Origin of the sequence: Streptomyces sp. ISL-43 (assembly GCF_018614195.1) — a bacterium.
Taxonomy (GTDB): Bacteria; Actinomycetota; Actinomycetes; order Streptomycetales; family Streptomycetaceae; genus Streptomyces.
Map to the genome: position 1 here is coordinate 1 of NZ_JAGGOT010000004.1, position 54633 is coordinate 54633.

Annotated in this window: 60 protein-coding genes (1 of these 60 only partly in view); 26 read left to right on the plus strand and 34 right to left on the minus strand. The window is 70.9% G+C overall.

The features are described 5' to 3' along the window. Window positions 1–10 precede the first annotated feature (10 nt). The 3 genes from J7F03_RS02975 to J7F03_RS02985 form a co-directional block, all read right to left on the minus strand. Entirely contained in the window at window positions 11–424 is a 414-nt protein-coding gene (locus J7F03_RS02975) for a hypothetical protein (RefSeq protein ID WP_214947048.1), read from the minus strand. Between the two features lie 84 nt (window positions 425–508). After that, the gene (locus J7F03_RS02980; protein ID WP_214947049.1) at window positions 509–2533 is read right to left on the minus strand and encodes a tetratricopeptide repeat protein; all 2025 of its coding nucleotides are present in this window, start codon (window positions 2531–2533) and stop codon (window positions 509–511) included. A gap of 361 nt (window positions 2534–2894) precedes the next feature. Beyond that, on the minus strand, window positions 2895–4745 hold the full coding sequence (locus J7F03_RS02985; protein ID WP_308378997.1) for an AMP-dependent synthetase/ligase: 1851 nt from the start codon (window positions 4743–4745) through the stop codon (window positions 2895–2897). Window positions 4746–4938: 193 nt separating this feature from the next. On the opposite strand from J7F03_RS02985, the gene J7F03_RS02990 reads away from it, so the two are divergent. Then, entirely contained in the window at window positions 4939–5547 is a 609-nt protein-coding gene (locus J7F03_RS02990) for a DinB family protein (protein ID WP_214947051.1), read from the plus strand. A 42-nt stretch (window positions 5548–5589) separates the two neighbouring features. Here the strand turns inward: J7F03_RS02990 and J7F03_RS02995 are convergent, their stop codons facing one another. The 3 genes from J7F03_RS02995 to J7F03_RS03005 all read right to left on the minus strand — a co-directional run bounded on the left by J7F03_RS02995 (window position 5590) and on the right by J7F03_RS03005 (window position 7796). Continuing rightward, the gene (locus tag J7F03_RS02995; protein ID WP_374104257.1) at window positions 5590–6102 is read right to left on the minus strand and encodes a GNAT family N-acetyltransferase; all 513 of its coding nucleotides are present in this window, start codon (window positions 6100–6102) and stop codon (window positions 5590–5592) included. Window positions 6103–6225: 123 nt separating this feature from the next. After that, window positions 6226–7032 (minus strand): helix-turn-helix domain-containing protein, encoded by an 807-nt coding sequence (locus J7F03_RS03000; protein WP_308378975.1) that lies wholly within the window; start codon window positions 7030–7032, stop codon window positions 6226–6228. Window positions 7033–7361: 329 nt separating this feature from the next. Further along, on the minus strand, window positions 7362–7796 hold the full coding sequence (locus J7F03_RS03005) for an ATP-binding protein (RefSeq protein ID WP_214947054.1): 435 nt from the start codon (window positions 7794–7796) through the stop codon (window positions 7362–7364). Between the two features lie 137 nt (window positions 7797–7933). Here J7F03_RS03005 and J7F03_RS03010 point away from each other — a divergent pair, with 137 nt between their 5' ends. The 3 genes from J7F03_RS03010 to J7F03_RS03020 all read left to right on the plus strand — a co-directional run bounded on the left by J7F03_RS03010 (window position 7934) and on the right by J7F03_RS03020 (window position 10201). Continuing rightward, on the plus strand, window positions 7934–8791 hold the full coding sequence (locus J7F03_RS03010; protein WP_214947055.1) for a helix-turn-helix transcriptional regulator: 858 nt from the start codon (window positions 7934–7936) through the stop codon (window positions 8789–8791). Further along, the gene (locus tag J7F03_RS03015; RefSeq protein ID WP_214947056.1) at window positions 8788–8979 is read left to right on the plus strand and encodes a DUF397 domain-containing protein; all 192 of its coding nucleotides are present in this window, start codon (window positions 8788–8790) and stop codon (window positions 8977–8979) included. The genes J7F03_RS03010 and J7F03_RS03015 overlap by 4 nt, the downstream gene beginning before the upstream one ends. A gap of 106 nt (window positions 8980–9085) precedes the next feature. After that, entirely contained in the window at window positions 9086–10201 is a 1116-nt protein-coding gene (locus J7F03_RS03020; protein WP_308378976.1) for a MerR family transcriptional regulator, read from the plus strand. Window positions 10202–10316: 115 nt separating this feature from the next. Here J7F03_RS03020 and J7F03_RS03025 read toward each other — a convergent pair whose 3' ends face one another. The 5 genes from J7F03_RS03025 to J7F03_RS03045 form a co-directional block, all read right to left on the minus strand. After that, complete coding sequence (locus J7F03_RS03025) at window positions 10317–11678, minus strand: dicarboxylate/amino acid:cation symporter (RefSeq protein ID WP_308378977.1); 1362 nt, start codon at window positions 11676–11678, stop codon at window positions 10317–10319. Between the two features lie 440 nt (window positions 11679–12118). Next, the gene (locus J7F03_RS03030; RefSeq protein ID WP_308378979.1) at window positions 12119–12430 is read right to left on the minus strand and encodes a DUF4229 domain-containing protein; all 312 of its coding nucleotides are present in this window, start codon (window positions 12428–12430) and stop codon (window positions 12119–12121) included. Window positions 12431–12550: 120 nt separating this feature from the next. Then, on the minus strand, window positions 12551–13084 hold the full coding sequence (locus J7F03_RS03035) for a GNAT family N-acetyltransferase (protein WP_214947059.1): 534 nt from the start codon (window positions 13082–13084) through the stop codon (window positions 12551–12553). Between the two features lie 142 nt (window positions 13085–13226). Beyond that, window positions 13227–14390, minus strand: coding sequence for an aminofutalosine synthase MqnE (gene mqnE, locus J7F03_RS03040; protein WP_214947060.1), 1164 nt, complete (start codon window positions 14388–14390; stop codon window positions 13227–13229). A gap of 95 nt (window positions 14391–14485) precedes the next feature. Further along, window positions 14486–14941 (minus strand): Lrp/AsnC family transcriptional regulator, encoded by a 456-nt coding sequence (locus tag J7F03_RS03045; RefSeq protein ID WP_214947113.1) that lies wholly within the window; start codon window positions 14939–14941, stop codon window positions 14486–14488. Window positions 14942–15071: 130 nt separating this feature from the next. Here J7F03_RS03045 and J7F03_RS41880 point away from each other — a divergent pair, with 130 nt between their 5' ends. Further along, window positions 15072–15206: a hypothetical protein gene (locus tag J7F03_RS41880; RefSeq protein WP_275431884.1), complete on the plus strand. Its 135-nt coding sequence runs from the start codon at window positions 15072–15074 to the stop codon at window positions 15204–15206. On the opposite strand, the gene J7F03_RS03050 is transcribed toward J7F03_RS41880, so the two are convergent. Then, a complete protein-coding gene (locus tag J7F03_RS03050) occupies window positions 15203–15886 on the minus strand; it encodes a UbiX family flavin prenyltransferase (protein ID WP_214947061.1) in 684 nt (227 codons plus the stop codon). The two genes, J7F03_RS41880 and J7F03_RS03050, sit on opposite strands and share 4 nt — an antisense overlap. 94 nt (window positions 15887–15980) lie before the next feature. Here J7F03_RS03050 and J7F03_RS03055 point away from each other — a divergent pair, with 94 nt between their 5' ends. Then, window positions 15981–16592, plus strand: a complete 612-nt coding sequence (locus J7F03_RS03055) for a rhomboid family intramembrane serine protease (protein WP_214947062.1) — start codon at window positions 15981–15983, stop codon at window positions 16590–16592. 51 nt (window positions 16593–16643) lie between these two features. On the opposite strand, the gene mqnP is transcribed toward J7F03_RS03055, so the two are convergent. Genes mqnP through J7F03_RS03075 form a run of 4 tightly spaced genes read right to left on the minus strand, consistent with a single transcriptional unit; the run spans window position 16644 to window position 19907 of the window. Then, a complete protein-coding gene (gene mqnP / locus J7F03_RS03060) occupies window positions 16644–17567 on the minus strand; it encodes a menaquinone biosynthesis prenyltransferase MqnP (protein WP_214947063.1) in 924 nt (307 codons plus the stop codon). Continuing rightward, window positions 17564–17986: a hypothetical protein gene (locus J7F03_RS03065; protein WP_214947064.1), complete on the minus strand. Its 423-nt coding sequence runs from the start codon at window positions 17984–17986 to the stop codon at window positions 17564–17566. Before J7F03_RS03065 ends, mqnP begins: the two co-directional genes overlap by 4 nt. Then, complete coding sequence (locus tag J7F03_RS03070; RefSeq protein WP_308378983.1) at window positions 17983–18453, minus strand: hypothetical protein; 471 nt, start codon at window positions 18451–18453, stop codon at window positions 17983–17985. Before J7F03_RS03070 ends, J7F03_RS03065 begins: the two co-directional genes overlap by 4 nt. After that, entirely contained in the window at window positions 18450–19907 is a 1458-nt protein-coding gene (locus tag J7F03_RS03075; protein ID WP_214947065.1) for a menaquinone biosynthesis decarboxylase, read from the minus strand. The genes J7F03_RS03070 and J7F03_RS03075 overlap by 4 nt, the downstream gene beginning before the upstream one ends. Before the next feature lie 117 nt (window positions 19908–20024). Here J7F03_RS03075 and J7F03_RS03080 point away from each other — a divergent pair, with 117 nt between their 5' ends. Next, window positions 20025–20360, plus strand: coding sequence for a PLD nuclease N-terminal domain-containing protein (locus J7F03_RS03080; protein ID WP_214947066.1), 336 nt, complete (start codon window positions 20025–20027; stop codon window positions 20358–20360). Between the two features lie 82 nt (window positions 20361–20442). On the opposite strand, the gene J7F03_RS03085 is transcribed toward J7F03_RS03080, so the two are convergent. Continuing rightward, a complete protein-coding gene (locus J7F03_RS03085) occupies window positions 20443–20814 on the minus strand; it encodes a cupin domain-containing protein (protein WP_251071341.1) in 372 nt (123 codons plus the stop codon). 94 nt (window positions 20815–20908) lie between these two features. Between J7F03_RS03085 and J7F03_RS03090 the strand changes: the two genes are divergently transcribed. Next, window positions 20909–21382 (plus strand): MarR family winged helix-turn-helix transcriptional regulator, encoded by a 474-nt coding sequence (locus J7F03_RS03090; protein WP_214947068.1) that lies wholly within the window; start codon window positions 20909–20911, stop codon window positions 21380–21382. Window positions 21383–21503: 121 nt separating this feature from the next. Here the strand turns inward: J7F03_RS03090 and ccsB are convergent, their stop codons facing one another. The 7 genes from ccsB to hemL all read right to left on the minus strand — a co-directional run bounded on the left by ccsB (window position 21504) and on the right by hemL (window position 28194). Further along, window positions 21504–22583, minus strand: coding sequence for a c-type cytochrome biogenesis protein CcsB (ccsB, locus tag J7F03_RS03095; protein ID WP_214947069.1), 1080 nt, complete (start codon window positions 22581–22583; stop codon window positions 21504–21506). Next, window positions 22583–24415, minus strand: coding sequence for a cytochrome c biogenesis protein ResB (locus J7F03_RS03100; protein WP_214947070.1), 1833 nt, complete (start codon window positions 24413–24415; stop codon window positions 22583–22585). Before J7F03_RS03100 ends, ccsB begins: the two co-directional genes overlap by 1 nt. Before the next feature lie 13 nt (window positions 24416–24428). After that, window positions 24429–25214, minus strand: coding sequence for a cytochrome c biogenesis CcdA family protein (locus tag J7F03_RS03105; protein ID WP_214947071.1), 786 nt, complete (start codon window positions 25212–25214; stop codon window positions 24429–24431). Between the two features lie 4 nt (window positions 25215–25218). Further along, complete coding sequence (locus J7F03_RS03110) at window positions 25219–25863, minus strand: TlpA disulfide reductase family protein (RefSeq protein WP_214947072.1); 645 nt, start codon at window positions 25861–25863, stop codon at window positions 25219–25221. Between the two features lie 88 nt (window positions 25864–25951). Further along, window positions 25952–26107 carry a hypothetical protein gene (locus tag J7F03_RS03115; RefSeq protein ID WP_214947121.1) on the minus strand — a complete coding sequence of 52 codons (156 nt, stop codon included), beginning with the start codon at window positions 26105–26107 and terminating at the stop codon, window positions 25952–25954. 66 nt (window positions 26108–26173) lie between these two features. Beyond that, a complete protein-coding gene (locus J7F03_RS03120; protein ID WP_214947073.1) occupies window positions 26174–26875 on the minus strand; it encodes a histidine phosphatase family protein in 702 nt (233 codons plus the stop codon). Beyond that, a complete protein-coding gene (gene hemL / locus J7F03_RS03125) occupies window positions 26872–28194 on the minus strand; it encodes a glutamate-1-semialdehyde 2,1-aminomutase (protein WP_214947074.1) in 1323 nt (440 codons plus the stop codon). The genes J7F03_RS03120 and hemL overlap by 4 nt, the downstream gene beginning before the upstream one ends. Before the next feature lie 292 nt (window positions 28195–28486). Between hemL and J7F03_RS03130 the strand changes: the two genes are divergently transcribed. Both J7F03_RS03130 and J7F03_RS03135 read left to right on the plus strand, forming a co-directional pair. After that, the gene (locus J7F03_RS03130) at window positions 28487–28924 is read left to right on the plus strand and encodes a hypothetical protein (protein WP_008738524.1); all 438 of its coding nucleotides are present in this window, start codon (window positions 28487–28489) and stop codon (window positions 28922–28924) included. 137 nt (window positions 28925–29061) lie between these two features. Then, window positions 29062–29823 (plus strand): Mut7-C ubiquitin/RNAse domain-containing protein, encoded by a 762-nt coding sequence (locus J7F03_RS03135; RefSeq protein WP_214947075.1) that lies wholly within the window; start codon window positions 29062–29064, stop codon window positions 29821–29823. Here the strand turns inward: J7F03_RS03135 and J7F03_RS03140 are convergent. Beyond that, on the minus strand, window positions 29811–30365 hold the full coding sequence (locus tag J7F03_RS03140) for a hypothetical protein (RefSeq protein ID WP_308378987.1): 555 nt from the start codon (window positions 30363–30365) through the stop codon (window positions 29811–29813). The genes J7F03_RS03135 and J7F03_RS03140 overlap by 13 nt on opposite strands. A 271-nt stretch (window positions 30366–30636) precedes the next feature. On the opposite strand from J7F03_RS03140, the gene J7F03_RS03145 reads away from it, so the two are divergent. Further along, on the plus strand, window positions 30637–31413 hold the full coding sequence (locus tag J7F03_RS03145; protein WP_214947077.1) for an SDR family NAD(P)-dependent oxidoreductase: 777 nt from the start codon (window positions 30637–30639) through the stop codon (window positions 31411–31413). A gap of 35 nt (window positions 31414–31448) precedes the next feature. On the opposite strand, the gene J7F03_RS03150 is transcribed toward J7F03_RS03145, so the two are convergent. After that, window positions 31449–32015 carry a polysaccharide deacetylase family protein gene (locus tag J7F03_RS03150; RefSeq protein WP_308378990.1) on the minus strand — a complete coding sequence of 189 codons (567 nt, stop codon included), beginning with the start codon at window positions 32013–32015 and terminating at the stop codon, window positions 31449–31451. Window positions 32016–32421: 406 nt separating this feature from the next. On the opposite strand from J7F03_RS03150, the gene J7F03_RS03155 reads away from it, so the two are divergent. Then, window positions 32422–33240: a hypothetical protein gene (locus J7F03_RS03155; RefSeq protein WP_214947079.1), complete on the plus strand. Its 819-nt coding sequence runs from the start codon at window positions 32422–32424 to the stop codon at window positions 33238–33240. A gap of 81 nt (window positions 33241–33321) precedes the next feature. Here J7F03_RS03155 and J7F03_RS03160 read toward each other — a convergent pair whose 3' ends face one another. Then, window positions 33322–34515: an RtcB family protein gene (locus J7F03_RS03160; RefSeq protein ID WP_214947080.1), complete on the minus strand. Its 1194-nt coding sequence runs from the start codon at window positions 34513–34515 to the stop codon at window positions 33322–33324. A gap of 171 nt (window positions 34516–34686) precedes the next feature. Here J7F03_RS03160 and J7F03_RS03165 point away from each other — a divergent pair, with 171 nt between their 5' ends. The 3 genes from J7F03_RS03165 (at window position 34687) to J7F03_RS03175 (ending at window position 38059) form a co-directional block, all read left to right on the plus strand. Continuing rightward, entirely contained in the window at window positions 34687–35529 is an 843-nt protein-coding gene (locus tag J7F03_RS03165; protein WP_214947081.1) for a DUF3558 domain-containing protein, read from the plus strand. A gap of 147 nt (window positions 35530–35676) precedes the next feature. After that, window positions 35677–36441, plus strand: coding sequence for a DUF3558 family protein (locus J7F03_RS03170; RefSeq protein ID WP_214947082.1), 765 nt, complete (start codon window positions 35677–35679; stop codon window positions 36439–36441). A 157-nt stretch (window positions 36442–36598) separates the two neighbouring features. Continuing rightward, on the plus strand, window positions 36599–38059 hold the full coding sequence (locus tag J7F03_RS03175; protein WP_214947083.1) for a DUF2637 domain-containing protein: 1461 nt from the start codon (window positions 36599–36601) through the stop codon (window positions 38057–38059). A gap of 82 nt (window positions 38060–38141) precedes the next feature. On the opposite strand, the gene lysS is transcribed toward J7F03_RS03175, so the two are convergent. Then, window positions 38142–39884 carry a lysine--tRNA ligase gene (gene lysS / locus J7F03_RS03180; RefSeq protein WP_214947084.1) on the minus strand — a complete coding sequence of 581 codons (1743 nt, stop codon included), beginning with the start codon at window positions 39882–39884 and terminating at the stop codon, window positions 38142–38144. Window positions 39885–40062: 178 nt separating this feature from the next. Between lysS and argS the strand changes: the two genes are divergently transcribed. Next, window positions 40063–41847: an arginine--tRNA ligase gene (gene argS, locus J7F03_RS03185; RefSeq protein WP_214947085.1), complete on the plus strand. Its 1785-nt coding sequence runs from the start codon at window positions 40063–40065 to the stop codon at window positions 41845–41847. A gap of 108 nt (window positions 41848–41955) precedes the next feature. Here argS and J7F03_RS40730 read toward each other — a convergent pair whose 3' ends face one another. Continuing rightward, window positions 41956–43692 carry an FG-GAP-like repeat-containing protein gene (locus tag J7F03_RS40730; RefSeq protein WP_251071344.1) on the minus strand — a complete coding sequence of 579 codons (1737 nt, stop codon included), beginning with the start codon at window positions 43690–43692 and terminating at the stop codon, window positions 41956–41958. A 237-nt stretch (window positions 43693–43929) separates the two neighbouring features. Between J7F03_RS40730 and J7F03_RS03195 the strand changes: the two genes are divergently transcribed. From J7F03_RS03195 to J7F03_RS03210, 4 genes are all read left to right on the plus strand, one after another. Further along, a complete protein-coding gene (locus tag J7F03_RS03195) occupies window positions 43930–44727 on the plus strand; it encodes a VOC family protein (RefSeq protein WP_214947116.1) in 798 nt (265 codons plus the stop codon). A 119-nt stretch (window positions 44728–44846) separates the two neighbouring features. After that, a complete protein-coding gene (locus J7F03_RS03200; RefSeq protein WP_214947086.1) occupies window positions 44847–45287 on the plus strand; it encodes a DUF3995 domain-containing protein in 441 nt (146 codons plus the stop codon). Then, entirely contained in the window at window positions 45284–45826 is a 543-nt protein-coding gene (locus J7F03_RS03205) for an RNA polymerase sigma factor (RefSeq protein WP_214947087.1), read from the plus strand. The genes J7F03_RS03200 and J7F03_RS03205 overlap by 4 nt, the downstream gene beginning before the upstream one ends. After that, window positions 45823–46275 (plus strand): hypothetical protein, encoded by a 453-nt coding sequence (locus J7F03_RS03210; RefSeq protein ID WP_251071345.1) that lies wholly within the window; start codon window positions 45823–45825, stop codon window positions 46273–46275. The genes J7F03_RS03205 and J7F03_RS03210 overlap by 4 nt, the downstream gene beginning before the upstream one ends. On the opposite strand, the gene J7F03_RS42245 is transcribed toward J7F03_RS03210, so the two are convergent. From J7F03_RS42245 to J7F03_RS03225, 3 genes are read right to left on the minus strand one after another with little or no spacing between them, the layout of a single operon-like run. Continuing rightward, complete coding sequence (locus J7F03_RS42245; protein WP_214947089.1) at window positions 46265–48700, minus strand: tetratricopeptide repeat protein; 2436 nt, start codon at window positions 48698–48700, stop codon at window positions 46265–46267. The genes J7F03_RS03210 and J7F03_RS42245 overlap by 11 nt on opposite strands. Further along, window positions 48697–49068: a hypothetical protein gene (locus tag J7F03_RS03220; protein WP_214947090.1), complete on the minus strand. Its 372-nt coding sequence runs from the start codon at window positions 49066–49068 to the stop codon at window positions 48697–48699. The genes J7F03_RS42245 and J7F03_RS03220 overlap by 4 nt, the downstream gene beginning before the upstream one ends. Window positions 49069–49104: 36 nt before the next feature. Further along, window positions 49105–49500, minus strand: a complete 396-nt coding sequence (locus tag J7F03_RS03225; protein ID WP_308378993.1) for an ATP-binding protein — start codon at window positions 49498–49500, stop codon at window positions 49105–49107. Window positions 49501–49652: 152 nt separating this feature from the next. Between J7F03_RS03225 and J7F03_RS03230 the strand changes: the two genes are divergently transcribed. Both J7F03_RS03230 and J7F03_RS03235 read left to right on the plus strand, forming a co-directional pair. Beyond that, entirely contained in the window at window positions 49653–50438 is a 786-nt protein-coding gene (locus tag J7F03_RS03230; RefSeq protein ID WP_251071346.1) for a helix-turn-helix transcriptional regulator, read from the plus strand. Continuing rightward, complete coding sequence (locus J7F03_RS03235) at window positions 50435–50680, plus strand: DUF397 domain-containing protein (protein ID WP_214947092.1); 246 nt, start codon at window positions 50435–50437, stop codon at window positions 50678–50680. The genes J7F03_RS03230 and J7F03_RS03235 overlap by 4 nt, the downstream gene beginning before the upstream one ends. Here the strand turns inward: J7F03_RS03235 and J7F03_RS03240 are convergent. Further along, complete coding sequence (locus J7F03_RS03240) at window positions 50658–51446, minus strand: TetR/AcrR family transcriptional regulator (RefSeq protein WP_214947093.1); 789 nt, start codon at window positions 51444–51446, stop codon at window positions 50658–50660. The genes J7F03_RS03235 and J7F03_RS03240 overlap by 23 nt on opposite strands. Window positions 51447–51557: 111 nt before the next feature. Between J7F03_RS03240 and J7F03_RS03245 the strand changes: the two genes are divergently transcribed. Together J7F03_RS03245 and J7F03_RS03250 are read left to right on the plus strand one after the other, a co-directional pair. Then, a complete protein-coding gene (locus J7F03_RS03245) occupies window positions 51558–52553 on the plus strand; it encodes an ABC transporter ATP-binding protein (protein WP_214947094.1) in 996 nt (331 codons plus the stop codon). Window positions 52554–52657: 104 nt separating this feature from the next. Then, window positions 52658–53398, plus strand: coding sequence for an ABC transporter permease (locus J7F03_RS03250; RefSeq protein WP_214947118.1), 741 nt, complete (start codon window positions 52658–52660; stop codon window positions 53396–53398). Between the two features lie 149 nt (window positions 53399–53547). Here the strand turns inward: J7F03_RS03250 and J7F03_RS03255 are convergent, their stop codons facing one another. Beyond that, window positions 53548–53820 carry a DUF1876 domain-containing protein gene (locus tag J7F03_RS03255; RefSeq protein WP_214947095.1) on the minus strand — a complete coding sequence of 91 codons (273 nt, stop codon included), beginning with the start codon at window positions 53818–53820 and terminating at the stop codon, window positions 53548–53550. A gap of 182 nt (window positions 53821–54002) precedes the next feature. Between J7F03_RS03255 and J7F03_RS03260 the strand changes: the two genes are divergently transcribed. After that, window positions 54003–54152 carry a hypothetical protein gene (locus tag J7F03_RS03260; protein WP_214947096.1) on the plus strand — a complete coding sequence of 50 codons (150 nt, stop codon included), beginning with the start codon at window positions 54003–54005 and terminating at the stop codon, window positions 54150–54152. 99 nt (window positions 54153–54251) lie between these two features. Next, window positions 54252–54633 carry the 5' portion of a hypothetical protein gene (locus J7F03_RS03265; RefSeq protein WP_214947097.1) on the plus strand. 11 nt of this gene lie beyond the right edge of the window, so only the first 382 of its 393 coding nucleotides appear in the window; it begins with the start codon at window positions 54252–54254; its stop codon lies beyond the right edge, outside the window.

Consider the following 54633-nt stretch of genomic DNA (forward strand, 5'->3'; position numbering starts at 1 on the left):
CCAGCGAAGATCAGCGGATGGCGCGGAGGGCGGCGAGCTCGGCTGCGGGGCCGTCGGCCGGCTCCTGGGCCGGCCCGTAGCCTCCGCCCGTGCCGCCGTCGCCCGTGCCGTCGCCGCCCGTGCCGTCGCCACAGCTGACGGGGGCGCTGCGGCCGACGCCCCGGGGGTCGAAGACGACGAGGTCGTAGCGCTTGTTGAGCTCCGCGAAGAGGCCCGGATCGGCGGCGAGGGCCGGTATCCCGGGTGCGCCGGGCCCGCCGAAGTTCAGCAGCAGCGAGCCGATCCGCTTGGCGGCGGGGCCGGTGGCGGGGAGCTTGCCGAGAGCGAGCGCGACGGCGCCCCTTGGCCGGGGCGCCGTAGTCGAGCGGCACGGCGAGGATGCCGCAGCGCATGCCGGCGGGCACGGCCGTCTCGGGGCAGTCACCCCAACGGATCCCGGTGCCGGCGGAGCTCGGGGCGGCGGCGCTCGTGCCTGTGGCGCTCGGGGCGGCGGCGAGGGAGGCGGCCATCAAGGCTGCGGCCGCGACGCCGACGGACACGCGGGCACGGGTACGGGAACGGCCCACTGCACCCTCCTCGGGCGACCCCCGAACCGGTCAGCCCACCATAAGCGGGCCCGGCCCACCCCGCCTCCGGGCCCGAGACCGGCCCCGGCCGCATCTAATCCACTCGGAACCCTGAGAACGCAATGACCTTTTGAGTCAATGAGTGTTCCGGCCCGAGGATTCGAATGTGTTCGTCCAGTGTTTCGCGCCATAGGGGCAACGCGGCGTCGGGTCCTTCTGCGCCTTCCACCAGGCGCGCTACTTGGCGACGCGCATGGAGGGTGTGCAGGTGGTTGGTCGGACCCCAGCACCCGTTTCCTGTCGTCAAAAAGCTTCCGCGCGCGCCCCAGAGCGTCTTCGTGAAACCCCATGGCCGAAAGCCAGGCGACCTCCCGCCCGCGAGCGTAGAGAGTATCGGCGTGATCCGCGCCCAGCACGAAGGTGCGTCGCCTCACAAGTTCCTCGGTGAGGTCGAACGCCTCGGCATACCTGCCGGATTTACCCGTCCACATCGCTATTCTGGCTTCGACGTCCAGGGTGTCTATGTGATCAGGACCCAGCTTCCGTTGGAACCTGCCCAGCAGAGCACGACACTGATCCGCGGCATCAGCTGGCCGGCCCAGCCTTCCGACGGCGTTCGCGATCTGCAGGTGGGTGTCGAGGGTGTCGGGGTGGTCCGTCCCGAGGTGCGATTCACGAAGAGGCAGCAGTTCGCGCATTAACTCGAGGGCTTCGGCCGCCCGCCCTTGTTTCAATGTCAGGTAGGCCAGCTTGGCGTGGGCATCCAGGGTGTCCCGGTTCTCCCTTCCGAGAGACCTTGTGCGGAATTCCCAGATCGACCGTAACTCGATTACCGCCTGGTCGATACGACCCGTCTTCCCCAGGATGACCGCTCTGGCGACATCCGCTGCCGCCAGGCCGGCCCGTGCCGCCAGAGCAAAGGCCCTTTCCGCTCGATCGTGACGGGCATCGAGCAGCGATACCATGCCCATGTCGAGCGCTTCGCGAGGCCTGGCTCGTGTCAGGATCAGATCCCACGACTCGTCCGGAATCACTTCGAGGTTGAGAGTGTCCAGGAAGTAGTCGAAAGCCCGGAGCCCAGTACTCAATTCGCCCACCAGCATGCTGGCACCGGTGTGCCCCAGAGGTCGGAGGGTCCACGCGAGCGCATCCTCCAGCTCTTCCGGCCGCAGCTGAGATCCCCCTCTGTCCCTCAGGTAGATTTCGTGCAGCTGCGTCAAAAGCGCCACGGGTATGGCTTCGTGCATGCCGACGCGACGTACATCCACTGCGGCCAGCACCAGCGCTGCCCCTCGCGGATGAGCACCTGGGGACCAGGCGTTCTTCCACGCTTCGAGAAGCTCCGGACCAGCGGCTAAAACCTCGGCCACGCCGAACGCGTCCGAAGCACTCAGTGCACGGCTGATGCGGCGATCGCCTCTGTAGAACTGGGCTCTTTCGCGCTCAGCCGGCGACCACTTGCGCGGAATACGGATCTTCTTCGCCTGACGGACCACGTCACGTCTGTCACGCCAGACTTCGTAGTCGGCACTGTCGATGACCGCTTCGGCGTGATCACCGAATCGGTCGTACTCGGGTGTTCGCATGGTGGCGACGATCGTCGATCCGCTTTCCAGCATTCGACTCAGGGCGGAAGATGTCAGCCCTCCCGGGCCGAGGAACCGTTCCAGATCGTCGAGCCAGATCAGATAGCGCCTACGCATGTTCAGCGCACCGATCAGGCTGGAAATACCGTCCCGATTCCGAGGGCTCAGCAGGAAATGGTCCGGTGCCAGCAGCCGTGCGGCCTCGAAAGCGGATCGCGTTTTCCCGGCTGTCGATTCTCCCACCAGGAGGACGAAGCCTCCGCTCCGGACCGCCGCATGCAGGTCTGTCTCGATGTCGCGAGGGACGTAGGGAAGAGCGTTCCAGTTCCTTGCCGTGTAATCTCCGTCTTCATGCTGGTACGGATGGATTCCGACCAGCACTGGATCCTGAACATCCCGAACACGGGGCAGACTTCCGCGTGAATTCTTCGTCAGGAGGCTGGTCGCCGCACGATCTCGTTCATGGCGCCTATTGCTCAGCGCGGACTCGTTCCTCGCCGCGGCACCACTGCACAGGGCGAGGAATGTGGCACCCACCATCCCGGCTTGCGCTGCCGGTAACCACGATCCCGCGATGAGCCCGGCCGCGCTGCCTATGATCGCGAATATCGTGAACTTGATCCACAGGCCGCATCGAAACCAAAGGTTACGCACGTTCGCAGCCCCCTGTGCTCCAAGACGTCGTGGCCCATGCCTACCTCCGGCCGGTGGTCGTTACACCCCGGCCACGGCCAGGGAGCCGTCAGGGGCGGCGGTACAGGGACTCGATCTCGGCCGCGTAGTCCCGGGCGACAACGCCCCGCCTCAGCTTCAGCGACGGCGTCAAATGCCCCCGCTCCTCCGTGAAATCCCCCACCAGCACCGCGAAGCGCCGTATCGACTCCGCCCTCGACACCAGCCGGTTCGCCTCGTCCACCGCCCGCTGGAGGTCGGCCCGCAGTTCCTCGTCCCCGACCAGCTCCCCGATCGGCACGCGCAGCTTCTTCCGCATCTGGCGCCAGTGCTGCAGCCCCTCCGGCTCCAGAGTGATCAGCGCGGTCACGTACGGCCGGTTGTCGCCGACGACCATGCACTGGCCGACCAGCGGGTGGGCCCGTAGCCAGTCCTCCAGCGGCGCCGGGGCGACGTTCTTGCCGCCGGAGGTGATGATCAGGTCCTTCTTGCGGCCCGTGATGGTCAGGTACCCGTCCGCGTCGAGCTCGCCGATGTCCCCCGTGGCCAGCCACTGGTCCCCGCCCGCCGGCGGGCCGTTCCAGTACCCCGCGAACACGTGCGGCCCGCGCAACAGCACCTCCCCGTCGTCCGCGATCCGCACCGCCGTCCCCGGCAGCGGCCAGCCCACCGTCCCCAGCCTCGGCCGCAGCGGAGGGGTGACGGTCGCGGCCGCCGTCGTCTCCGTGAGCCCGTAGCCCTCGAAGACCTCGATGCCCGCGCCGGTGTAGAAGGCGGCGAGGCGCCGGCCGAGCGGGGAACCGCCGCTCAGGACGTACCGCACGCGCCCGCCCAGCGCCGCCCGGATCCGCCGGTAGACGAGGGGGTCGTACAGCGCCCGCGCCGCCCGCAGTCCGAGGCCCGGGGACTTGCCCTCGACGACCTCGCCGAAGGCCCGCGCGATCTTGGCGGCCCGGTCGAAGGAGTTGGCGCGCCCCATCCGCTCGGCGGTCGCCCGCGCGGTGTTGTAGACCTTCTCCAGGACGTACGGGATCGCCAGCAGGAAGGTCGGCCTGAAGCCGGCCAGGTCGGCGAGCAGGTCCTCGCTGCGGATGCTCGGCGCGTGCCCCAGCTTCACCCGCGCCCGCAGGCATCCGACGGCGACCATCCGCCCGAAGACGTGAGAGAGCGGCAGGAAGAGCAGGGTCGACGCCGGGTCCTTGCTGACCGATTTGAAGACGGGGTGCAGCAGCTCCACCGAATTGTCGACCTCGGCGAAGAAGTTGGCGTGCGTCAGCACGCACCCCTTGGGCTGCCCGGTCGTCCCGGAGGTGTAGATCAGCGTCGCGACCGACTCCGGCCCGCACCCGGCCAGCCGGTCGCGCACGACCTCGTCGGGCACGTACCGGCCGGCCGTGACCAGCCGGGCAACCGCGCCGGTGTCGAATTCCCACAGGTGCCTCAGCCAGGGCAGGTTGGGCCGTTCCGCGCTGATGATCCGGGCCTGCGCGGTGTCCTCCACCGCGCACGCCACCGCTCCCGAGTCCTGGATGATCCAGCGCGCCTGGATCGCGGAGGAGGTCGGGTAGATCGGGACGGTGACCAGCCCGGCCGCCCAGCCCGCAAAGTCCAGCAGCGTCCACTCGTACGTCGTCCTCGCCATGATGGCCAGCCGGTCACCCGGCCGCAGGCCCTCGGCGATCAGCCCTTTCGCGACGGCGAGCACTTCGTCGGCGAACTCGGCCGCCGTGACGTCCCGCCAGGTCCCGTCGCGGTCCTTGCGGGCGAGGACGGACTCGTGGGGGGCCTCGCGGGCGTTGTCGAAGGGGATGTCCCCGAGGGAGCCCCGCTGCGGGGGCGCCACCAGCGCGGGCACCCACACCTCGCGCACCCGCCCGTCGATCACGGTCTTGCCGGGCTCGACGGGCTTGACGACCCTCACCAGGCTCGATTCGGCGCTCACGGCGTGCCCTCCTCGGTCGGACGCAGCGTTACCGCTGTTACCGCCGGTAATTTACTTAGCGGTAACTGTGCCTGAACACCCCCGTGCCCGTTTTTTCACCGATGCTCCACGCGGCCCCTCGTCTCGGCGGGTAACCAGTGGACAAAGATCGCCGGTTCGGCAGAATGGCCGGATGACCGAATCAGACCCCAGGGCCGACCTGCACTTGTATCTGCAGTCCGCCCGCGACGCCCTGCTGTGGAAGATCGAAGGGCTCTCGGAGTACGACGCCCGCCGCCCCCACACGCCGACCGGCACCAACCTCCTGGGCATGGTCAAGCACGCGGCCGGCGTGGAGCTGGGCTACCTCGGCGACACCTTCGACCGGCCGTCCGGCGAGCCGCTGCCCTGGCTCGATGACGGCGCCGAGCCCAACGGGGACATGTGGGCCACCGCCGACGAGTCGCGCGAGCACATCGTGGACCTGTACCGCCGGGCGTGGGCACACGCGGACGCGACGATCGACGCGCTGCCGCTGGACACGGTCGGCACGGTGCCGTGGTGGCCGAGCCACGACAACAAGGTGACGCTGCACCACGCCGTGGTCCGAGTGATCGCCGACACGCAGCGGCACGCCGGCCACGCCGACATCATCCGCGAACTCATCGACGGCGCCGTGGGGATGAACAAGGGCAACAACAGCATGCCGCCGGGCCACCCGTCCTGGTGGGAGGACTACCGCGACCGGCTGGAGCGGGTGGCCCGCGAGGCCGACCCCGACACTTCCGGCTCCCGCGATTGAGGTCGGGACGTGCCGGCCCGCCGGGTCGGCCGGTGGCGCAGGTCAGGCCTTCGCAGCGGCACTCGCCCCGGGCGGGCGCACCATGAAGACGTCGATCGGGTCCTGGGCTTCCACGACGAATCCGTGGCGCTCGTAGAGCCGACGGGCAGCACTGCCCTGCAAGACGTTCAGACCCACGGTCATACCCTGCGCGTCCGTCCGCCCCAGCACCGTGCGCAGGACAGCGGATCCGAGCCCTCGGCCCTGACAGTGCGGAGCGAGGTAGAAGTGCTCCAGCCACTGCCTGCCCTCGCTGGGCCGGACCGTGACGCATCCTGCGAGTTCGCGGTCGATCATGATGATCGACGTGTGCTGCATGGAGAGGGAATCCCGCAGCCGCTGCCGCACCCGGTGCTCGTCGTAGCGCCCAAGGCGTTCCAGGTCCGCACGCATGACCGTGGCCCGCAACTCCGCGATCACCTCTGTGTCGGCTTCCACCACAGAACGCAGCACCCAGCCCGTGGCCTGCGCCGACGTGGCCCGTGCAGGCACCACCAGGTCAGATTGCGCCCCCATCCCCGTCACCCCCAGCATCCATGACCGGAGTATCTCAGCCTCGATCGCGGACCGAGTCGTCAGCCCATCGGGGCCGGGAGGGGGCGGTCGGCCGCCTGCTGGTAGACCGCCCTGACGGGGCCCTCAGGCGGCGGCCGCGCTCTCCTCGGCGGGCGGGCAGGTACGGCAGCGGCCCGGCTCCGGGGCCCGGAAGGCCCGGTCGCAGCCGTCGCAGTTCTGGAGCGGATCCGGGCGCCGACCGGCCGCCCCACCGGCCACCGCGGCAGCGACCGCCACCCGGACCGGCGGCAGCGGCGGCGGGATCAGGGACCCCAGCCGGTACTCCAGCACGGAGGCCGCGCTGCGCAGGGGTTCGGGGAGACCGGCGGACAACGCCCGCTCGATTCCGCCGGGTTCCACACCCCGCGCCAGCCAGGCCGACACCCCGGGCGCGAGCCGCGCGACGTCCCGTTCGGACAGCAGCAGCCGAGGATCGTGGCGCCGCAGCCCGGCGAGCAGCGCGGCGGCCTCCGAGGGTGGAGCCGGGTCCGGGTCCGGCTCCGGCTCCGGCGCGGCCTCGACGGCCGGGTCCGGCCCCCGCTCTCCCGGCTCCGGTGCGGGCTCATCGCGTACGCGCACCTCGCCGTCCGGCGGCGACGGCGCAGGCGTGCGCGACGGCGGAGGCCCGCCCGAGGTGGCACCGGGCTTGTTGTACGAGTACGTTCGCGTCACCACGCGCCCGCCCTCCAGCCGTTCGCGACGCCGCTCCAGGTAGCCGTGCCGCTCCAGCTCCCGCAGGGCGGCCCCGAGCCGGATCTCCCCTTCCGGGAACCGCTCGGCGAGCGCCTTGATGCCGACGGGCGCGCCGTCGGGCAGCGACTGGATGTGGGCCGCGACTCCGATCGCCGTCGCCGACAGCCGAGGGTGCTGGAGGAGGTGGTTGCCGATCACGGTGTAGTGACTCGTGTGCCACGTGTTGACGTGGATGACACCGGATCGGGGGGTCCCGGGCCCAACTCGGGACGAGGCGCGCGAGGGCGCGCTAGGCTGCTCAAGAGCCATAGGGAAGGTGCTACTTCCTGCTTGGTCAGGCCCTCGACCGGGATTGCAGTCCCGCCGGGGGCCGTCTCATGTCTGCTGTTGTCGTCGGGGCGAGCATATGCCAGCGAACCGGTGGCAAATCCAGCTCAGTTGGCACAGTTCACCCGACCGAGCGACACGGGCCGGACGCGGGCAGGTGGGGTTGGGTCGGTTGGTTTTTTCTCCCGGTTCTTTGGTCTTTATGCGTCGAGGCGGGCCGGATCACGGACCCCCGCGACCCGGGCCCCGAGGCAGACCTCCGCCCACACCGCCTTCCGCGGAGCCGGCCCTTCCCGGACCCCCCAACGATCCGCGAACGCGGCGACCAGTACGAGCCCCCGACCCGCGTCGTGGATCCGCGGGACCCGGTCACCGCGGGGGTCGGTCACCTCGATGAGGAGCACTCCGGGAGTGACGGAGAGCGTCAGCCCGAAGTCCCGCCCGGGGACCCGCCCGTGGGTTACGGCGTTCACGGCGAGTTCCGCGACGATCTGCGCGGGTTCCTCCAAAGGGAGCCCCCAGGAGCGAAGTTGCTCGACGGCGAGCATGCGCCCGAGACGAGCCCCGCGCGGGGTGGCGGACAGCTGGACGTGGAAGTCGACGAGTTGAGTCATCACGTCACTCAGCGTGGCCATCCGTGCGTACCGTGAGAAGCGGCAACGCCCTTACGTCCCGGGTTTGTCCGGTGCTTGTCCAGCCCTGTCGCGGCTGTCCGGTACCGCCTCACGGGTACGGGGCGCGCAGGACATCGGCTCGTCGGAGGTGGGCGCGCATGAGCGTGGACAGTGACGGTACGGAAGACGCGGGCTGGGACGTCGATCCCGAGGACGACCAGGGAGTCGCGGTCCTGGCCGCGCTCGGCCGCCAGCTCAGGGCGTGGCGGGAGGAGGCGGGCATCCGCGCGGCCGACCTCGGCACGGAACTCGGGTACGGCGAGGACCTCGTCCGCAAGGTCGAAGCGGGAAAGCGCATCCCCCGCCCCGAGTACCTGGACAGGGCGGACGAGGCGCTGCGGGCGGGCGGGAAGATCGCCGCGATGAAGGCGGACATGGAGCAGGTCCGCTACCCGAAGAAGATCCGGGACCTGGCGAAGCGGGAGAGTCAGGCAGTGGAGATCGGGGCCTACCGCGTCCACGGAATACACGGCCTCCTACAAACAGAAGACTACGCCAGGGCGCTCTTCGAGATGCGGCAGCCCACCTACACCCAGGACGAGGTCGAGCGTTACGTGGCTGCCCGCCTGGCCCGACACAGCGTATTCGCGCGGGAACCCGCCCCGTCACTCAGCATCGTCCAGGAAGAGGTGACGCTGCGTCGCCCGATCGGAGGCACAATAGTGTGGCGCCGACAGCTCGAACACCTGCTGGGGCTATGCCAGTTGCGCCACATGGCCCTCCAGGTAATGCCGACCGACCGTGAGGTGCACGCAGGCATGGATGGTGGGATCGAAGTGCTGAAGTTCGGAGATGGTGAGGCGGTGGGTCGTTCGGAAGGCGCCTACGCCGGACGTCCGGTCTCCGACCCCCGGCAACTCCGGATCCTTGAGCTGCGCTATGGCATGATCCGAGCCCAGGCGCTGACGCCCCTGGAGACGCAGGGCTTCATCGAGCAACTGCTGGGAGAGACATGATCGACAACCCCGAGCTGCACTGGTTCAAGAGCAGCTACAGCGACGGCAGCGAAGGCGACTCCTGCGTCGAGGTGGCCACCACCCCCGCCACCATCCACGTCCGCGACTCCAAGGACACCCAGCTCCCCCACCTCGCCTTCGCGCCCCGCGCATGGGCCGGATTCGTAGCGCACGCCTCCGACAGCTGAAGCAAAGGGGGGCCTTCCGCCCCGTCGTCGATCTCGGGGTCAGGGGAGCGGTACCGAGAGTGTGGCTCTTGACCCTCACGTGACGTCAGGCCTCATAGTCGGTGCCGTGGAGGATCACTGGACCGTAGGACGCGTCGCCGAGCTGGCCGGCGTGAGCGTCCGCACGTTGCATCACTATGACGAGATCGGCCTCGTCCGGCCGTCGGCACGTACCGCGGTCGGATACCGGGCCTATTCGGCGGGCGACGTGGAGCGGTTGCGGGAGGTGCTGGCCTACCGGCGGTTGGGCTTCGGGCTGCGGGAGGTTGCGGAACTGGTCGGCGACCCGTCCAGCGACGCGGTCGCGCACCTGCGCCGACTGCGCGGCCTGCTGCTGGAGCGGCGTGATCGCGCCGACGCCATGGTGGCGGCCATCGACAGAGAACTTGAGGCACGGGCGAAGGGACTGGACGTGACACCGGAGGAGCAACTGGAGATGCTCGGTCCCCGGCTCTACGACGCGATCGGAGGCGCCTACACCGCGACGCGGCGTACCGAGCCGCGGATCGCCGCGCAGATCTGGGACGCGCTCGGGGACGCGCAGACGGTGCTGAACGTCGGGGCCGGCACCGGCTCCTACGAGCCTTCCGATCGCGACGTGATCGCGGTGGAGCCGTCGGCGGTCATGCGGGGGCAGCGGCCTGCCGCCTCGGCGCCGTGCGTGGCCGCCGCGGCGGAGAGCCTGCCGTTCGAGGACCACTCCTTCGACGTTGCGATGGCCGTCTCCACCGTTCACCACTGGGGGGACCCGATAGCGGGGCTGCGAGAGATGCGGCGCGTGGCCCGCCACGTGGTGGTACTCACGTTCGACACCGACGAGCCCGGATGGCAGGACCGGTTCTGGCTCACCCGCGACTACCTGCCCGAGTTCGCCGCCGTCCTCACAGAATTTCCCTCACTCGCTTCGATGGCCGACGCGATCGGCGCCCGCACTGAGCCGGTGCCCATCCCGTGGGACTGCGCTGACGGCCTGTTCGAGGCGTACTGGCGCCGCCCGGCGGCGTATCTGGAGGATCACGTGCGCCGCGCGATGTCGGTGTGGACGAGGGTCGGGGCGGAGGCCGAGCAGCGAGCGGTACGAGACCTCGGCGACGACCTCGGATCCGGCCGCTGGGCCGAGCGCAACAGCGGTCTCGCCGACCTCGAAGCGGCAGATCTCGGCCTCCGCCTGCTCATGACTTGAACCGCGTCGCAGCGTCAGCCTCGCGTGCGGTCTTCGGTCGAACGGGACGTTGAGCGGACGCAACGCAGCCCCCGCCCGGACGGGGGCGGGGGCTGCGGCGGTTGAGCGGCGGGCCTCAGGCGGAGACGAGGACCTTCCCCTGGTCGGTGTCCGCGCCGGTGGCCGGGGCGGCCGGGGCCGGCTCGTCCAGGAGGGACGAGGAGGCGGTCGCGTACGCAACCTTGTCCAGGATGCCCTCTCGCGCCGCAACCAGGACGGGTGTTACGACCTGGCCGGCCACGTTGGTGGCGGTGCGCATCATGTCCAGGATCGGGTCGATCGCCATCAGCAGGCCCACGCCCTCCAGCGGGAGGCCCAGCGTGGAGAGGGTCAGGGTCAGCATGACCGTGGCGCCCGTGAGGCCGGCCGTGGCGGCCGAGCCGACGACCGAGACGAAGGCGATCAGCAGGTAGTCGGTGATGCCGAGCTGCACGTCGAAGATCTGCGCGATGAAGATCGCGGCGAGCGCCGGGTAGATGGCGGCGCAGCCGTCCATCTTCGTGGTGGCCCCGAAGGGAACGGCAAAGCTCGCGTACTCCTTCGGGACGCCGAGGCGCTCGGTGACCTTCTGGGTGACCGGCATGGTGCCGACCGACGAGCGGGAGACGAAGGCCAGCTGGATGGCCGGCCAGGCGCCCTTGAAGAACTGGAGCGGGTTGACCTTGGCGACGGTCCAGAGCAGCAGCGGGTAGACGCCGAACATCACGAGCGCGGAGCCTACGTACACGTCGACCGTGAAGGTCGCGTACTTGCCGAGCAGGTCCCAGCCGTACGTGGCGATCGCGGTGCCGATGAGGCCGACGGTGCCGAGCGGGGCGAGGCGGATGACCCACCACAGGGCCTTCTGGAGCAGCTCCAGCACGGACTCGGCGAGGTTCAGCACCGGCTGCGCCTTGCTGCCCAGCTGGAGGGCGGCGATACCGGCGACGGCGGCGAGGAAGACGATCTGCAGGACGTTCAGCTCGGTGAACGGCGTGATGATGTCCTTCGGCACGATGCCGGTCAGGAAGTCCAGCCAGGACCCGTGGCGCTTCGGCAGCTTGCCGTCCTGCGGGGTGAGGCCGGTTCCGGAGCCCGGGTTGGTGAGCAGGCCGATGGCGAGGCCGATGGCCACCGCGATCAGCGACGTGATCATGAACCAGAGCAGCGTGCGCGAGGCGAGCCGGGCGGCGTTGTTCACCTTCCGCAGGTTGGTGATCGACACCAGGATGGCGAAGAAGACGAGCGGGGCGACGGCCAGCTTCAGCAGCTGGACGAAGATGTCGCCGATCTGTTCGAGGGTGGTGCCGAGCCAGCTGACCTCCTGGCTGCGGGAGATCCAGCCGAGCAGCACGCCGAGCACGAGGCCGGTGACTATCTGGGCCCAGAAGGGGAACTTGAACGAGGGCTTCGCCTTGGCGGGGGCCTGGGCGGCAGGGGTCTGCGGTGACGCGGACACGGACACTCTCCGGGTGGTTCTGCGGTGGGGTGGTGGTGCGGTGCGGCAGCACCCGGAAACGTAGAGCCGGGCGGGCGGGACCGCTGCTGTGCCAGGGCTGGTCGCGGGACTCAGCGACAACAGCAACAGGCCGCGGACACGCGGCGGCAGAGGTCGACGTGCAGGCGCGCCACGAGCGGAACGCTCGTGGTCATCAGGTGCGCGGCTGCGGTCGACATGTTGAACACGCTAACACCTCTCCTTTGAGAATCCCAAAGGGTCCCTTTGAGTTGGTGGCAGCCGGAGCCCCCGCACTTCCCGCGCCCCAACCCCGCCAGACCTCCCGAAACGCCGAAAGCCCCGGCATCACGGGTGGTTGACCCGGTGCTGGGGCGTTTCGGTATGTGATGAAGCAGACGGGGCGCGGCCCGCTCCTACCGGCTGACGCGCGCGGCGTCGCCCTACTGGCTGACGCGCGCGGCGTCGTCGGCGCCGTCCTCCTGGTTGCGGTTCGCGGCGAGCTTCTCCTTCGCACCCGCGACGCGTCCGGAGATGGCCACGGACATCTCGTCGCGCTGCTTGCGCAGCAGGACGAAGGAGAGCGGGGCGGAGAGCACGAGGGCGAGCAGCACGACCCAGACGAAGTTGGCGTCGCCGAGACCGGCGGGCACCCACCGCAGCCGGACCAGACCGGCGACCAGGACGAGGCACCCGACGAAGATCCCCAGACGCATCGCGGTGTATCGGATCGTCGCGCTCGGCTTGAGGGACACGGTGACCCCTGCTCTCTTCTCGTCTGTTCGCCGCTTGTACGTCGGCTCGTGCCCGTCCAGTGAAGCACGTCCGCCCCCGGCTCCGGCCCCTCGGGGTCGCGGCCGCGGCAGCCCCGCAGGTCAATGCAGCGGCAGCATGAGGGTGATGTCGTCACGGTCGTCGCCGGGGGCCACGCGGACGGCGCCGGGGACGCGGCCGACCTCCTTGTAGCCGCAGGCCCCGTAGAAGTGCTCCAGGCCCGTCCCGCCGCGGCAGCCGAGGCGGATCGCCTCGATGCCCTCGATCGTGCGCGCCGCGTCGGCCACGGCGGCCATCAGCGCGCGGCCGGAGCCGCCGCCCTGGAGGGCCGGGTCGACCATCACGGTGTAGACCCAGACCCAGTGCCGCTGCAGCCGGTGCTGGTTGGGGGTGATGACGGCGGTGGCGCGGACCCGCCCGCCGGCGTCGCACCCGACGAGCAGGCGACTGCGCCCCTCGGCGGCCGCGGCGAGGAGCTTGTCCAGTTCGGGGCGGATGTCGTCCACGGTGACCGGCGGTACGAAGCCGACGGCGCCCCCGGCGTTGGACACGCCGGTCCACAGCGCGGCGAACTCCTCGACCAGCGCGGGATCGACGACAGGGTCCAGGGCATAGGTGAGGGCCGTAAGGGTCATGAATGAAGATTAGCCATTACCTGCCGGGTCGGCAACGACCTTTTCCGACCCGGCCGCAGGCCACACGGGAAGGCCCCGGCCCCCCTCACGGGGGCCGGGGCCTTCTCGCACGGCTACGACGCGACGACTCGGCGACGACGCGTCAGACGCGCATCGCCTGCGGCGTCTCGCGCAGTCCCGCGTCCGGGCCGGGGTACTCGCGGATGATCTCGTAGCGCGTGTTGCGCTCGACCGGGCGGAAGCCCGCGTCGCGGATCAGTTCCAGCAGGTCCTCGCGGCCCAGCTTGTTCGGGGTGCCGTAGTTGTCCGCGTCGTGCGTGATCTTGTACTCGACGACCGAGCCGTCCATGTCGTCCGCGCCGTGCTGCAGCGCCAGCTGGGCGGTCTGCACGCCGTGCATGACCCAGAAGACCTTGACGTGCGGCACGTTGTCGAAGAGGAGACGGGAGACCGCGAAGGTCTTCAGCGCCTCGGCGCCCGTCGCCATCGTCGTGCGCGCCTGGAGCTTGTTGCGGACCTTGCCGTCCTTCATGTCCACGAAGTCGTGCTGGTAGCGCAGCGGGATGAAGACCTGGAAGCCGCCGGTCTCGTCCTGCAGCTCGCGCAGCCGGAGCACGTGGTCCACGCGGTGGCGCGGCTCCTCGATGTGCCCGTAGAGCATGGTCGCCGGGGTCTTGAGACCCTTCTCGTGCGCGAGGCGGTGGATGCGCGACCAGTCTTCCCAGTGGGTGCGGTGGTCGACGATGTGCTGGCGGACCTCCCAGTCGAAGATCTCCGCGCCGCCGCCGGTGAGCGACTCCAGGCCGGCTTCGATCAGCTCGTCCAGGATGTCGGAGGCCGACATGCCGGAGATCGTCTCGAAGTGGTGGATCTCGGTGGCCGTGAACGCCTTCAGCGAGACGTTCGGCAGCGCCTTCTTCAGCTCGGAGAGCGAGCGCGGGTAGTAGCGCCACGGGAGGCTGGGGTGCAGGCCGTTGACGATGTGCAGCTCGGTGAGGTTCTCGTTCTCCATGGCCTTGGCCAGGCGCACGGCCTCCTCGATGCGCATCGTGTACGCGTCCTTCTCGCCCGGCTTGCGCTGGAAGGAGCAGTACGCACACGACGCGGTGCACACGTTCGTCATGTTGAGGTGACGGTTGACGTTGAAGTGGACGACGTCGCCGTTCTTGCGCGTGCGCACCTCGTGGGCGAGGCCACCGAGCCAGGCCAGGTCGTCCGACTCGTAGAGGGCGATGCCGTCCTCACGGGTCAGCCGCTCGCCGGAGCGAACCTTGTCCTCCAGCTCACGCTTGAGCCCAGCGTCCATGCCCGGTCCTCTCCTCTGTCCTCATGTTTCCGCGCGTCCCGCGGGTACCCGCGCCCCCTTGGTCCAGGCGCCCCGCGACCGTCCCAACCGTACTCTCAGGCTTCCTCGGGCAGACCCCCGACCCGGTTCTCCCACTTGGTGGAGAGCACGATCGTGGTGCGCGTGCGCGAGACGCCCTTGGTGCCGGAGAGCCTGCGGATGATCTTCTCCAGCCCGTCCACGTCGTTGGCGCGCACCTTCAGCATGAAGGAGTCGTCACCGGCGATGAACCAGCAGTCCTCGATCTCCTGGAGGTCGCGCAGTCGCCGGGCCACGTCCTCGTGGTCCGCGGCGTCCGACAGGGAGATGCCGATCAGCGCCGTGACGCCGAGGCCGAGCGAGGCCGCGTCGACGGTCGCGCGGTAGCCGGTGATGACTCCGGCCGTCTCCAGCCGGTTGATCCGGTCGGTGACGCTGGGGCCGGAGAGGCCCACGAGCCGGCCCAGCTCCGCGTACGAGGCACGTCCGTTCTCACGAAGTGCCTGGATGAGCTGCCTGTCCACCGCGTCCATATACCTGGAGCCTTCCATTATTCGGCGATCCCTCAAGTTTACGTATAGAATCAAAGGCACACAGGGTCGACACCCTGTGAATCTTTCAACAGGTCAACGATGATCTGACAATCTTCAGGAGTGGTTCACCGTGTACACGATCGAGATGGCCTACGCGCACATGCGACAGCTCCAGGAGCTGGCCAACCGATCCCGCACCGACCAGCCCGCCGCCGCACACCGCGTCGACAAGACCCGCAAGCCGGGGCGCGCCAAGAAGCGCTAGTCACCGCTTGCCTCCCGGGGGCGGGAGCCTCCCAGCTCCCCCTCCCACCGGCGGTACAGCCCGTGCGGCACCCCTGCCGCGTCGAGCACCCGCCCCGCGACGAAGTCCACCAGATCCTGGATGTGCGTCGCACCCGCGTAGAACGCCGGAGAGGCGGGCAGCACCACGGCGCCCGCCTCGTCCAGCGACACCAGATGCTTCAGCGTCTGCCCGCTCAGCGGGGTCTCCCGTACCGCGACCACCAGCCGGCGCCGTTCCTTGAGCGTCACGCTCGCCACCCGCTGGAGCAGGTCCTTCGACAGCCCGAGCGCCACGCCGGCCACACAGGCGGTGGACGCGGGCACGATCAGCATCCCCTTGACGGGGTACGAGCCGCTGCTCGGTCCGGCCGCCAGGTCGCCGGCGCCCCAGTAGCGGACTCCGTCCAGTTCCGGCCTCGGATACGTCGCCGGCTTCCCGTCCGCCCCGCGCTCCAGCCATTCGGCCAGATCCGCGCGCCAGTGCGCGTCGCGGAAGGCGATCCCCGTCTCGTCCAGCAGCGTCAGCCTCGATGCCCGGCTCACCACCAGGTCCACGCTCTCGCCCGCCGCCAGCAGCCCGCGGAGCACGGCAGCCGCGTACGGCGTCCCGGACGCCCCGGAAACCCCGACCACCCACGGGGTGCGCTTGCCCTCAGTCATACCTCCGAGACTATCCGGCCACCGCTCATGGGCACTGGCTAAGGTGTCCGCACGTTCAAGGGGTGGACACGAGAGAGCAGGGGGCGGGGGCGTCATGAGCGGAAGCGGGATGCGCGCGGGCGCGTGGAGCCGGACCGAACGGGCCAAGGCGGCGGCGAAGCTGATGCTGGGCTGGGTGGCCCTGCTGTGGCTGATCGAGGCCGTCGACCACGCGGGCGGCCACGCGCTCGACGCCTACGGGATCACCGCGCGGGACGCCGACGGCCTGAGCGCGATACCCGTGGCCCCGTTCCTGCACTTCGGCTTCGACCACGTGGCGTCCAACACCGTCCCGCTGCTGGTGCTCGGCTTCGTCACCGCACTCAGCGGGATACGCCGCTTCCTGGCCGTCGCCGCCGCCATCATCGTCGCCGACGGGCTCGCGGTCTGGCTGATATCCCCGTCCCACAGCATCACGGCGGGCGCCTCGGGCCTGATCTTCGGCCTCTTCGGCTACCTGCTGGTCCGCGGCTTCGTGGAGCGCAGCCCGCTGGGCGTCACGGTCGCCGTCGTCATCGCGGCCGTCTGGGGCACGACCTTCCTGGCCGGGGCCCTCCCGACGGACTCCGTGGTCAGCTGGCAGGCCCACCTCTTCGGCCTGCTGGCGGGCGCGGGCGTGGCCCTCCTGGCCAGGCCGCGCCCCGAAGTCGCGGCGATCCAGGCCTGACCTACGTGCAGGGCGCGAACCGCCCGGTCGGGCAGGGCACACACGATCGGGTTACAGGGACAGGCCCCGGACCACCAGGTCGAGCAGGGCGCAGACGAAGAGGGCCATGCCGATGAAGCCGTTCACCGTGAAGAAGGCGCGGTTCAGACGGGACAGGTCGTGCGGCTTGACGATGGTGTGCTCGTAGAGGAAGGCCGCCACGACGATCAGCAGTCCGAACCAGAACAGCGGGCCGGCGTCCGTCGCGACGGCGTACCAGGCCAGCAGGGCCGTGGTCACGGCGTGCGCGCCGCGGGCGCCCCACAGGGCGGCCGGGATGCCGAAGCGGGCCGGGACGGACTTGACGCCCTCCGCGCGGTCGGCGGCCACGTCCTGGCAGGCGAAGATCAAGTCGAAGCCGCCGATCCACACGCCCACCGCGAGCCCGAGGATCACCGCGTCCCACGACCACTCGCCGGTGATCGCGAGCCAGGCCCCGATCGGCCCCATGGCCTGGGCGACGCCGAGGATGGCGTGCGGGAAGTTCGTGAACCGCTTCCCGTACGGGTACAGCACCATCGGTACGACCGCGATCGGCGCCAGCATCAGGCAGAGCGGGTTCAGCAGCGCCGCCGCCCCGAGGAAGACGACCAGCGCGATCCCGGCCCCGGTCCACGCGGACCGCACGGACACCGCCCCGGTGACCAGCTCCCGCCCGGCGGTGCGCGGATTGCGGGCGTCGATCTCCCGGTCGATGATCCGGTTGGCGGCCATCGCGAAGGTCCGCAGCCCCACCATGCAGACGGTGACGAGCAGCAGCTCGGCCCAGAGCATGGCCCCGTCGAGCGTGAACATGGCGGTGAGCGCGGCGATGTAGGCGAAGGGCAGCGCGAAGACCGAGTGCTCGATCATCACGAGCCGCAGGAAGGCCTTGACCTTGCCGCTGGCCTGCGGCGCGGGACCGGAACCGAGGACGTCCTCAGCGGCGGATGTCATACGAGGTCCCTCCGGAACTCTTCGAGTTCGGCACGCGGCCCGTCGAGCGGGACCGGCCCTATCTCCATGTCGAGGTGATTGGTCACGTCGTGACCGACCGGGGTGAGCCGGGCCACGAACGCGATGTCGTCATCGCCCGCGGGTATCGCGGACAACCGCAGCGGGTTCCCCCGGCCCTCGCTGACCTCCGCCCAGAAGGACAGCGGCATCGCGGCGCCCGTACGGGCGAGCAGGCGGTCCGCGAACGCGGCGACCTCCTCGGTGTCGACTCCGCGGGCCGCGAAGTCCGCGGTGAACGCGCCGCCCCAGTCCGCGGTCACCCGCCAGGAACCGGTCGGTTCCTCGGGGCCGGCCGGTTCCTCGGGGCTGGTCAGCGCGACCCAGCACTCGTCGTCACCGATGCGGAGTCTCGGGGTCACGCCAGGCTCCGGCGGAAGTCTTCGAGGTCGGCAAGGAGCGCGGCGAGGGGCAGGGGGCCGATATCCAGGGAGACCGTGGGCGCCCCCTCGGGCTCGGGCGGGGTGACGTACGCCGTGAAGGCGTAGGCCTCGTCGGCCGCCGGGCGGGCGTCGAGGCGCAGGACTGCCCCGGCCTCGACGGTGAACGGCTCGCCGGTGCCCAGGGCGCACTGCAGCCGCTCCGCGAAGTCGTCGGCCTCGGCGTCGCGCAGGCCGGGCAGCTCGAAGCCGCCGTCACACTCGAAGGTGTCGTCCACCACCAGGGCCCACAGGTTGCCCGGGCCCGCGAACTCCTCGGCCGAGAAGCCCGCCTGCTCGGCGGCTGCTCGGACGCCCGGGTCCGCCGGGTCGAGCTCCGGGCGTACGAGGAGCACGAACGTCGTGTCGCCTCCGATGAACAGTGCCGGGCCGTTCATTGCCGTACTCACAGTCCGTACTCCTTCCAGCGCCGGTCCACCAGCGCCGCCGTGGCGGGGTCGGACTCGACCATGTCGGGCCAGCCGCCGTCGCGGGTGTAGCCCTCCTCGGGCAGCTTCTTCGTGGCGTCGATGCCCGCCTTGCCGCCCCAGAACTGCTGGTACGAGGCGTGGTCCAGGTGGTCCACCGGGCCCTCGACCACCGTCAGGTCGCGGGAGTAGTCGGTGTTGCCGAGCGCCCTCCACGACACCTCGTGGAGGTCGTGGACGTCGCAGTCCTTGTCGACCACGATGATCAGCTTGGTCAGCGACATCATGTGCGCGCCCCAGATGGCGTGCATGACCTTCTGCGCGTGCTTCGGGTACTTCTTGTCGATCGAGACGATCGCGCAGTTGTGGAAGCCGCCCGACTCGGGGAGGTGGTAGTCCACGATGTCCGGCACGATGATCTTGAGGAGCGGCAGGAAGAAGCGTTCCGTCGCACGCCCCAGCGGGCCGTCCTCGGTCGGCGGCCGGCCGACCACGATCGACTGGATCAGCGGACGCTTGCGCATCGTCACACAGTCGATCTTCAGCGCGGGGAAGGGCTCCTGCGGGGTGTAGAAGCCGGTGTGGTCGCCGAACGGCCCCTCCGGCAGCGTCTCCCCCGGCTCCAGCCAGCCCTCGATGACGACCTCGGCGTTGGCCGGGACCTGGAGCGGGACCGTCTTGCAGTCCACCATCTCGATCCGCTTGCCCGCCACGAACCCGGCGAAGAGGTACTCGTCGATGTCGCCCGGCAGCGGCGCCGTCGACGCGTACGTCACGGCCGGCGGGCAGCCGAAGGCGATCGCGACCGGCAGCCGCTCGCCCCGCGCGGCGGCGACGGCGTAGTGGTTGCGGCTGTCCTTGTGGATCTGCCAGTGCATGCCGATGGTGCGCTTGTCGTGGCGCTGCAGGCGGTACAGGCCGAGGTTGCGCACGCCCGTCTCCGGGTGCTTGGTGTGCGTCAGGCCGAGGTTGAAGAAGGACCCGCCGTCCTTGGGCCAGGTGAAGAGCGCCGGCAGCTGGTCCAGGTCCACGTCGTCGCCGGTGAGGACGACCTCCTGGACGGGCGCGGAGTCGCCCTTCACCTTCTTCGGCGGCACGTGCACCATCGAGCCGAGCTTGCCGAAGGCCTCGCGGACGCCGATGAAGCCCTGCGGCAGCTCCGGCTTCAGCAGGCCGCCGATCTTCTCGCTGATCTCGGCGTACGACTTGAGCCCGAGGGCCTTCAGCAGCCGCCGGTCGGTCCCGAAGACGTTCATGGCCAGCGGCATCGCCGAGCCCTTGACGTTCTCGAAGAGCAGCGCGGGTCCGCCCGCCTTGTTCACTCTGTCGACAATCTCCCCGACCTCTAGGTACGGGTCCACTTCGGCCTTGATGCGCTTGAGGTCGCCCTCCCGCTCCAGGGCCCGGAGCAGCGAGCGGAGATCGTCGTAAGCCATGCGGGCAATTGTGGCATCCCCGCTCCGAGCCCGAACCGCGGCGGGCCCTCTACCCTGGAAGAGTCCGCCGCGGCCCTTCCCGGTCCGCACCGTTCTTCTGGGGGTCGGTCCCACACCGTGCTGCGCTATCTGCCGTTCCTGCTGATCATCGCGCTGACCATCTACGCCTTCATCGACTGCCTGAACACGCCCGAGGAGGAGGTCAAGCACCTCCCCAAGGTCGTCTGGGTGCTGATCATCCTGCTCTTCTCGATCGTCGGTCCGGTGGTGTGGCTGTTCGCCGGCAAGAAGCGGGTGCCCGGTGCCGTCGGCGGCGGCCGGTCGCGGGCGGGCCGCGGCCAGTGGGTGGCGCCGGACGACAACCCGGAGTTCCTGAAGTCCCTGCGCGACGAGCGGGACGGCCGGGACGGCCAGGACGGCCAGGATTCCGGCAAGGACAAGGACAAGGACTGAGCCCTACGGGGTTACGGCGCCCCGGCGACGGCCGGCGGCGCGACCCCCGCCGGCTCCTCCAGGGTCATCGGACGCGGAGGGGTCAGACCGCCCACGGCAGCGGCCGGGTGCCCTCTGTGCCGGGAACGGAGACGAGGCCGTCCGCGCGCATGGCGACGTAGACCTCGGTGTCCTCCAGGGCGTGGACGTGGCGCGGGACGTCCGGGGGCAGGACCACGACCTGGCCGGCGGCGACCTTCTCGGTGCGGCCGTCGCAGGTGACGTCCAGGGCGCCGACGGTGACCGTCCACACCTGTTCGCGGCTGACGGAGTGTTCGGGGCCGGTGATCCCGGCGGCGATGGCGGCGTGCCAGGTGCTCAGTTCCGCGCTGCCCCGGCTGGGGGAGGCGAGGCCGGTCATGGTCGCGTTCGGGGTGGTGATGACGTGCTCGGGGGACGTGGTGATGACGCGCAAGGTGGGTCCTTCTTCCGTCGTACCGACAAGCGAGTAAAGAAGCTTTACTCGTGCGAGTAAAGCAGATTGACTCACCCGTGTCACCATTGTTTCCGTGACCCACCACCAAAGCGACGACGGCATCGAGCTCGGCTTCCTGCTCGGCCTCGGGTTCCAGCTGCTGCTGGGCGAGTTCACCCGCCGCCTCGAAGAGGCCGGTCACGCCGACGGCCTGCGCCCCCTGCACGGCATGGCCTTCCAGGCCCTGGGGGCCCGGGGCGCGACCGCGACCGAGCTCGCCGAGCGGCTCGGAGTGACCAAGCAGGCCGCCGGGCAGATCGTCGACGACCTGGAGCGGCGCGGGTACGTGCGGCGCGAGCCGCACCCCGAGGGCGGCCGCCGCAAGCTGGTCGTGCTGACCGAGGCGGCCCACGGTCACCTGCGCGCCGCCGGGCGGATCCTGCACGAGCTGGAGGCCGAACTCGGGCAGGACAGCGTCGACCTCGGCGCACTGCGCGCGGAACTCGGCCGCCTGGTCCGCGCGCTGAACGGCGACGGACCGCTCCCGGCGCTGCGCCCCGTCTGGTGAGTCGGCCGGGGGCGGCCGTCCCCGCCGTCGTGGACATGGAGGACCCCGGAGAACGCCGAAGGGCCGGGCCGCCTTTCGGGCGGCCCGGCCCCTGCGTGTAGCGCCGCGAGCGGCGCCCCGGTCAGACCCCCGCGTAGGAGTGCTTGCCGCTCAGCAGGATGTTCACGCCGTAGTAGTTCCAGATCCAGCAGGCGAACGCGAAGAGCGCGAGGTACGCGGCCTTGCGGCCCTTCCAGCCGGCGGTGGCGCGGGCGTGCAGGTAGCAGGCGTAGGCGACCCAGGTCACGAAGGACCAGACCTCCTTGGGGTCCCAGCCCCAGTAGCGGCCCCACGCGTCGCCGGCCCAGATCGCGCCCGCGATGATCGTGAAGGTCCACAGCGGGAAGACGGCCGCGTTGATGCGGTACGAGAACTTGTCGAGCGAGGCCGCCGACGGGAAGCGCTCCATGACGGAGGTGGAGAACTTGCCCGGCTTGCCGCCGCGCGCGAGCTTCGCCTCGTAGCCGTCGCGGAAGAGGTACAGGACCGCGCCGGCCGCGCCGATGTAGAAGACCGCGCCGCAGAAGATCGCGGTGGAGACGTGGATCCACAGCCAGTACGAGTGCAGGGCCGGGACCAGCTGGTCGCTGTCGGTGTAGAGCACCGTGGTGGCGATGCCCAGGTCCAGCAGGACCGTGGTGACCAGGAACAGGCCGAGCCAGCGGACGTTCTTCTTCAGCACGAGGAGCGCCAGGTACGCGCCGACGGCCACCGTGGAGAAGGTGATCGAGAACTCGTACATGTTGCCCCAGGGCGCCCGCTCCACCGACAGCGCGCGGGCGACGACTCCGCCCGCCGCGAGGAGGAAGCCGAGGGTGGTCAGCGAGACCGCGATCCGCCCGTACAGGTCGCCCTGGACGGTGCCGCCGGCCGCGCCGGGGCCGTCCGGGACGTCGCGGGTTCCGGCGGCGCTGCGCGTGACGACCTCGGGCTTGTCGAGGACGGCGGTGCCCCCCTTGCTCCGCACCTGGACGGCGGGGGCGTCGGCCTGCGCCTCGGACCGGGTGAGCGCGGCGGCCGTACGGGCCACCTTGCTGCGGCTGCCGAAGAGCCACTCGGTGATGTGGGCGAAGAAGGCGAGGGTGTAGACCGCCATGGACGCGTAGATCAGGTTGTTGCTGAGATGAGCCAGATTCTCGTTGGCTGCGGCCGCGAGCTGCATCAGGCGCGCTCCCCTTCGACTTCGGCACTTTTTTGGGCAGGTGGGGCTTCGGCAGGTTCTTCGACAGATGGGGCTTCGACAAGTGGGGCGGGGGCCGGCGCCGCCGTGGGCGCCTGCTGGTGGAGCGCGCCGGCCAGCGCCGACAGCTCCTCCGGGAGCTTGGCGGACTCGCTGCGGCCGAGACCCGCCATCTCGACGACGGTGACGCCGTCCTTGCCGGTGACCGCCCGGACCCAGATCCGGCGGCGCTGGATGAAGAGGGACCCCGCGAGGCCCGCGATGGCCGCGATCGCGCCCGCGAGCGCGAGGCCGCTGCCCGGCTGGTGGGTGACCGAGAAGGTCGCCCAGCGCTCGATGGACTCGAACTTCACGGTGCCCTGGCCGCCGGGCAGCTCCATGCTCTCCCCGGGCAGCATCCGCTTGGCGAGCGGCTTGCCGTCCTCGGTCTCGAACTGCTTCATCTTGGTGGTGTCCAGCTGGTACACGTTCTGCGGCAGGCCCGAGTCCACGCCGAGGCTGCCTTGCCACGCGTTGAGCGCGAGCGCCGGGAAGTCCAGCTCCGGGAACTGCGAGAACATCGTGCCCTGGCCGGCGCCCGCGAAGGTCGGCACGAACATCGCGGAGAAGCCGAGCTGCGTCGGCTTCCCGTCCTTGTCCTTGTAGCCGTCGGTGACCTTGACCGCGCCGGTGGAGGTGAGGTTGCCGTCCTGCGGCAGCATCGGCACGGCGTCCTTGTAGATCACCTTGCCGGTGGAGTCGGTCACCGAGATGACCGGCGCGTAGCCGTGGCCGAGCAGGTAGACCTTTGAGCCGTCCACCTCCAGCGGCTTGTTGACCTGGATCTCGCGCTTCTGGGGCTCGCCGTCCGCGCCCTCGCTGAAGGTGACGTACGCCTTGAAGTCGCGCGGGGTGCCCTTCTGCGGGCCGGTGCGCTCGTACGTGGCGTCGAACTTGTCCAGCGTGAAGGAGAAGCGGGGCAGGTCGTCGGGGTCGAAGAGGCCGCCCGACTTGAAGTCGTCGTACTGGGTGAGCGTGTTGGAGAAGCCCTTGCCGCGCAGGACGAGCTTGCCGCCCTCGGACTTGAAGTACTGGCCCCAGGCGAAGGCGATCAGCATCACGATCAGCGCGACGTGGAAGATCAGGTTCCCGGCCTCGCGCAGGTAGCCCTTCTCGGCGGAGACCGAGCCCTCGCCCGCCTCCGTACGGAAGCGGCGGCGGCCGAGCAGGGCGCGGCCGTACGAGAGCACCTCGTCCGGGGACTTGTCCGTACGCCACGTCGTGTACGCGGGCATCCGGTCCAGCCGCCTGGGCGCGCCCGGCGGGCGGCCCGTGAGCTGGCCGACGAACTGCCAGGTGCGGGGCAGGATGCAGCCGATCAGCGAGATGAAGAGCAGCAGGTAGATCGCGGAGAACCACACCGAGCTGTAGACGTCGAAGAGCTGGAGCTTCTCGGCGACGGTCACCCAGGAGGCGTGCTCCTTCTTCCAGGCGGCGACCTTCATCAGGTCGACCTGGTTCTGCGGGATCAGCGAGCCCGGAATGGACGCCAGGGACAGCATGAAGAGCAGGATCAGCGCCACCCGCATGGAGGTGAGCTGCCGCCAGAACCAGCGGGCCCAGCCGAACACGCCGATGCCCACGGGGTCGCCGGGGGTGTCCTCCAGGGGGGCGGTGGACAGCTGCGCGCCGGCGGCCGCCTCGGCGGTGGCTTCGGCCGAAGCCTCGGCCTGGGCCTGGGCCTGGGCCTGGGCCTGGGCCTCTGCGTCGGTCCCGGCTTCGGTCCCGGCGGAATCGTTCGGCGCCTCGGAGGGCGCCTTGTCGGTCGTACTCATATCCGTGTAGTCCTCAGATCCCCACCGTGAAGCCATTGGCCCAGCCCTGCATGTCGCTGACGATGCTGCTCCACAATCCTGTGACGAGCAGCAGGCCGGTCACGATCAGCATGCCGCCGCCGATGCGCATCACCCACGCATAGTGCTTCTTCACCCAGCCGAACGCGCCGAGCGCCTTGCGGAAGGCGAGCGCCGTGGCGATGAAGGGCAGCCCGAGTCCCAGGCAGAAGACCACGGTCAGCAGCGCGCCGCGGCCCGCGGTCGCCTGGTCGATGGAGAGGGTGCCGACGGCGGCGAGCGTCGGGCCCATGCAGGGCGTCCAGCCGAGGCCGAAGAGCACTCCGAGCACGGGCGCGCCGGCCAGACCGACGGCCGGCTTCTTGTGGAAGCGGAACTCGCGCATCGTCAGGCCCGGGATCGCGCCCATGAAGAACAGTCCGAGCAGGATCACCAGGCCGCCCAGGACCCGGGAGATGACGTCCTTGTTCGCGTCGAGGGTCTGCCCGAAGTAGCCGAAGAGCGCGCCGGTCGAGACGAAGACGGACGTGAAGCCGAGGACGAAGAGGCTGGCGCCGCCGAGCATCCGGCCGCGCCGGGCCTCGGCGAGGTCGGCTCCGCCGACGCCGGTCACGTAGGAGAGGTAGCCGGGGACGAGCGGCAGCACGCAGGGCGAGAAGAAGGAGATCATCCCGGCGAACAGCGAGATCGGCAGCGCCAGCAGAAGGGCGCCGTTCAGGACGGTCGTGTTGACGCCGGTCTGCTCGGCGGCGAGTACGGCCTGGGAGAGCTCGGTGACCACGAGGTCACTTCTCCGCGAGGAGCGGGTCGATCATCGAGCGCAGGTGTTCGTCGTTGATGGCGACCAGGGTGCGCGCGGCGATCTTGCCGTCCTTGTCGAGGACGATCGTGGAGGGGATGGCGTTGGGGTTGAGCGTGCCCTTGGGGAAGCGGAGCATCAGCTTGCCGTTCGGGTCGAAGAGGCTCGGGTAGGTGATGCCGTAGGTCTCTTCGAAGGAGGTGGCGTTCTGCTTGGTGTTGTCCCGGGTGTTGATGCCGACGAAGGCGACGGGCTGCCCGGCGGCTTCCAGCTCCTTGGAGACCTGCGCGAAGTACTTGGCCTCGTCGCGGCACGGCGGGCACCAGGAGCCCCAGACGTTGAGGACGACGACCTTGCCCTTGAGGGCGGTGGTGTCGAGCGTCTTGCCGTCGACGGTCTCGCCGTCGAGCTGGGGGGCTTCCTTGCGGTCGCCCTTGGCGACGGTGGAGATGCCGCTGGTCCCCGTCACGTAGTTGCCGCCGGCGGAACCGGTGGACTTGCCGCCGCCGTCCGAATCGCCGCACGCCGTAAGGGTCAGGGCGCCCGCGAGTGCCACCGCGGTCAGCAGGGTGGCGCGGCCGCTGGTCGAGCGGCGGCTACTACGAGGGGTACGCGCGCGGCTAAGGCTCATGTGAAAAGTTTCGCATGGGCGGTTTGCAGATCTTCCGCACCCCCCGAGGCTGTGCTAAGCCGCTGGTCAGGTGCTGACCGGTGCCCGGTCAGGCGGCCGTGGGATACGTGCCCCGGCCACCGGTCGGCGCCCGGCCCGGTCCCAGGGTGCGCATTTCGGCCAGAACCTCGGGGTCCTGCGCGTCGAGCCAGTCGGCGAACTGCCGGAAGGACACCAGCCTGCGGGTGGTCCGAGTCCTGGCCAAGCGGATGCCCGGACCGAGGCCTGTGAGGCGCTCGATCCGGGCGCGGTGCTCGGGCCTAGGCCAGGCCTAGGCCCCGAACGCCTTGGACTTGCCCTTCACCGGCTTCGCCCCCGCGAGGAGGTGCGCGGGGACCAGGTCCCGGGCCGGCTCGCTGTAGCCCACCGACACCAGCTTCTCGCCCTGGTACGTGAACGAGGTCAGCGAGGCCAGCGTGCACTGGCGGCGGCGCGGGTCGTGCCACAGCCGCCGCTTCTCCGCGAAGCTCCGTACGATCCAGATCGGCAGCTGATGGCTGACCGCCACCGCCTCGTGGCCGCGGGCCGCGTCGCGGGCGGTCTCGATCGCGCTCATCATCCGCACAACCTGCTCGACGTACGGCTCGCCCCAGGACGGCTTGAACGGGTTCGTCAGGTGCTTCCAGTTCTCCGGCTTGCGCAGCGCGCCGTCCCCGACACCGAAGGTCTTGCCCTCGAAGACGTTGTCCGCCTCGATGAGGCGGGTGTCGGTCGCCAGGTCCAGCCCGTGCGACTTCGCGATCGGGGCCGCCGTCTCCTGGGCCCGCTCCAGCGGGGACGCCACGACGTGCGTCACGTCCCGGCTCTCCAGGTGCTCCGCCACCCGGTCCGCCATGCGGCGGCCGAGCTCGGAGAGGTGGTAGCCGGCGCGGCGGCCGTAGAGGACGCCGTCCGGGTTCTCCACCTCGCCGTGGCGCACCACGTGGACGACGGTGATCTCGGAGCTGCCTCCGATGCGGCCTTCGGTGCTCATGCGGTTGCCTCCGCGGCGGCTCGGGCGGCGGCCGGCAGGGCGGCCGCGATGCGCTCGATCGCCTTCTCGTCGTGGGCGGTGGACACGAACCACGACTCGAACGCCGACGGCGGCAGGTAGACGCCCTGCGCCAGCATCGAGTGGAAGAAGCCGTTGAAGCGGAAGGACTCCTGCTTCTTGGCGTCGTCGTAGTTGCGGACCTCGTCCTCGGTGAAGAAGACGGAGAACATGTTGGAGGCGGTCTGCAGCCGGTGCGCGACGCCTTCCTTGGAGAGCGCGCCCGTCACCAGGCCCTGGATCTCCTTGGACACCGCGTCGACCTTCTCGTACGCCGCGTCGTCCAGCAGCCGCAGCTGCGCGAGGCCGGCGGCCGTCGCGATCGGGTTACCGGAGAGCGTGCCCGCCTGGTAGACCGGGCCGACCGGCGCCAGGTGGCCCATCACGTCGGCGCGACCGCCGAAGGCGGCCGCCGGGAAGCCGCCGCCCATGACCTTGCCGAAGGTCATCAGGTCGGGCGCGACCCCGTCCACGCCGTACCAGCCGGCGCGGGAGGTGCGGAAGCCCGTCATGACCTCGTCGGAGATGTACAGCGCGCCGTTCGCACGGCACAGGTCGGCGAGACCCTGGTTGAAGCCCTCGCCCGGGGTCACGACGCCCATGTTGCCGGGCGCGGCCTCGGTGATCACACAGGCGATCTCGCCGGGGTGCGCGGCGAAGGCCGCCCGGACCGCGTCCAGATCGTTATAGGGGAGCACGATCGTGTCCCCGGCCTGCGCACCCGTCACACCCGGGGTGTCCGGCAGCGCGAAGGTCGCGAGTCCGGAACCGGCGGCGGCCAGCAGCGCGTCGACGTGCCCGTGGTAGCAGCCGGCGAACTTCACGATCTTGGCGCGGCCGGTGAACCCGCGGGCGAGGCGGATCGCGGACATGGTCGCCTCGGTGCCGGAGGACACCAGGCGCACCTGCTCCACCGGCGCGATCCGCGCGACGATCTCCTCCGCGAGCGCGACCTCGCCCTCACCGGGGGTACCGAAGGACGTGCCGCGGACGACGGCGGCCTGGATGGCCTCCACCACGGCCGGGTGGGCGTGGCCGAGAATCATCGGCCCCCACGAGCAGACCAGGTCGACGTACTCGCGCCCGTCGGCATCGGTCAGGTACGGACCGGTACCGGACACCATGAACCTGGGCGTTCCACCCACGGCGCGGAAGGCGCGCACGGGGGAGTTCACGCCGCCAGGCGTCACGAGGGACGCGCGGTCAAAGAGAGTCTGCGAGACTTTGGCTTCATACGGGTACGGGTAGCTCACACCAGCCATGGTCTCAGAGGCCGCGACTGACTTGCGGACGGGCGTTTCACCGCGCCACCCCGGGGGAGGTCACTGCCATGATGATCAGGCTGCGTGGCGGGGGCCGCGGGGCCGGGGCAGGCAAGACCAGTCGGGTGGAGATATGCAACGCGGTGGTGGACCGGGCGAGGGCACGGACGACCTCGATCCGCAGCGCGCCCGCGAACGTCGCCGCGGCAAGCACCGCCGCCGCGCCACGGACGCGGCCGAGCCCGTCCCGGGCCCGGCGCAGGACCCCGACGGCCTCCCCAGAGGGCGCGGCATGGGCGTGACGTACAAGTACTTCGGCGCACCCGACGGGGCCACGGCCGCGCGCGTCCCGGTCACCATGCGGCCGGAGGAGCTGGGCGGCGACGAGCTCGGCATGGGCGGCATGTTCACCAAGATCAAGCCGGAAACGGTCGCCGCGATGGTCCTGACCGGCATCGAGGGCATACCCCTGCACAAGGTGCCCCCACTGGAACTGGTCGTCCTCCACCCCGACTACGCCGTCGTGAAGCTCCCGATGACGGTCGTCGACCCGCTGCGCGGCATCGGCGAGGAGTCGGTGGGCGCGGCCGCCTTCATCTGGTCCACGGTCCCCGACCGCGGCGGCCCGCGCGACGCGTTCAACGTCTACCAGCTGCTCCACGAGTGGCAGGACTTCTCCCACCGCCTCCACGAGGCGGGCCACCAGCCGTACTGCCTGGTCTGGCCGTAGGCCACCGCCTCCCCCGGCAACGGGGGAAGGCCGGGGCGCGGCCCGGGCACAGCGCCCGGCGCGATCTCCGCGACGAGGCGGCCGGGGCCTCGTAAATCCGCCGCCGGAACCCGCCCGCCAGTGGCATGCTGGGCCCCGTGAACGGACCCGGCATTCAGCTCACCCTCGCCCCCGAACTGCACGTGTTCGCCGCGCCGGCTCGGCGCGGGGAACGCGTACCGACCTCGACCGACGGCATCTCCAGCCTCGGCCACGTCGTCGAATCGGCCGGCATCCCGCTCACCGAGGTCGGCCGGATCCTCGTCGACGGCACCGAGACGCCCGTCTCCCACGTCCCGCTGGCCGGGGAGTCCGTCGAGGTATTCGGTGTCGACCGCCCCCAGCGCGTCCCGGGCGTCCCCGACGCGGCGCCGCTGCGCTTCCTCCTCGACGTCCACCTCGGAACCCTCGCCCGCCGCCTGCGCCTGCTCGGCGTGGACGCGGCGTACGAGAACGAGGACATCGGCGACCCGGCCCTCGCCACCCGCTCCGCCGCCGAGCGGCGCGTCCTGCTCTCGCGCGACCGCGGACTGCTGCGCCGCCGCGAGCTGTTCGCCGGCGCGTACGTCTACAGCGACAACCCCGACGAGCAGGTCCGCGACGTCCTGGGCCGCTTCGCCCCCGTCCTCGCGCCGTGGACCCGCTGCACCGCCTGCAACGGCACCCTGCGCGCCGCCGACAAGGACAGCGTCGGCGACCGCCTGGAGCACGGCACGCAGCGCTCGTACGACGTCTTCGCCCAGTGCGCCGACTGCGAGCGCGTCTACTGGCGCGGCGCCCACCACGCCCGGCTGGAGAAGATCGTCGACCAGGCCCTCGCCGAGTTCGCCCCCGACGCGGAGCAGGCTCAGAAGGCGTAGCTGTCGCCCGTGTCCAGGGCCAGGACCACGTGCTCGTTGTTGCTGTGGTTCCGGTCGGTCGCGCCGCCGTTCCACCACGTGTCGACCCGCACCACCACCTCCGCCACCCGCTCCCTCAGCTCCAGCGCCAGCCCGATGTGCCGCCCGCGCCCGCGCAGCGGCAGCTCCCCGGTCTCGCACACCACCTCGCGCAGCCCGGCCCGCGCGCAGCCTTGCGCCAGCTCCTGCCGGTCCGCGAGGTCGGCGGACAGGTGCAGCCGCAGGGTGGCGTTCGCCAGCGCGGTCGGGCCCTCGTTCTCCGGGACCAGCAGGATCCGCAGCCGGCCCCGGGCCAGGGCGACCCTCCCGTGGTACGCCACGTCGGCCTCCGGGCCGTCGCCCTCCGCGGCGTAGGCGCTCCCGACGCCGCCGATGCCCGCGAGCGCGCCGATACCGCCGGCGCCCGCGACACCGCTGCCGCCGAAGCCGCCGACGCTTCCCGTCCCGCCGAGCATCACCATCAGCCCGGCCACCACCACACTCCGTACGGCACCTCGGTGCACCGCCACCACCTCCTCGCGCGGACGCTAGCCACCACACCCGCCCGCCGGTCGGACCATCACACGAATGAGGGCGAGCCCTCCGCCCATCTGCGCACGCACGATTCCGGCCATCTTCATCGACCGCTCCGCCACCGGTGCGACGCCGCGGGCGCCCTCGTCCGCCTCGCCGACACGGAGGTGATCAAGTACGCCCCGCGCGGCCGGCGCGTACCGACCGGGCCCGCCTATGCTGGCGAGTACTCACCCGTACGAACGCACGAGGAGCCGGCTCATGAGCACGGCCACGGCCCCGGCCGCCACCCGAACCGCCGTAGTCACCGGCGCGAGCAGCGGCATCGGCGCGGCCACCGCCCGGCAGCTCGCCGCGGCCGGCTACCACGTCGTCCTCACCGCCCGCCGCAAGGACCGCATCGAGGCCCTCGCCGCCGAGATCACGGCCGCCGGCCACGAGGCCACCGCCCACGCCCTCGACGTCACCGACCGCGCCGCCGTCGACGCCCTCGCCGCCTCGCTCCAGCGCTGCGACGTACTCGTCAACAACGCCGGCGGCGCCATCGGAGCCGAGCCCGTCGCCACCGGCGACCCCGCCGACTGGCGCACGATGTACGAGGTCAACGTCATCGGCACGCTCAACGTCACCCAGGCCCTGCTCCCGGCCCTGACCGCCTCCGGCGACGGCACGGTGGTCGTCCTCTCGTCCACCGCCGGCCACTCCACCTACGAGGGCGGCGCCGGCTACGTCGCCGCCAAGAACGGCGCCCGCGTCCTCGCCGAGACCCTCCGTCTGGAGATCGTCGGACAGCCCGTCCGCGTCATCGAGATCGCCCCGGGCATGGTCAAGACCGAGGAGTTCGCCAAGACCCGCTTCCGCGGCGACGCCGACAAGGCGGAGAAGGTCTACGCCGGCGTGGCCGAGCCCCTCTCCGCCGACGACGTGGCCGACACCATCACCTGGGCGGTTACCCGCCCCAGCCACGTCAACATCGACCTCCTGGTGGTCCGCCCCCGCGCCCAGGCCTCGAACACGAAGGTCCACCGCGAGCTGTAGCCCGTACGGGGGCTCCCACCGAACCTCCACCGGACCTACGGGACCAGCCCGGCACTCCTCAGGTGCGGCATCAGGGCCGCCGGCTTCAGCCCGGCGGCCTTCGCCGCGTCCAGGGCCCGCTGCAGGTCCGCGCCGAGCGTCGGCGTGAAGTGCAGCAGCACGATGTCGCCGGCGTGCAGCTGCGGCGTCGCCGGCGTCTCGCCCCACGTCGTGAAGTCGTACGTCCACGTGATCAGCGCCTTGACCCCGCACGCCTTGGCCGCCAGCCGCACGTCGTCGTTCACGGCCCCGTACGGCGGCCGCAACAGCTTCGGCTCCCTCCCGAAGGTCGCGGCCAGCTGCTCCCCGGCCCCGCACACCTCGGCATCCTTGCCCGCGGCGTCGAGGGTGGTCAGGTCAGGGTGATTGACGGTGTGGTTCTCCACGCTCACCCGCCCCTGCCCCACCATGTCGGTGAAGTACTGGGTGTCGTACGAGGTCGCCCCCGGCAGCAGGAACAGCGACGCGGGAATCCGCCGGTCGACGAGCGTCCGCGCGACGGCGGGGTCATGCACCCACCCGTCGTCGATGGTGATGAACACGACCTTCTCATCGGTAGGCACACGCGATACGACGGGCGGCAGCCCAACACCCCGCGCCCCGGCGCCGGCAGCGGCCCCGGCTGCCCGAGCGGAACCAGCGCCCCCGACGGCATCGGCGGTCCGCACGACCCCGAGAGCGAGCGACAACGACGCGAGCGCGGCAAGAAGCACGCGAGATCTCCACATGCCGCACACCTTGGTCTAGACCAACTCCCCGCGTCAATCCCCTAGTTGCCACTTCCTGCCACCGAACTCCTCACCAACCAGAAGCATGTGACATTCCGCCACACGTTCGAGTGAAGCCTTCGCGAAGGCCCTCGAGTCGCCTGAATTCATACCTAGGTTCGGTGGTAACAGAAAACGGCCCCCGCCCGGGATGGCAGTCCCGGCCGAGGGCCTCACCAACAGGGAAGAAGGACACTTCCTCATGGCTGACCAGGACCCTAGCGCCCCCGCGCGCTTCATGGACATCCAGGACCCCCGCTACGCCTACATGTTCGGCTTTCTCCAGGCCGACGGGCACCTCAGTCAAGGCCGAGGGCAGAGGGGCAAGCTCGCCGCCGAGCTCAACGCGCGGGACATCCACATTCTCCGCGAGTTCCAGCAGCTCACGCCGTACTACAGCTCCATCACCGAGCGCGTCAGGAGCACGAACTTCGCCGAACTCCACCACTCGGCAACCTGGTCCGTCTGCTCACTCGAAGCGAGGACCATCGTCAACGAGCTCGGCATCCCCTACGGCAAGAAGTCGCTGACCATCAAGCCACCCCGCACGGACTTCTCGCGCCCCGACTACCTCCGCGGAATCATCGACGCGGACGGGTCCCTCGGCTGGACCGCACAAGGATTCCCCTTCCTCTCCCTGGTCTCGGCCAGCACAGCGCTCGCCGCCTACCTGTGCCACTACGGTAAGAAGATCACGGGAACGGAGCGCACCATCTCACGCAACAAGCGAGACGGCGTTTACAACGTCTGCTACTACAAAGAGACCGCACAGCAGCTCGCCGCACACCTCTACTACGACGGCTGCCTCGCCCTCGACCACAAGAAGGCAATCGCGGACGAAATCCAAGCGTGGGTGCGCCCTGCGGATATGAGGATCGCCCCACCGCGACGGCGCTGGACCCCACAGGACGACCAGGAGCTGCTGCGACTGAACGACCCCGTAGCGGCCGGCATCGCCCTCGACCGCACTGAGCGGAGTTGCTACATGCGCCTGTGGCGCCTTCGCGCCGGACGAGCCTGATCAGACACCACGGAAGGGCCCGGACCGGCTACGCGGCTACGGTCCGGGCCCTTCCGCACCCCAGACGACTACGCGCAGGCCTCAGCCCTTGACGCAGACGACCTGCCTGAGTTTGGCAACGACCTCCACGAGGTCCCGCTGCTGCTCCATGACCTGCTCGATCGGCTTGTACGCCGCCGGAATCTCGTCCACGACGCCCGAGTCCTTACGGCACTCCACGCCCTTGGTCTGCTCCGCCAGATCCCGCGCCGAGAACCGCTTCTTCGCCGCCGTCCGGCTCATCCGCCGGCCCGCGCCGTGCGAGGCCGAGTTGAAGGCTGCCTTGTTGCCGAGGCCCTTCACGATGTACGTACCGGTGGCCATCGAGCCCGGGATGATCCCGTACTCACCGCTGCCGGCGCGGATCGCACCCTTTCGCGTGACCAGCAGGTCCATGCCGTCGTACTGCTCCTCCGACACATAGTTGTGGTGGCAGCTGATCTCCTGCTCGAAGGAGACCTTGGCCTTGCGGAACTGCCGGCGGATGACCTCCTTCATGAGGCTCATCATCACGGCGCGGTTGTACTTGGCGTATTCCTGCGCCCAGTAAAGGTCGTGCCGGTACGCGGCCATCTCCGGAGTCGCCGCAAGGAAGACCGCAAGGTCCCGGTCGACCAGCCCCTGATTGTGGGAGAGCCCCCGCGCGATCCCGATGTGGTGGTCAGCCAGTTGGTTGCCGATGCCTCGGGATCCGGAGTGCAGGGTCAGCCACACAGCCCCCTCGTCATCGATGTTGATCTCCAAATGATGATTACCCTGTCCGAGGCTTCCCATTTGTCGCATTGCGCGTTCCCTTCGGAACTTCACCGCATCCGCGACATAGTCGAACCGCTCCCACAGATCCCCGAACCCCCGCTCCGAGAACCCGTACAGCCGCCCCGGATCCACCGCCTCCCGGTGCATCCCCGCCCCCACCGGAATCGCCCGCTCGATCTGCGAGCGCAGCCCCGACAGGTCCCCCGGCAGGTCGTTCGCCGTCAGTGAGGTCTTGACCGCCGACATGCCGCAGCCGATGTCGACGCCCACCGCCGCCGGACAGACCGCGTCCTTCATGGCGATGACCGAGCCGACCGTCGCGCCCTTGCCGTAGTGGACGTCCGGCATGACGGCCAGACCCTTGATCCACGGAAGGCCGGCGGTGTTCTGCAGCTGGCGCATCGCGCTGTCCTCGACCGACGCCGGGTCGGTCCACATCCGGATGGGAACCTTCGCTCCGGGCACCTCTACATACGACATTTTGGTCTCAACACCCCGTTAACCGCAGAAAAGTCTGAATACGCAAAAAGCCTCGCTCTTAGTCCCAAATGCGACAGGAGACCGGCGCCGGCACCAGCGTGTGCGATAGACATTGTGTCCATCCGCGCCCGAGGCGCGGCAACGCATTTTCCCGAAGGGAGCCGGTGGAACGTGCAGCGCAAGACGGTACGTGCAGCCCTGCCAGGCATCGCGATGCTCACCGCCCTCACCGTCGGCCTCACCGGGTGCACCGACGGCGGCGGAGCCGGGACCACCAGCGACGCGAAGGCGGGCGGAAACGCCGGCACGGTCGCGCAGCCCGGCAAGTACCGCAGTCTGCCCATGCCCTGCAAGGCCGTCGACCCGAAGAAGGTCAAGGCGATGCTGCCCGTCGCCGACGCCCTCGCCCCCGAAGCCCGTGAGGCGCTTTACGCCGGCACCGCCGACGCCTCGTACGACGCCGACCGGCGCGTCGGCTGCCGCTGGACCGCGCAGACGCCGACCGAGACCAGGCTGCTGTTCGTGGGCTTCGAGCGCGTGGTCTCGTACGACCGGAACACCACCAGCGACGACGACAAGGCGCGGCAGGTCTTCATCCGCCAGCTCACCGACGCCCACCTGCCCGTCCCGGGCCCGGTCACCACCCCGACGCCGACGCCCACGCCCACACCGACGCCCACACCGACGCCGACGCCCTCTCCCACGCCGAGTACGGCCACCAGCCCCGGCGCGGGGACCAGCCCCTCACCGTCTCCCTCCGCCCCGGTCGAGCTCGGCTCCCGCGTCCTCGAAGGGCTCGGCAACGAGGCCTTCCTCGACGACAAGCTCAGCGCCGCCGGCGCCACCGCCGCCCAGGCCCGTACGGTCCGCATTGTGTTCCGTACCTCGAATGTCATCGTCACCGTCGAGTACAGCGTCCAGCCCGCGCTCCCCGGTACGGTCCCGTCCAGCGCGGAAACCCAGGACAGGGCACGGCAGTTGGCGCAGGCCCTCGTGGAGCGGTTCGACGAGTAGCGGCGCCCGCCCGAAGGGGGCGCACAGGCCCGGGTGACGGCGCGCACAGCAGGCGGGCGCCGGGTCGGGCTACCGTTGCTCGGGTCCCGCGCCCGTCATGGGGCCGCTCAGCCGGCCGCACGAAGACCCACAACGTCTGAAGGAATCATGCACCGATCAGCCTCGCGTCTCACCCGCGTCCTCGCCTGCGCAGCCGTTCCGGTGATCCTCACGGTCGCCGGCTGCTCGTCCGACTCGGGCAAGGACTCGGGCTCCGGCAGCGGCAAGAAGTCCGATGCGTCGTCGTCCGCCAAGCCGAACTCGAAGGCGTCCACGGCGGTGGAGAAGGCCGTGTACTCCACGCTGCCGGAGCCGTGCAAGACGGTCGCCGCGAAGACCATCGAGACGATCGTCCCGAAGGCGAAGGACGGCAACGGCACGGCCGCCAAGTCGAACGACCTGGCCAGCCGCGCCAGCTGCTCCTGGAACGGCCTGGACGAGGCCGGCCTGAAGGGCTCGCAGTACCGCTGGCTCTCGATCTCGCTCGTCCGCTACGACTCCCTCGCCTCGGTCGGCACCGGCAGCAAGCGCGCCGAGGACGAGTACGCCAAGCAGGTCGAGAAGGCGAAGGTCGTCGAGGGTGCGGAGAACATGAAGCCGGAGGCGGCGGGCGGCATCGGCGACCAGGCCACGTCCTTCACCTTCACCACCAAGAAGGACGGCGACTTCTCCAACACGACGGTCATCGCCCGCACCCACAACGTGATCATCACCCTCGACTACAACGGCACCGCCTACGAAGGCGCGGACGCTCCCGACCACGCGAAGCTGCTCGCGGACGCGATCGCGGCGACGAAGGAGACCGTGGCCTCGGTCGAGGCCGCCAACCAGCAGAAGCAGCCGGAGCAGGCGCCCGCGCCGTCGAACTCCTAGCGGCTACGGAGCCTTGCGCGGACCGGACCCCGAGGGGACGGCCCAGAGGGTGACCAAGAGGTGACCGGACCGCTGACGTCCGGTCACCCGTACGCGCGTACGCTGTGCCTGCCGTAGCTCGACATGGGTACATGGGGACAAGGGGAGGGGATCGCGGGTGGCCGCGATGCAGCTGACTCGTACGCACCGGATATTGATCGGTGTCGTGGTCGCCGGAGCCGTCGTCATCGCCGGGATCGGCTTCGCGGGCTCGTACTCCGCCGTGCGCGCGCTCGCCCTGCAGAAGGGCTTCGGCAGCTTCTCGCTCGTCTTCCCGATCGGCATCGACGCGGGCATCTGCGTCCTGCTGGCGCTGGACCTGCTGCTGACGTGGATCCGGATCCCCTTCCCGCTGCTGCGCCAGACGGCGTGGCTGCTGACGGCCGCGACGATCGCCTTCAACGGCGCGGCGGCCTGGCCCGATCCGCTCGGGGTCGGGATGCACGCGGTGATCCCGATCCTGTTCGTGGTCACCGTCGAGGCGGCCCGGCACGCGGTGGGCCGGATCGCGGACATCACCGCGGACCGTCACATGGAGGGGGTCCGCATCACGCGCTGGCTCCTGTCTCCGATCCCCACCTTCAAGCTGTGGCGCCGGATGAAGCTGTGGGAGCTGCGCTCCTACGAACAGGCCGTCGGCATGGAGCAGGACCGCCTGATCTACCAGGCGCGCCTCCAGGCCCGATACGGCCGCTTCTGGCGCCGCAAGGCCCCCGTCGGCGCCCTGATGCCGCTGCGCCTGGCCCGTATCGGCGTCCCCCTGTCCCAGACGGCCCCGGAGGGCCTGGCGGCCGCCGGCATCGACCCCCTGCTCCTGCCTCCGGCGGCGGAGGTGACGGGGACGACGCCCCCGGCCCTCCCGGCCGGCTCCGCCGCCGCCCCGGACGCCCACGGTCCGGCGGAGGCCGCCGGCACCGCGGCCGCGCCCGCGGACGGCGTGGTCCCCGGCGGCATCCCGGCCGCGGGCCCGGGCGCCCCCGGCGCGGCCGCGCCCCAGGCTCAAGCACCTGCGCAGGCGCAGGCACTGGTGCAGGCACCGGCGCAGGCACAGCCCCACCCCGGCCCGCAGTGGGAGGGCGAGCCCGGCGGACCGGCCCCGCAGGGGGTCCACGCCGCCGCCCCCTTCGCGGTGGACCCCACCGCCATGCCCGCCGCGCACAACAGCGCCTGGTTCGCCGCCCCCCGCGCTCCGCAGGCGGCTTACGAGGGCGGTTACAGCCCCCACCTGGTGGAGGGCCTGGAGCCCACCCCGGTGATGCCCCCGGCGGGCCCGGCCCCCGAGCAGCAGGAGCTGCCGATACCGGCCCCCCGCCAGGAGGAGCCGGCGGACGCGGGGTTCGACGAGGTCCGGTTCGACGAGGCCGAATTCGACGAGGTCAAGTTCGCCGAGGCGGCGTACGAGGTCTTCCGCGGGTACATCGAGGAGAACAACCAGGTGCCCACCCCCGAGCAGGTGGACATATACCTCTCGGACCGCCACGGGATCGTGCACCCGCGCAGCGCGTCGATGATCCGCCGCATGATGCCGAACCTGAAGCAGCGCTACCAGCAGGACCTGCAGAACGAGCACATCGCCTAGCCGGCACCCCCCGACCCACCGCACATGCGCGAGGGCCCGCACCCCGAGGGGTGCGGGCCCTTGCGCATGTGGTGCGGCCGGCTCAGGCGGCGAGCAGCTTGCGCACCCGGTCCGCCCCGACCGCCAGCAGCAGCGTGGGCAGGCGCGGCCCGGTCTCCCGGGTCACGAGGAGCCGGTAGAGGAGCGCGAAGAACGTGCGCTGCGCGACCTTGAGCTCCGGCGTCGGCTTGGCGTCGGCTTCCAGTCCGGCCATGACCTTCGGGACGCCGTAGACCAGCGTGGTCAGTCCGTCGAGCGACCAGTGCGAGTCGAGGCCCTCCACGAGCCGCCGCAGCGATTCGCGGCCCTCGTCGTCCAGGGACGACAGGAGTTCCACGTCGGCCTCTTCGCGCACGAGCGTCCGCTGGTCGGCGGGCACCTGGGTGGTGATCCAGTTCTCGGCGCGGTCCAGGCGCGGGCGTACCTCGTCGAGGGAGGTCAGCGGCCGCTCGGGCTCCAGGTCGCTCAGGATGCGCAGGGTCTGCTCGTCGTGGCCTGCGGTGATGTCGACGACGGACGCGAGGGTCCGGTACGCCATCGGGCGCGGGGTGCGCGGCAGCTCGTGCGAGGCGACGCGTACGGCGCGGGCGTGCGCGGCGGCGTCGGCGGGCAGGACCGAGCCGTCCTCGACCTTGGACTCCAGCTTGTCCCACTCGTCGTAGAGCCGCTGGATCTCCTGGTCGAAGGCGATCTTGAAGGACTGGTTGGGGCGGCGGCGCGCGTAGAGCCAGCGCAGCAGCTGCGGCTCCATGATCTTCAGCGCGTCGGCCGGGGTCGGGACCCCGCCCTTCGACGAGGACATCTTGGCCATGCCGCTGATGCCGACGAACGCGTACATCGGTCCGATCGGCTGCTCGCCGCCGAAGATGTGCACGATCTGCCCGCCGACCTGGAAGGAGGAGCCGGGCGAGGAGTGGTCGACGCCCGAGGGCTCGAAGATCACGCCCTCGTAGGCCCAGCGCATCGGCCAGTCGACCTTCCAGACGAGCTTGCCGCGGTTGAACTCGCTGAGCTTGACCGTCTCGGTGAACTCGTCCTCGGTGCAGACGTAGGTCAGCTCGGTCGTCTCGTCGTTGTAGGACGTCACCTTGGTGAAGTCCTTGCCGCACTGACCGCAGTACGGCTTGTACGGGAAGTACCCGCCCTCGCCGATGCTGCCGTCGTCCTCGGCGGCGGCGCCCGAGCCCTCGGCGGCCTCCAGCTCGGCCTCGTCGACCTGCTTCTGCTGGGGCTTCTTGCCCGCGCCCGGCTTGGCCTTCGTCCGGTACTGGTCGAGTACGGCGTCGATGTCGCCGCGGTGCTTCATCGCGAACAGCACCTGCTCGCGGTAGACGCCGGTCGTGTACTGCTCGGTCTGGCTGATCGGGTCGTACTCGACGCCCAGCTCGGCCAGCGACTCGACCATGGCGGCCTTGAAGTGCTCGGCCCACGTCGCGTACTGCGAACCGGCGGGCGCCGGGACCGAGGTCAGCGGCATGCCGATGTACTGGCCGTAGGTCTCGGGGTCCACGCCGGGGATGCCGGCCGGCACCTTGCGGTAGCGGTCGTAGTCGTCCCAGGACAGGACGTGGCGGACCTCGATGCCCCGGCGGCGGATCTCGTCCGCGACCAGGTGCGGGGTCATGACCTCACGGAGGTTGCCCAGGTGGATCGGGCCGGAGGGGGAGAGGCCGGACGCGACGACGACGGCTTTGCCCGGGGCTCGGCGCTCCGCCTCGGCGATGACCTCGTCCGCGAAACGGGAGACCCAGTCGGTCTCGGTGCTGCTCTGGGCGCTCTGAGCCACGACACGTCCTTCTATCTCGAATGCTGGCTTCAGCCATTCTCCCAGACGGAAGGGAGCGCTCCGGGGTTGCCCGGCGCCGCTTTATCCCGGGATGCGGACAGCCCCCGCGTGGGATACTCGGTCCTTGTCGGAACACCCAAGTGCACGCTCAGGCACGACCTCACAGGAACGGCAGCTCATGGCCTCGGTCCCTTCCCTCGCTTCCTCCGTCAATCAGCGCGTCGCGGACGCACTCGCCTCCGCCCTGCCGGACGCCGGTGCGAGCGACCCGCTGCTGCGACGAAGCGACCGGGCCGACTTCCAGGCCAACGGCATCCTGGCGCTCGCGAAGAAGGCCAAGGCCAATCCGCGCGAGCTGGCCACGACCGTGGTCGAAGGCATCCCGACCGGTGACCTGATCCAGGAGATCGAGGTCTCGGGCCCCGGCTTCCTCAACATCACCGTCACCGACCGGGCGATCATCGAAACCCTGGCCGCGCGCGCCGCCGACGACCGCCTCGGCGTCCCGCTGGCCGCGAAGCCGGGTACGACGGTGATCGACTACGCGCAGCCGAACGTCGCCAAGGAGATGCACGTCGGCCACCTGCGTTCGGCCGTGATCGGCGCCGCGATGGTGGAGATCCTGGAGTTCACGGGCGAGAAGGTGGTCCGTCGCCACCACATCGGCGACTGGGGCACCCAGTTCGGCATGCTCATCCAGTACCTGCTGGAGCACCCGCACGAGCTGGACCACAAGTCCGATGACGGCGCCGACGACGCGGAGGTCTCCGGTGAGGAGGCCATGTCCAACCTCAACCGGCTGTACAAGGCCTCGCGCGTCCTCTTCGACTCCGACGAGGAGTTCAAGACGCGTGCCCGGGGCCGGGTGGTGGACCTCCAGGCCGGCGAGCCGCAGACGCTGGCGCTGTGGCAGCGGTTCGTGGACGAGTCGAAGATCTACTTCTACTCGGTCTTCGACAAGCTGGACATGGACATCCAGGACCCCGACGTCGTCGGCGAGTCCGGCTACAACGACATGCTCGTCGAGACGTGCAAGCTGCTGGAGGAGTCGGGCGTCGCCGTCCGCTCCAACGGCGCGCTCTGCGTCTTCTTCGACGACGTCAAGGGCCCGGACGGCAACCCGACTCCGCTGATCGTCCAGAAGTCCGACGGCGGCTTCGGCTACGCGGCCACCGACCTCTCGGCGATCCGCGACCGCGTGGGCACGCTGGGCGCGACCGAGCTGATCTACGTGGTCGACGCGCGGCAGTCCCTGCACTTCAAGATGGTCTTCGAGACGGCGCGCCGGGCGGGCTGGCTGAACGACGAGGTCAAGGCCGTGCAGCTGGCCTTCGGCACCGTCCTCGGCAAGGACGGCAAGCCGTTCAAGACCCGTGAGGGCGAGACGGTGCGGCTGGTGGACCTGCTGGACGAGGCCGTCGACCGGGCCACGGCCGTCGTACGGGACAAGGCCGAGAAGATCGGCCTGAGCGAGGCGGAGATCGTCGAGAACGGCCAGTACGTCGGCATCGGCGCCGTGAAGTACGCGGACCTGTCCACGTCGGCCGCGCGCGACTACAAGTTCGACCTGGACCAGATGGTCTCGCTGAACGGCGACACGTCCGTGTACCTGCAGTACGCGTACGCCCGGATCAAGTCCATCCTGCGCCGGGCCGGCGACCGGGCGCCGGTCGCGCACCCGGAGCTGGAGCTCGCCCCGGCCGAGCGGGCGCTGGGCCTGCACCTGGACCACTTCGGCGAGCTCATCGCCGAGGCGGCCGCGGACCACGCCCCGCACAAGGTGGCCGCGTACCTCTACCAGCTGTCCTCGCTGTTCACGACGTTCTACGACCAGTGCCCGGTCGTGAAGCCCGAGCCCGAGCTCGTCGTCGGCGAGAACCGCCTCTTCCTGTGCGAGCTGACCGCCCGCACCCTCAGCAAGGGCATGTCCCTGCTGGGCATCCGGACGCCCGAGAAGCTCTGACATACGCGCGGGGGGCCGCGGGAAGCACGCTCGGCGTGCTCCCCGCGGCCCCCCTTTCGTGTGTCCGTGCGTCGCGCGTCCGCTGATCGGCGGTCCGCCGATCGCCCGTCAGCTGATCGCGCGGATCGTGTTCCAGCCGCTCAGACCGACCGTGGTGCGGGTGCCGTCCACCGGGTTGCCCGCGCCGTTGGTCTCACCGGCGTAGAAGAGCAGCGTGCCCGTGCCCTCGTTCGTGGTCGCCCACATGTCCGCGACCCCGTTGCCGTCGGCGTCGCCCGCGCCGGCCAGCAGGGGCCGGTTGCCGGTCCCGTAGCCGTAGCCGTACTCGGTGCGCTCGCCGAAGGTGCCGTCGCCGTGGCCCCGGTACAGCCACAGCTTCTCGTCGTTCGCGTCGCGCGCGAACAGGTCGGCGTGGCCGTCGTGGTCGGCGTCGCCGGCCGCGCTCAGGCTCATCGGGGACCAGCCCCGCAGGCCGATCTGCACTCCGGACTTCACACCGGGGTTGGCGGCCGGGTCGCCCGCGTACAGCCACAGGGTGTCGCCGATGGTGGCGATCACGTCCGGGTAGCCGTCGCCGGTGGCGTCACCGACGCCGACCACCTTGGAGTCGGTGGGGAAGCCGGTGCCGATGCGCACCGGGGAGGCCAGGGTGCCGTCGCCGCGGTTCGGGTAGACGCGCAGTTCGCTGCCGACGCGGGCGACGATGTCCTCGGTGCCGTTGCCGGTCCAGTCGCCGCGGTGGGAGACCGAGGCGCCGGCCCAGCCGCCGCTGCCGATTTCGGCCGGGCTGCCGGTGACGCCGCCGTTGCCCTGGCCTGCGTAAAGGCGGAGCTTGCCCGCGTCGTCGATGGCGACCAGGTCGGACTTGCCGTCACCGTTCATGTCGCCGGCCGCCGGGGCGCCGCGCAGGACCGCGGTGACGGGGGCGTGGTCGGAGACCCCGCTCGGGGCTACGCCGACCTTGTTCGGGGTGGTGTCCATCCGCGCCGAGTCGATGGCGCAGGAGGCGAAGCGGCTCGCGCCGACCGCCTTCGTGGTGAAGAGGTGGTCGAGCTTGTGCCAGGTGTGGTCGCCCTGGCCGCCGTTCGCCTCGGCGTCCCAGCCGTGGTACGTGTACCCGTCGATGCAGCTGTCGTACGCGCTGGTCAGGGGCGCCATCTCGGTCGCGCCGGCGTTGCGGTTGAAGTCGCCGCCGAGGACGAAGCCGCCGGGGGCGTGCGCGTCGACGAACGCCTTGACGTTCTTGATCTGTCCGGCGGCGCGGCTCGCGTCCCCGGGGATGATGTGCGTGGTGCAGGGCGTGGTGCTCCAGCCCTCCACCGCCACGCACAGCGCCGCGAGGGTCTGGGCGTCGGCCGGGGAGTCGGGGAGGGTGTCCTCGGCCCACGAGTCGGTGATGGTGCCCTTGACGGCCAGCAGGATGCCGAGTTCGCCGGGCAGGCCGGCCCGGCAGTCGGTCCGGCCGTCGGGGCGCGCGCCCTTGGCGTGCCGGATGGACCATGCGGTGCCGAGCCGCTCCTGCAGAAGCGCCATGTGGCTGCCGGGGGCGCCGCCGCAGACCTCCTGCAGCATGACCACGTTGGCCTGCCGCTCGTCGACGACCTTCTTGATCTCGTCGATCTTCACGGCCGGCTCGTTGCGGTACGGGCAGTAGCCCACGCCTCCCCGGCTGCCGCCGGCCTCTCCGCAGATGTTCCAGGACACGACCCGGATCTCGTTCTGCGCCGGTATCGCGCTTCCCACGGCCTGGGCCGTGGGCGCCGCGACCAGTGCGGTGCCGAGCGTGGCACCGAGGGCCGCGACGGTCGCCGCCACGGACATGAGCATCCGTACGGATCTCTTCAATTCCCCACCCTTTGATCAGTGTGATGACCGGCGGAACTCCCGCCGGGCGCCCCAATAATCACTGCTCCCCGCCTCCCGGGCGAGGGCGGGGCCACCGCACCGGCTTGTGACCGTAGGCCGGCGGCTCCCGCCCGTGAGCCGCCGGCTTCACCCGTACGGCCCGCTTGGGGCCGTACGGCCCGGGTAGGGGACGGCCCATCCTTCCCCTACCCACCCCCGGAGGGCCCCGTGCCCGACATGAACAGCCCCTACAAGCCCGGCACCCCCTGCTGGATCGACCTGATGGTCCCCGACCAGCAGGCCGCCCTCGACTTCTACGCCGACCTCTTCGGCTGGCAGGGCGAGATCGGCCCGCCCGAGACCGGCGGGTACTCCGTCTGCACCCTCAAGGGCAAGCCGGTCGCCGGGATCATGAAGGCGATGAACCCGGACGGCACCGTCCCCGACCCGATGCCGCCGACCGTGTGGACCACGTACCTGGCCACCGACGCCATCGACTCCACCCTCAAGTCCGTCACCGACGCGCACGGCGCGGTCGTGATGGGCCCGATGGACGTCATGGACCTCGGCCGGATGGCCATCGTCACCGACCCGACCGGCGCCGCCTTCGGCCTGTGGCAGGCGGGCACCTTCGACGGCGCGGGCATCGTCAACGAGCACGGCGCCCTCATCTGGAGCGAGCTGAGCACCAGCGACGTCCCCGCCGCGGCCGCGTTCTACACCTCCGTCCTGCCGGTCAGCACGGCCGCGTCCCACGCGCCGGGGCCCGAGGGGTACACGGAGTTCAAGGTCGGCGGCCGCGCGGTGGGCGGGATGATGGACCTGAAGAACCTCCCGCCGGGCACCCCGCCGAACTGGCTCGCGTACTTCCACGCCGACGACGTGGACGAGGTCCAGGCCGCCGCCGTCCGCGGCGGCGCCTCGGTCCTGATGCCGGCCTTCGACATGGTGGCCGGCCGCATGGCCGTCCTGGCGGACCCACAGGGCGCGCCCTTCGCGGTGATCACGGCGACCGCTCCGGAGCAGCCCGTCTGACCCGGACGCCACGCGCGACGGCCAGGAAGCCTCCCGTGTGACGGGGCCCACAGGGAACGTTTCCCCCGCGGGCCCCCTCCTTTGTGTGCCGGAGCGTTCGACCACCGAGGGGGCACACGATGAAGGACACGACACGGCGGCGCACCGGGACGGCGGTCGCCGCGCTGCTCGCCGCCGACGGGGTGGCCCACCTGTACTGGGCCACCGGCGCCACCTGGCCCGCCCCCGACGGGCGGGCGCTGTCCCTGGCCGTGCTCGGCACGGAGGTGTCCTTCGCCCCGCCCGTCGTCCTGTCGTTCGCGCTCACCCTCGCCGGCGCGGCCGGCGTCCTCGCCCACACCCAGCGCCTGGGCGGCGCCCCGATCCGCCGGGCCACCCGCATGGTCACCGCGGCCGTCGCCGCCGGGCTGGCCGTACGGGGCCTCGCGGGCCTGGGCTGGGCCGCCGGTCTCCTCGACAACCCGCCCGGCAGCCCCTTCCACACCCTCAACCTGGCCCTCTACACCCCCGCCTGCCTCGGCTTCGGCTGGGCGGCGGCCCGTCTGGCGCGAGCCCGGTGAGCGCGCCGGGCAGCCCCCTCGCCGGGCCCCTCACCCAGGCCGCCCGCGACCGCGGGGTCGCCCTCGCCCGTGCGGCCCGGGGCGGCAACACCCTGGCCCTGCACGACCTCCTCGACCACCTGACCCCGTACATCGCCCGGATCTGCACGCCGATCGCCCTCGCGGACGGCCCGGACGCCACGCAGGAGGCCCTGCTCGCCGTCTTCCGGTCCCTGCGCTCCCTGCGGGACCCGGAGACCCTGTACGGCTGGGTCCGGGCCATCGCGGTCCGCGAGGCCGTCCGCACCGCCCGGCGCGCGGCCCGCGACCGCCCGGCCGAACTGGCCGACGTACCCGGCCGGGGCGATCCGCAGCTGGCCGCCGACATCGAGGACGTCCTGGCCCGGCTCTCGCCCGCCCACCGGGCCGTCCTGGTGCTCCGGGACGTGGAGGGCCTGGACGAGGAGTCCGCCGCCGCCCTGCTCGGCGTCCCGCCCGGCACCGCCAAGTCCCGGCTCCACCGGGCCCGTACGAGCTTCCGGAAGGCGTGGTCCTCATGACGTACGCGAACGCGGTCGACCCGGTCGCCCGGCTCCGCATCATGGCGGCCGGCGTCCCGGGAGCCCGGGTCGTCGAACGGGTCCTCCCGGCCCCCCTGGAGGCCGTCTGGGCGGTCATGTCCGACCTGGAGGGCGAGTTCGGCCATTTCCAGCCGGACATGCGCACCGTCCGCGTGCTTCGGGTCACGGGCGACCGCGTAGAGGCCCTGGCCCGCAGCAAGTACGGCCCGCGCGCCCACTTCCGCGGCGTCCTGCGCCCGGGCTGGTGCTGGCTCCAGAGCCGCTTCCTGATCATCGGCATGGCGGCCGCCCCGGAACCGGGCGGCGGCACCCGCGTAGCCCTGACGGGCGGCGTACGGGTTCCCGGCCGCGCCTCGATCGTCCCGGTGGGCGCGGAACGCGAACTCCGGGAGGCGATGACCCGCCTGGCGGGGCGGGTCAGCGCCTGAAGCGCTCGCGCCGGCGGCGGGGCGGCGTGGCTTCGGGGGGCGGCCGGCGGGCCTGCGCCGCGACCGTGCGGGACACGGCGGCGGTCTCGGCGTCGCCCACGAGCTCGTACAGGTCCGCCGCCCGGTCGAGGGCGTCGGCGGCCTCGGCATCACGGCCCAGCCTCGCCAGCGTGACGGCCAGTCCGGACAACGCCATGGCCTCGTTGCCGCGGTCTCCCGTGCCGGCGAGGAGGGAGCAGGACCGCTGCAGCGCGTCCAGCGACTCCCCCAGCCTGCCCGCCACCTGATGGCACAGGCCCAGCCGGCCCAGCGCGATGCCCGTGCCCTTCGTCTTCCCCGCCTGCTCGTACAGGGCGAGGGCTTCTTGGTAGTGCGTCAGCGCCTCTTCCGCAGGCTCGGCCCCGAAGAGCGAATCACCGAGCCCCAACAGCGCGTCGGCGGCCGCCACCCGGTTGCCCAGCTCGATCATCACGGCGCGCGCCTTCTCCCGGACGGCCAGGGACTCCTCACGGCTTCCGGTCCGCCAGAGCACGAACCCCAGATCCTCGGACAGGGCAGCCTCCTGATGTCTGTCCCCGATCTCCCGCATGACGGCGACGGCCTCGCGGAGCACGGAGACGGACTCGGTCAGCCGCCCCAGCAACCCCAAGGTCTCACCGAGACACGCCAGCGCCATGCCCTCCTCGCTCCGCATGCCCAGCTCACGGAAGACCACCAATGCCTCCTCGTGGGCAGCGCGCGCCTCCTCGAACCGGTTCATGTGCCGGTAGGCACTGCCCAGCAAGGTCATCGCGCGGCCCTGCCCGTAGAGGTCGCCGGTCTCCCTGGACAGCGAGAGGGCCTCCGCCAGATGCCCGGTCGCCTCCTCCATGTGCCGCGCGCTGATGAGTGCGGTGCTCAGGTTGCACAGGGCCGCGCTGACCATGAGGTGGCGGTACCGCCGGGCCAGCTCCAGCCCGTCCCTCATGACCACGATCATGTCCTGCTCGTAGCCGTAGACCTGGAGGACCGCGCCAATGCGGTCGACCAGCTGGAGCGCGGTCTCCACCCGGCCGCTGTCCGCGGCGAACCCCACCGAGTTCACCAGCATGGCCCGTTCGCCCTCGAACCACTCCAGCGCCTGTTCCACCGAGAAGAGGGACGCCAAGCCTCCCTCCCACCGCTTCACGCCCAGGGTCTGCTGGACCACTTCGGCGACGGTGACCAACATCTCGAGGAACTCGTCGATCAAGGCCTCCCGACCGTCCTCGTCGGCGTACTCCTTGGCCCGCTCCAGCGCGTACAGCCGTACCAGGTCGTGCATCCGCCACCGCCCTGAGCCGACCGGCTGCTCGGTCAGCAGGCTGGCCCGTACGAGGGCGGCCAGTTCGCGCCGCAAGGCCGCCCACGCGACTTCCAGGTCCTCGGGCTCGACCTCGTTCGCGCGGGTGACCATGTGGGCATAGCGCGTGGAACAGTCCGGCCCCGGAACCACCGTCAGCAGCCGGAAGATCCGGGCCTGGTCCACCGGGAGCCTCGCGTACGACAGGTCGAACGCCACCCGGACGCCGACCGGCACGTCACCGTCGACGTGCAGCTTCTCCAGCCGGGTCCGCGCCTGCGCCAGCTCCCCCGCCAACTCCCCCGCCGCCAGCCCCGGATCCCCCGCAAGCAGCGCCCCCGCCACCGTCAGGGCCAGCGGCAGCCGCCCGCAGTGCTCCGCGATCCGCGCCAGCGCCTCGGGCTCCCGCGCCGGACGCGGATCCTCCGGCCAGGTCCGCAGCAGCGCGCCCGCGAGCAGCTCCGCCGCGGGCTCCGCCGCCAGCTCGTCGAGGCCGAGCAGCCTCGGTGTGAACCCCGGCGCGAGGAGCTGGTGGCGCGAGGTCACCAGCAGCCGGTGCGTGCCGTCGGGCGGTACGAGGTCCTGCGCCTGGGACACCGACCCGGCGTCGTCCGCCACGATCAGGACCCGTCGGCCGTCCCGGGCCAGTGCGGCCAGTCGCGCCCGGTACAGCGCCACCTGCCCGTCGGGGGACGGCGGCACGTCCGCGTCCCTGATCCCGAGGTACCGGAGCATCTCCCGCACCGCCTGCGGCCCGCTCACCGCGCCGTTCGGGGCGTAGCCGCGCAGTTGGAGGAAGAACACCCGGTCCTCGAACCACCCGCGTTCCAGGACCCGGTGGGCCGTCGCGACGGCCAGCGCGCTCTTGCCGACGCCGGGGAGGCCGGCCACGACCGTCACCGGGGCCCCGCCCTCGTCGAGCAGGTCCGTCAGCTCCTTGACCGAGCGGTCCCGCCCGACGAGCGCGGCGGGCGGAGCGGGCAGACCGGGCGAGGCCGGGGGCGGCGGACCGGCCCCGGGCGCGTGGGCGACGTAGTCCCCCGCCACCGCGATCTGCGTGATCCGCGCGTCCCCCTCGGCCCGTGCCCGCTGCTCCGCCGTCACGGGGCCGGGTCCGGCTGCCGCTCACCGCCGGCGTTCTGCTGGACGCGGGAGTCGTCGTCGGCGCGCGCCTGCTGTTCCACCTGGCCGGGGGCGCCGCCCGCGGCGCTCTGCGTGATCCGGCTGGTGCCGGAGGCGCGGGCGCGCTGCCGTACGGAGCTCCCGCCGTCACCGCCACCACCGGCCCACCAGCCGCCGACCAGCGCGCACACGGCCGCCATGGCCCCGCCGAAGCCGGCGGCCGCCGACACCCGGTCCGACTCCTTCTCGGGCAGCCATCCGAAGGGGTCCCACACTCCCAGCCTGAAGCCGACCAGGAACGCGATCCCCGTGCCCCCGACGACCACGACCCACCGCAGCGGACGCGACATTGGCCCCCCTCGATCGAACTCCCAGGGAAGCCGAAACTAGCAGCCGGATCCCCGGAATTCGCACCAAACGACCTTCCCCGGCGCCCGGGGCAGCACCCCCCATTCGTCGGCCAGCGCCCCGACGAGCGTCAGGCCCCGCCCGGGCGGCCCTCCCGTCACCCGCGAGAGCCCGGGGCCGCTGTCGTGGACCTCGATCCGGACCGTCCCGTCGAAGGTGAGCAGCCGCAGCAGGTACCCCCGGCCGCGCGGGACGCCGTGCCGCAGGGCGTTGGTCGCCAGCTCGCTCACGCAGAGCGACACCGCGCCGTCCCGGTCGACCCTCCCCCACGCGTGCAAGGTGTCACGTGTGAACTGGCGTGCAGCTGCGACGGTTTGGGGATTGCGCAGGTAGAGCCGCTCGCTCAGCAGGGCGGCTTGAGTATGCAGATTCACGGGACGATCGTCGCTCGCCGTGACTACCGTATTGCTGAGCGCCGACCCGTACTCATTGATGAGTACGGGTCGGCGTGGGGTAGTCCACGTGCACGGGCGGGGAGTTCGCTGTCATGCCACCGAGGAAACGAGCACGGCCGAACGCGACGACCATGAAGATGGTCGGCGCCCAGGTGGCCGCGGCCCGAACCGCAAAGAACCTGACCCAGAAACAGCTCGGAGAGCTGGTCCGCCAGGACGCAGAGACCATCGCGTCGATCGAGCAGGGCCGACGGGCGCTGATGCCGAACGTCGCGGAGTTGATGGACCGCCATCTGGGACTACCGGGCATCCTGACCGTCGCCGCGCACGAGATGCCCACCGTGGACGCGACACCGCCGTGGGCCGAGGAGTACATGGACCTGGAGCACCAGGCTGTCGCGCTGTCCTGGTACGAGTGCATGCGCTTCCCGGGTCTCCTGCAGACGGAGAACTACGCCCGGGCACTCTTCCGCATTCGCGTCCCGGCCCGCGCAGAGGAGGAGATCGAAACCCTGACCGCGAGGCGCGTCGAGCGACAAGAAATCCTGCGCCGCAAGGTCCCGCCGAGCCTCAGCTTCATCGTCTGGGAAGCCGTACTCAAGGACCGCATCGGCGGGGATGCGGTCTACTCGGAGCAGCTGCGCCACTTGCTCACCTGTATGGACCTCCCTAACGTCACCCTGCAGGTGATGCCCTTCGGCCGCACCACACATGCCGGTCTCAACGGTCCGTTCATCCTGCTGGAAACCCCGGATCATCAGCAGCTCGCCTACTCCGAGACACAGCACGGCAGCCTGCTGATCTCCGCTCCGGACGAGGTCAGCATCCTGTCGCGCAAGTATGCAATGCTGCGGACTCAGGCCCTCAATACCGAGCAAACGAGAGGCCTGTTGGACCACCTGCTAGGAGAGCAATGAGTCCCACCACCGCACTGAAGTGGTTCAAGTCCAGCTACAGCGACACCGACGGCGGCGCCTGCCTGGAAGTGGCCGTCGCCTGGCGGAAGTCCTCGTACAGCGACACCGATGGCGGCCAGTGCGTAGAGGTCGCCACCTGCGCGACCCAGGTCCACGTCCGCGACAGCAAGGTCACCGACGGCCCCGTCCTGGACCTCGCCCCCGCCGCCTGGGCCGCCCTTACGGAGTGGACCGCTCGCTGATCAGTTCGGCCAGGCCGTCCAGCAGGCGGCCCAGGCCGAAGCGGAACTGGAAGTCCGGCTCGTCCGAGCCGGTGAACGCCGAGGACTCCAGCAGCCGCGTCACCGCCGGGTGGCGCTCCGGGTCGGTCAGCAGCCTCAGCATGCGTACGTACTGGCCCACCACCTGGTCCGGCGAGACCCCTGACTTCACGATGGCGTCCATCATGTCCGCGGCCATGGTCGCCTCGTTCCGTACGAGGCCGCCGATCAGGATGATCGTGGAGAGCTTCTCGCTCTCCTCCAGGCCGGTGCCGGCGAGCGCCGCGAGCCCGCGTTCCATCCAGGCCAGCTGGTTCGGGGTGGCCGGCGGGGCCGTGATCGGGATGCGCAGGATCCAGGAGTTGGCCATCAGGACGGCTCGCTGCGCGTACGCCCAGTCGGTCAGCAGCTCCCGCCAGCCCGCGCCCCCGCCCGAACCCCCGGAGGGAACCGGTTCCGGAGGGATGCCGACGCCCGCGTCCGACATCAGGATGTAGAGCTCTTCCTTCGCCGTGACGTACCGGTAGAGGGACATCGTCGAGACGCCCAGTTCCTTGGCCACCCGCCCCATCGAGACGGCGTCCATCCCCTCGGTTGCGGCGAGGGACACGGCCGCCTCCACGATCCGGGAAAGCGTCAGCGTGGGGCGCGGCCCCTTGCCGGGGCGTTCGCGCAGGCCCCAGGCCATTTCCAGGCTCGCCGGAAGCCCGGTGCCTTCCACCGGTTCCCTCTCCGGCTCCTTCGCCATGGCCGCCCGCTCCCGCTTTCGTCGTTGACCCACATCCTAGTTCTGTGTATTACTTACACAGAAGCGCGTACTGCATACGCAGAACGCAATGCAGAAGGGAGCGTGGTCCCGATGACCACGAACGACCTCGGCATCCACGCCACTGGCCTGACCAAGTCCTACGGAGGCCTCCGCGTCCTCGACGGCGTCGACCTGGCCGTCCCGCGCGGCAGCGTCCTCGCCCTCCTCGGCCCCAACGGCGCGGGCAAGACCACCACGGTCCGCCTCCTCGCCACCCTCACCGCACCCGACCCCGGCTCCGGCACCGCGCGCGTCGCCGGGTACGACATCACCGCCGAACGAGCCCGCGTCCGCCGAAGCATCAGCCTCACCGGGCAGTTCGCCGCCGTCGACGACCTCCAGACCGGCGCCGAGATGCTCCGCATGACCGGCCGACTCTCCGGACTCTCCGCCCGCGCCGCCCGGTCCCGCGCCGACGAACTCCTCTCCCGCTTCGGACTCGCCGAAGCCGCCGGGCGCACGGCGAAGACCTACTCGGGCGGCATGCGCCGCCGCCTCGACCTCGCCGCGAGCCTCGTCGCCCGGCCCGAAGTGATCTTCCTGGACGAGCCGACCGCCGGGCTCGACCCGCGCAGCCGCCAGGACCTGTGGGAACTCGTACGGGAACTGCGCGCCGACGGCACGAGCGTGCTGCTCACCACCCAGTACCTGGAGGAGGCCGACCGGCTCGCCGACCGCGTGGCCGTCCTGGCCGGCGGGCGGATCGCCGCCGAAGGCACCCCGTCGGACCTCAAGTCCCGCGTGGCGGGCCACCGCCTCGACATGACCCTCGCCAGCCGGGCCGCCTACGACGCACTGGCCCCGCGCGCGGTCCGGCTCGCAGCGGGAGAGCCCGCCGCCGGGGCGGAGGGGGCCGCCGTTGCCGCGGAGGGCCTCACCCTCGCGCCGGAGGAGCTCGGCCTCAGCCTGCCCACCGACGGCAGCGCCGCCCACGTCCGGTCCCTGCTCGACGAACTCGACCCGGACCACACGGCCGTGGACCGCTTCACGGTCCGCGGCGCCACCCTCGACGACGTGTTCCTCACCCTGACGGGAGCCGCTCCGTGACCACCTCTGGAACTACCGCCGCCCACACCACCGGAACCGGAACCGCCGCCGGGACCGCCGTTGCGGCCCGCCCCGCCGTTCCCCCGACACGCCCCGCCGTCGCCGTGGCGTCCCTCGCCCTGGCCGGGCGCAGCCTCCGCATCAGCAGCCGTCAACCGGACGTCCTGATCACGGCCTTGATGCTGCCGGTCATGCTGATGCTCATCTTCGTGTACTTCTTCGGCGGGGCCATCGACACCGGGACGACCTACGTGACCTACGTGGTCCCGGGAGCGATGCTGCTCTGCGCGGGCTTCGGCGCGGCGAGCACCGCCGTCAGCGTCGCCACCGACATGAAGGACGGCGTGATCGACCGCTTCCGGTCCCTGGACATCGGCGGCGTACCGATCCTGGCCGGGCACGTCGCGGCCTCGGTCCTGCGCAATCTCGTGTCCACCGGCCTGGTCCTGGCCGTCGCCCTCGCCATCGGCTTCCGCCCGCAGGCCTCGCTGCCCGGCTTCCTGGCCTCGGCCGCGCTCCTGGTCGCGTACATCACCGCGATCTCGTGGCTGGCCGCGACGCTCGGGCTGCTCGCCGGCACGCCGGAGGCGGCGGGCGGCTTCACCTTCCTGATGATGTTCCTGCCGTACCCGTCCAGCGCGTTCGTCCCCATCGACACCATGCCCGGCTGGCTCCACGGCTTCGCCGACCACCAGCCGCTGACCCCGGTGATCGAATCCCTCCGGGCCCTGCTCCTGGCCCAGCCGACGGGCGACGCCCCCTGGGTGGCCCTGGCGTGGTGCGCGGCCATCGGTGTGGTGTCCGTGACCCTGGCGGCCGTTTTCTTCGAACGGCGGACGCGCTAGGTGCGGTGCGCCGAGGCGGCCGGGAAGCGGCCGCGCACCGCCCCGCGGCGCGGCTCCGGGGGGAGCCGCGCCGCGGGCTGACCGGTCGCGCCCAGCCGGTGCGGTGGCGCGGCGGCTCGCGGTGGGCGGTCGGCGGCTGTCGTCAGCCGCTACCGATTGAGCGGATAGGAATGGCGTCCCGTCACCTCGTCGATCTCCGAGTGGGCCTTCTGCAGCATCTGGGACGCGAGGTCCATGAGCGCGCGAGCGCCCGCGATCTCTTCCCCGACCCGCAGCTGCTCCGGGTCGGAGGGGTGGCGCATGGCGTAGCCGTGCGCCCTTATCTCGGAGCCGTCCCCGAGCCTGACCAGGGCCGCCGCACTGGTGCGGTGGCCCTCCTCGGTGAATTCGAGCTCCGCGTGCCACCCGACGAGCGTGGACATGGTGCATCACCTCCAGGGGGTCACCCTCCCTCCCAGGGTGCGCCTGCGGCGGGTGGAGCGCGAGTTCAGGCGTTCGGGCATCTGGGGCAATCCCGCTCGCGCGGCGCGCCGCGCGCCGATGACCACGGACCGCGACCGATCGATCACAGAACGCAGCGGTCCGTGAACGGAAGGAACCCCACATGCCGAAGATCAAAACGATCGTGTTCGCCCTCGGGCTCGCGCTCGCCACTCTCTTCCTGGCCTCGGCGCCCGCGAGCGCCTGCGGCAAGACCGTGCGCATCGAGGGCAGCGGCACGGGAGCGATCCGCATCAACAAGATCCGCTACTAGGACGTCGCGCCATCGGGGACGACACCCCGTGACCCGGGCCCGACCGAAGTGAGTACCCGCACTCATGTGCCGACTCCCCCGCCCCGGTTGACTGGCGTCATGAACCTGAACCGGAACACGGGGCCGGACCTGGGCCGGGACCTGGCCCCCGGCCTGGATCCCTCGCGGGACCCCCGGGCGTTCATCGCCCCGCTCGTCTCCAGCCTGCTGACGCTGCCGCTCGGCGCCGTCGCGTTGTTCTTCGTCGCGCTGTCGCCGATGGCCTGCGACTCCTGCGGGGACACCGCCAGTGACCGGTTCGACGCCTCCTACGGCGTCGCCTTCACCGTCTTCGCAGCCGGGCTGCTCCTGGTCCTGGGCCTGCTCGTCGCCGCCTGGGCCCTGCCCTGGGAGCGGCGCAACTCCGGCCGCCGGGTGGTGCTCGCGCTCACCGCCCCGGCGGCCGTGGCCCTCGACTACGCCGTCTTCTACGGGATCGTCG

Excerpts from the sequence above, each read along its gene's own strand:
- J7F03_RS02990 (WP_214947051.1), top strand. The coding sequence starts at position 4,939 with ATGACCGAATCAGACCCCAGGGCCGACCTGCACTTGTATCTGCAGTCC.
- J7F03_RS02995 (WP_374104257.1), bottom strand. The coding sequence starts at position 6,102 with ATGGGGGCGCAATCTGACCTGGTGGTGCCTGCACGGGCCACGTCGGCG.
- J7F03_RS03005 (WP_214947054.1), bottom strand. The coding sequence starts at position 7,796 with ATGGCCACGCTGAGTGACGTGATGACTCAACTCGTCGACTTCCACGTC.
- J7F03_RS03010 (WP_214947055.1), top strand. The coding sequence starts at position 7,934 with ATGAGCGTGGACAGTGACGGTACGGAAGACGCGGGCTGGGACGTCGAT.
- J7F03_RS03015 (WP_214947056.1), top strand. The coding sequence starts at position 8,788 with ATGATCGACAACCCCGAGCTGCACTGGTTCAAGAGCAGCTACAGCGAC.
- J7F03_RS03035 (WP_214947059.1), bottom strand. The coding sequence starts at position 13,084 with ATGACCCTTACGGCCCTCACCTATGCCCTGGACCCTGTCGTCGATCCC.
- mqnE (WP_214947060.1), bottom strand. The coding sequence starts at position 14,390 with ATGGACGCTGGGCTCAAGCGTGAGCTGGAGGACAAGGTTCGCTCCGGC.
- J7F03_RS03045 (WP_214947113.1), bottom strand. The coding sequence starts at position 14,941 with ATGGACGCGGTGGACAGGCAGCTCATCCAGGCACTTCGTGAGAACGGA.
- J7F03_RS03050 (WP_214947061.1), bottom strand. The coding sequence starts at position 15,886 with ATGACTGAGGGCAAGCGCACCCCGTGGGTGGTCGGGGTTTCCGGGGCG.
- J7F03_RS03055 (WP_214947062.1), top strand. The coding sequence starts at position 15,981 with ATGAGCGGAAGCGGGATGCGCGCGGGCGCGTGGAGCCGGACCGAACGG.
- mqnP (WP_214947063.1), bottom strand. The coding sequence starts at position 17,567 with ATGACATCCGCCGCTGAGGACGTCCTCGGTTCCGGTCCCGCGCCGCAG.
- J7F03_RS03075 (WP_214947065.1), bottom strand. The coding sequence starts at position 19,907 with ATGGCTTACGACGATCTCCGCTCGCTGCTCCGGGCCCTGGAGCGGGAG.
- ccsB (WP_214947069.1), bottom strand. The coding sequence starts at position 22,583 with ATGCAGCTCGCGGCCGCAGCCAACGAGAATCTGGCTCATCTCAGCAAC.
- J7F03_RS03100 (WP_214947070.1), bottom strand. The coding sequence starts at position 24,415 with ATGAGTACGACCGACAAGGCGCCCTCCGAGGCGCCGAACGATTCCGCC.
- J7F03_RS03110 (WP_214947072.1), bottom strand. The coding sequence starts at position 25,863 with ATGAGCCTTAGCCGCGCGCGTACCCCTCGTAGTAGCCGCCGCTCGACC.
- J7F03_RS03120 (WP_214947073.1), bottom strand. The coding sequence starts at position 26,875 with ATGAGCACCGAAGGCCGCATCGGAGGCAGCTCCGAGATCACCGTCGTC.
- hemL (WP_214947074.1), bottom strand. The coding sequence starts at position 28,194 with ATGGCTGGTGTGAGCTACCCGTACCCGTATGAAGCCAAAGTCTCGCAG.
- J7F03_RS03130 (WP_008738524.1), top strand. The coding sequence starts at position 28,487 with ATGGGCGTGACGTACAAGTACTTCGGCGCACCCGACGGGGCCACGGCC.
- J7F03_RS03145 (WP_214947077.1), top strand. The coding sequence starts at position 30,637 with ATGAGCACGGCCACGGCCCCGGCCGCCACCCGAACCGCCGTAGTCACC.
- J7F03_RS03155 (WP_214947079.1), top strand. The coding sequence starts at position 32,422 with ATGGCTGACCAGGACCCTAGCGCCCCCGCGCGCTTCATGGACATCCAG.
- J7F03_RS03160 (WP_214947080.1), bottom strand. The coding sequence starts at position 34,515 with ATGTCGTATGTAGAGGTGCCCGGAGCGAAGGTTCCCATCCGGATGTGG.
- J7F03_RS03170 (WP_214947082.1), top strand. The coding sequence starts at position 35,677 with ATGCACCGATCAGCCTCGCGTCTCACCCGCGTCCTCGCCTGCGCAGCC.
- argS (WP_214947085.1), top strand. The coding sequence starts at position 40,063 with ATGGCCTCGGTCCCTTCCCTCGCTTCCTCCGTCAATCAGCGCGTCGCG.
- J7F03_RS03195 (WP_214947116.1), top strand. The coding sequence starts at position 43,930 with ATGAACAGCCCCTACAAGCCCGGCACCCCCTGCTGGATCGACCTGATG.
- J7F03_RS03200 (WP_214947086.1), top strand. The coding sequence starts at position 44,847 with ATGAAGGACACGACACGGCGGCGCACCGGGACGGCGGTCGCCGCGCTG.
- J7F03_RS03210 (WP_251071345.1), top strand. The coding sequence starts at position 45,823 with ATGACGTACGCGAACGCGGTCGACCCGGTCGCCCGGCTCCGCATCATG.
- J7F03_RS03220 (WP_214947090.1), bottom strand. The coding sequence starts at position 49,068 with ATGTCGCGTCCGCTGCGGTGGGTCGTGGTCGTCGGGGGCACGGGGATC.
- J7F03_RS03230 (WP_251071346.1), top strand. The coding sequence starts at position 49,653 with ATGAAGATGGTCGGCGCCCAGGTGGCCGCGGCCCGAACCGCAAAGAAC.
- J7F03_RS03235 (WP_214947092.1), top strand. The coding sequence starts at position 50,435 with ATGAGTCCCACCACCGCACTGAAGTGGTTCAAGTCCAGCTACAGCGAC.
- J7F03_RS03240 (WP_214947093.1), bottom strand. The coding sequence starts at position 51,446 with ATGGCGAAGGAGCCGGAGAGGGAACCGGTGGAAGGCACCGGGCTTCCG.
- J7F03_RS03245 (WP_214947094.1), top strand. The coding sequence starts at position 51,558 with ATGACCACGAACGACCTCGGCATCCACGCCACTGGCCTGACCAAGTCC.
- J7F03_RS03255 (WP_214947095.1), bottom strand. The coding sequence starts at position 53,820 with ATGTCCACGCTCGTCGGGTGGCACGCGGAGCTCGAATTCACCGAGGAG.
- J7F03_RS03260 (WP_214947096.1), top strand. The coding sequence starts at position 54,003 with ATGCCGAAGATCAAAACGATCGTGTTCGCCCTCGGGCTCGCGCTCGCC.